53 protein-coding genes, 1 tRNA gene and 1 pseudogene (1 of these 55 cut by a window edge) are annotated in these 56,063 nt (G+C 69.9%); 27 read left to right on the top strand and 28 right to left on the bottom strand.

Translation table 11 applies throughout. From position 1 onward, the window contains the following. On the top strand, positions 1 to 1,022 hold the 3' portion of the coding sequence (locus ACIQMJ_RS25845) for a cation:proton antiporter (protein ID WP_499763557.1). The gene continues 148 nt to the left of window position 1, outside the view; the window shows 1,022 of its 1,170 coding nt (coding positions 149-1,170); the start codon falls outside the window, past its left edge; its stop codon occupies positions 1,020 to 1,022. 588 nt (positions 1,023 to 1,610) lie between these two features. On the opposite strand, the gene ACIQMJ_RS25840 is transcribed toward ACIQMJ_RS25845, so the two are convergent. The 3 genes from ACIQMJ_RS25840 to ACIQMJ_RS25830 all read right to left on the bottom strand — a co-directional run bounded on the left by ACIQMJ_RS25840 (position 1,611) and on the right by ACIQMJ_RS25830 (position 4,357). Further along, positions 1,611 to 2,612, bottom strand: coding sequence for a hypothetical protein (locus tag ACIQMJ_RS25840; protein ID WP_499763556.1), 1,002 nt, complete (start codon positions 2,610 to 2,612; stop codon positions 1,611 to 1,613). An 81-nt stretch (positions 2,613 to 2,693) separates the two neighbouring features. Beyond that, a complete protein-coding gene (locus ACIQMJ_RS25835; protein WP_499763555.1) occupies positions 2,694 to 3,494 on the bottom strand; it encodes an inositol monophosphatase family protein in 801 nt (266 codons plus the stop codon). Beyond that, positions 3,491 to 4,357 carry a DUF5919 domain-containing protein gene (locus tag ACIQMJ_RS25830; RefSeq protein ID WP_499763554.1) on the bottom strand — a complete coding sequence of 289 codons (867 nt, stop codon included), beginning with the start codon at positions 4,355 to 4,357 and terminating at the stop codon, positions 3,491 to 3,493. The genes ACIQMJ_RS25835 and ACIQMJ_RS25830 overlap by 4 nt, the downstream gene beginning before the upstream one ends. Before the next feature lie 212 nt (positions 4,358 to 4,569). On the opposite strand from ACIQMJ_RS25830, the gene ACIQMJ_RS25825 reads away from it, so the two are divergent. The 10 genes from ACIQMJ_RS25825 (at position 4,570) to ACIQMJ_RS25780 (ending at position 13,456) form a co-directional block, all read left to right on the top strand. Further along, on the top strand, positions 4,570 to 5,034 hold the full coding sequence (locus ACIQMJ_RS25825) for a hypothetical protein (RefSeq protein ID WP_499763553.1): 465 nt from the start codon (positions 4,570 to 4,572) through the stop codon (positions 5,032 to 5,034). A gap of 3 nt (positions 5,035 to 5,037) precedes the next feature. Then, positions 5,038 to 5,373 carry a hypothetical protein gene (locus ACIQMJ_RS25820; RefSeq protein ID WP_499763552.1) on the top strand — a complete coding sequence of 112 codons (336 nt, stop codon included), beginning with the start codon at positions 5,038 to 5,040 and terminating at the stop codon, positions 5,371 to 5,373. Next, positions 5,354 to 5,605 carry an AMED_5909 family protein gene (locus tag ACIQMJ_RS25815; RefSeq protein WP_499763551.1) on the top strand — a complete coding sequence of 84 codons (252 nt, stop codon included), beginning with the start codon at positions 5,354 to 5,356 and terminating at the stop codon, positions 5,603 to 5,605. The genes ACIQMJ_RS25820 and ACIQMJ_RS25815 overlap by 20 nt, the downstream gene beginning before the upstream one ends. After that, positions 5,595 to 6,326 carry a hypothetical protein gene (locus ACIQMJ_RS25810; RefSeq protein ID WP_499763550.1) on the top strand — a complete coding sequence of 244 codons (732 nt, stop codon included), beginning with the start codon at positions 5,595 to 5,597 and terminating at the stop codon, positions 6,324 to 6,326. Before ACIQMJ_RS25815 ends, ACIQMJ_RS25810 begins: the two co-directional genes overlap by 11 nt. Before the next feature lie 390 nt (positions 6,327 to 6,716). Next, positions 6,717 to 8,183, top strand: a complete 1,467-nt coding sequence (locus ACIQMJ_RS25805) for an FtsK/SpoIIIE domain-containing protein (RefSeq protein WP_499763549.1) — start codon at positions 6,717 to 6,719, stop codon at positions 8,181 to 8,183. After that, positions 8,180 to 9,784: a replication initiator gene (locus tag ACIQMJ_RS25800; RefSeq protein WP_499763548.1), complete on the top strand. Its 1,605-nt coding sequence runs from the start codon at positions 8,180 to 8,182 to the stop codon at positions 9,782 to 9,784. Before ACIQMJ_RS25805 ends, ACIQMJ_RS25800 begins: the two co-directional genes overlap by 4 nt. Before the next feature lie 17 nt (positions 9,785 to 9,801). Beyond that, on the top strand, positions 9,802 to 9,990 hold the full coding sequence (locus ACIQMJ_RS25795) for a helix-turn-helix domain-containing protein (protein ID WP_499763547.1): 189 nt from the start codon (positions 9,802 to 9,804) through the stop codon (positions 9,988 to 9,990). Between the two features lie 35 nt (positions 9,991 to 10,025). Beyond that, complete coding sequence (locus tag ACIQMJ_RS25790) at positions 10,026 to 11,297, top strand: tyrosine-type recombinase/integrase (RefSeq protein WP_499763546.1); 1,272 nt, start codon at positions 10,026 to 10,028, stop codon at positions 11,295 to 11,297. A gap of 11 nt (positions 11,298 to 11,308) precedes the next feature. Next, positions 11,309 to 12,109, top strand: a complete 801-nt coding sequence (locus ACIQMJ_RS25785; protein ID WP_499763545.1) for a hypothetical protein — start codon at positions 11,309 to 11,311, stop codon at positions 12,107 to 12,109. Positions 12,110 to 12,292: 183 nt separating this feature from the next. After that, a complete protein-coding gene (locus ACIQMJ_RS25780; protein WP_499763544.1) occupies positions 12,293 to 13,456 on the top strand; it encodes a lactate 2-monooxygenase in 1,164 nt (387 codons plus the stop codon). Here the strand turns inward: ACIQMJ_RS25780 and ACIQMJ_RS25775 are convergent. Genes ACIQMJ_RS25775 through ACIQMJ_RS25760 form a run of 4 tightly spaced genes read right to left on the bottom strand, consistent with a single transcriptional unit; the run spans position 13,428 to position 16,612 of the window. Further along, positions 13,428 to 14,246 (bottom strand): ESX secretion-associated protein EspG, encoded by an 819-nt coding sequence (locus ACIQMJ_RS25775; RefSeq protein WP_499763543.1) that lies wholly within the window; start codon positions 14,244 to 14,246, stop codon positions 13,428 to 13,430. The genes ACIQMJ_RS25780 and ACIQMJ_RS25775 overlap by 29 nt on opposite strands. Before the next feature lie 17 nt (positions 14,247 to 14,263). Then, complete coding sequence (locus ACIQMJ_RS25770; protein WP_499763542.1) at positions 14,264 to 15,592, bottom strand: hypothetical protein; 1,329 nt, start codon at positions 15,590 to 15,592, stop codon at positions 14,264 to 14,266. Between the two features lie 4 nt (positions 15,593 to 15,596). Continuing rightward, positions 15,597 to 16,193: a DUF3558 domain-containing protein gene (locus ACIQMJ_RS25765; protein ID WP_499763541.1), complete on the bottom strand. Its 597-nt coding sequence runs from the start codon at positions 16,191 to 16,193 to the stop codon at positions 15,597 to 15,599. Positions 16,194 to 16,195: 2 nt separating this feature from the next. Further along, positions 16,196 to 16,612: a hypothetical protein gene (locus ACIQMJ_RS25760; protein ID WP_499763540.1), complete on the bottom strand. Its 417-nt coding sequence runs from the start codon at positions 16,610 to 16,612 to the stop codon at positions 16,196 to 16,198. A gap of 149 nt (positions 16,613 to 16,761) precedes the next feature. On the opposite strand from ACIQMJ_RS25760, the gene ACIQMJ_RS25755 reads away from it, so the two are divergent. After that, the gene (locus tag ACIQMJ_RS25755) at positions 16,762 to 17,625 is read left to right on the top strand and encodes a hypothetical protein (RefSeq protein ID WP_499763539.1); all 864 of its coding nucleotides are present in this window, start codon (positions 16,762 to 16,764) and stop codon (positions 17,623 to 17,625) included. Here the strand turns inward: ACIQMJ_RS25755 and ACIQMJ_RS25750 are convergent. From ACIQMJ_RS25750 to ACIQMJ_RS25740, 3 genes are all read right to left on the bottom strand, one after another. Further along, positions 17,607 to 18,275 carry a helix-turn-helix domain-containing protein gene (locus ACIQMJ_RS25750; protein ID WP_499763538.1) on the bottom strand — a complete coding sequence of 223 codons (669 nt, stop codon included), beginning with the start codon at positions 18,273 to 18,275 and terminating at the stop codon, positions 17,607 to 17,609. The genes ACIQMJ_RS25755 and ACIQMJ_RS25750 overlap by 19 nt on opposite strands. Positions 18,276 to 18,334: 59 nt before the next feature. After that, the gene (locus ACIQMJ_RS25745; RefSeq protein WP_499763537.1) at positions 18,335 to 19,723 is read right to left on the bottom strand and encodes a carbohydrate-binding protein; all 1,389 of its coding nucleotides are present in this window, start codon (positions 19,721 to 19,723) and stop codon (positions 18,335 to 18,337) included. 114 nt (positions 19,724 to 19,837) lie between these two features. After that, positions 19,838 to 21,511 (bottom strand): bifunctional 3'-5' exonuclease/DNA polymerase, encoded by a 1,674-nt coding sequence (locus ACIQMJ_RS25740; protein ID WP_499763536.1) that lies wholly within the window; start codon positions 21,509 to 21,511, stop codon positions 19,838 to 19,840. An 87-nt stretch (positions 21,512 to 21,598) separates the two neighbouring features. Between ACIQMJ_RS25740 and ACIQMJ_RS25735 the strand changes: the two genes are divergently transcribed. Further along, on the top strand, positions 21,599 to 22,915 hold the full coding sequence (locus tag ACIQMJ_RS25735) for a hypothetical protein (protein WP_499763535.1): 1,317 nt from the start codon (positions 21,599 to 21,601) through the stop codon (positions 22,913 to 22,915). Here the strand turns inward: ACIQMJ_RS25735 and ACIQMJ_RS25730 are convergent. Then, positions 22,895 to 23,818 (bottom strand): proline dehydrogenase family protein, encoded by a 924-nt coding sequence (locus ACIQMJ_RS25730; RefSeq protein WP_499763534.1) that lies wholly within the window; start codon positions 23,816 to 23,818, stop codon positions 22,895 to 22,897. The two genes, ACIQMJ_RS25735 and ACIQMJ_RS25730, sit on opposite strands and share 21 nt — an antisense overlap. Positions 23,819 to 23,820: 2 nt before the next feature. Further along, a complete protein-coding gene (pruA, locus tag ACIQMJ_RS25725; protein WP_499763533.1) occupies positions 23,821 to 25,446 on the bottom strand; it encodes an L-glutamate gamma-semialdehyde dehydrogenase in 1,626 nt (541 codons plus the stop codon). Between the two features lie 114 nt (positions 25,447 to 25,560). Between pruA and ACIQMJ_RS25720 the strand changes: the two genes are divergently transcribed. Then, positions 25,561 to 27,102, top strand: a complete 1,542-nt coding sequence (locus tag ACIQMJ_RS25720; protein WP_499763532.1) for a PucR family transcriptional regulator — start codon at positions 25,561 to 25,563, stop codon at positions 27,100 to 27,102. Between the two features lie 32 nt (positions 27,103 to 27,134). After that, positions 27,135 to 28,169, top strand: a complete 1,035-nt coding sequence (locus ACIQMJ_RS25715; protein ID WP_499763531.1) for a fatty acid desaturase family protein — start codon at positions 27,135 to 27,137, stop codon at positions 28,167 to 28,169. On the opposite strand, the gene ACIQMJ_RS25710 is transcribed toward ACIQMJ_RS25715, so the two are convergent. From ACIQMJ_RS25710 to ACIQMJ_RS25690, 5 genes are read right to left on the bottom strand one after another with little or no spacing between them, the layout of a single operon-like run. After that, positions 28,078 to 28,746 carry a YidC/Oxa1 family membrane protein insertase gene (locus ACIQMJ_RS25710; protein ID WP_499763530.1) on the bottom strand — a complete coding sequence of 223 codons (669 nt, stop codon included), beginning with the start codon at positions 28,744 to 28,746 and terminating at the stop codon, positions 28,078 to 28,080. The genes ACIQMJ_RS25715 and ACIQMJ_RS25710 overlap by 92 nt on opposite strands. A 39-nt stretch (positions 28,747 to 28,785) precedes the next feature. After that, positions 28,786 to 29,073, bottom strand: a complete 288-nt coding sequence (locus ACIQMJ_RS25705) for a DUF6412 domain-containing protein (protein ID WP_499763529.1) — start codon at positions 29,071 to 29,073, stop codon at positions 28,786 to 28,788. Between the two features lie 23 nt (positions 29,074 to 29,096). Then, positions 29,097 to 29,711, bottom strand: coding sequence for a nucleoside/nucleotide kinase family protein (locus tag ACIQMJ_RS25700; RefSeq protein ID WP_499763528.1), 615 nt, complete (start codon positions 29,709 to 29,711; stop codon positions 29,097 to 29,099). Next, positions 29,708 to 30,307 carry a DUF402 domain-containing protein gene (locus ACIQMJ_RS25695; RefSeq protein WP_499763527.1) on the bottom strand — a complete coding sequence of 200 codons (600 nt, stop codon included), beginning with the start codon at positions 30,305 to 30,307 and terminating at the stop codon, positions 29,708 to 29,710. The genes ACIQMJ_RS25700 and ACIQMJ_RS25695 overlap by 4 nt, the downstream gene beginning before the upstream one ends. 10 nt (positions 30,308 to 30,317) lie before the next feature. Then, complete coding sequence (locus ACIQMJ_RS25690) at positions 30,318 to 31,730, bottom strand: GAF domain-containing protein (RefSeq protein ID WP_499763526.1); 1,413 nt, start codon at positions 31,728 to 31,730, stop codon at positions 30,318 to 30,320. A gap of 138 nt (positions 31,731 to 31,868) precedes the next feature. On the opposite strand from ACIQMJ_RS25690, the gene ACIQMJ_RS25685 reads away from it, so the two are divergent. After that, a complete protein-coding gene (locus ACIQMJ_RS25685; RefSeq protein ID WP_499763525.1) occupies positions 31,869 to 33,278 on the top strand; it encodes an aldehyde dehydrogenase family protein in 1,410 nt (469 codons plus the stop codon). Between the two features lie 43 nt (positions 33,279 to 33,321). Here ACIQMJ_RS25685 and ACIQMJ_RS25680 read toward each other — a convergent pair whose 3' ends face one another. Both ACIQMJ_RS25680 and ACIQMJ_RS25675 read right to left on the bottom strand, forming a co-directional pair. Next, entirely contained in the window at positions 33,322 to 34,911 is a 1,590-nt protein-coding gene (locus ACIQMJ_RS25680; protein WP_499763524.1) for a beta-N-acetylhexosaminidase, read from the bottom strand. Positions 34,912 to 34,998: 87 nt separating this feature from the next. Next, positions 34,999 to 36,486 carry a CYTH and CHAD domain-containing protein gene (locus ACIQMJ_RS25675; protein WP_499763523.1) on the bottom strand — a complete coding sequence of 496 codons (1,488 nt, stop codon included), beginning with the start codon at positions 36,484 to 36,486 and terminating at the stop codon, positions 34,999 to 35,001. Positions 36,487 to 36,635: 149 nt separating this feature from the next. On the opposite strand from ACIQMJ_RS25675, the gene ACIQMJ_RS25670 reads away from it, so the two are divergent. Continuing rightward, complete coding sequence (locus ACIQMJ_RS25670) at positions 36,636 to 37,427, top strand: hypothetical protein (protein WP_499763522.1); 792 nt, start codon at positions 36,636 to 36,638, stop codon at positions 37,425 to 37,427. Here the strand turns inward: ACIQMJ_RS25670 and ACIQMJ_RS25665 are convergent. Then, positions 37,424 to 38,083: an HNH endonuclease family protein gene (locus ACIQMJ_RS25665; RefSeq protein WP_499763521.1), complete on the bottom strand. Its 660-nt coding sequence runs from the start codon at positions 38,081 to 38,083 to the stop codon at positions 37,424 to 37,426. The two genes, ACIQMJ_RS25670 and ACIQMJ_RS25665, sit on opposite strands and share 4 nt — an antisense overlap. 153 nt (positions 38,084 to 38,236) lie before the next feature. Beyond that, complete coding sequence (locus ACIQMJ_RS25660) at positions 38,237 to 39,184, bottom strand: methionyl-tRNA formyltransferase (protein ID WP_499763520.1); 948 nt, start codon at positions 39,182 to 39,184, stop codon at positions 38,237 to 38,239. 72 nt (positions 39,185 to 39,256) lie between these two features. On the opposite strand from ACIQMJ_RS25660, the gene ACIQMJ_RS25655 reads away from it, so the two are divergent. Further along, the gene (locus ACIQMJ_RS25655) at positions 39,257 to 40,840 is read left to right on the top strand and encodes an amidohydrolase (RefSeq protein WP_499763519.1); all 1,584 of its coding nucleotides are present in this window, start codon (positions 39,257 to 39,259) and stop codon (positions 40,838 to 40,840) included. Positions 40,841 to 40,898: 58 nt separating this feature from the next. On the opposite strand, the gene ACIQMJ_RS25650 is transcribed toward ACIQMJ_RS25655, so the two are convergent. Further along, positions 40,899 to 41,528, bottom strand: a complete 630-nt coding sequence (locus ACIQMJ_RS25650) for a hypothetical protein (RefSeq protein ID WP_499763518.1) — start codon at positions 41,526 to 41,528, stop codon at positions 40,899 to 40,901. 167 nt (positions 41,529 to 41,695) lie between these two features. Here ACIQMJ_RS25650 and ACIQMJ_RS25645 point away from each other — a divergent pair, with 167 nt between their 5' ends. From ACIQMJ_RS25645 to ACIQMJ_RS25620, 6 genes and pseudogenes are all read left to right on the top strand, one after another. Further along, positions 41,696 to 42,487 carry an SAM-dependent methyltransferase gene (locus ACIQMJ_RS25645; RefSeq protein WP_499763517.1) on the top strand — a complete coding sequence of 264 codons (792 nt, stop codon included), beginning with the start codon at positions 41,696 to 41,698 and terminating at the stop codon, positions 42,485 to 42,487. A gap of 285 nt (positions 42,488 to 42,772) precedes the next feature. Continuing rightward, positions 42,773 to 44,089, top strand: a complete 1,317-nt coding sequence (locus ACIQMJ_RS25640) for a hypothetical protein (protein ID WP_499763516.1) — start codon at positions 42,773 to 42,775, stop codon at positions 44,087 to 44,089. A gap of 501 nt (positions 44,090 to 44,590) precedes the next feature. Next, positions 44,591 to 45,340, top strand: a complete 750-nt coding sequence (locus ACIQMJ_RS25635) for a hypothetical protein (protein WP_499763515.1) — start codon at positions 44,591 to 44,593, stop codon at positions 45,338 to 45,340. After that, positions 45,337 to 46,449: a DNA cytosine methyltransferase gene (locus ACIQMJ_RS25630; RefSeq protein ID WP_499763514.1), complete on the top strand. Its 1,113-nt coding sequence runs from the start codon at positions 45,337 to 45,339 to the stop codon at positions 46,447 to 46,449. The genes ACIQMJ_RS25635 and ACIQMJ_RS25630 overlap by 4 nt, the downstream gene beginning before the upstream one ends. A gap of 271 nt (positions 46,450 to 46,720) precedes the next feature. Next, positions 46,721 to 47,041 (top strand): annotated as a pseudogene (locus ACIQMJ_RS25625) (replication initiator); the annotation flags it as partial. Positions 47,042 to 47,166: 125 nt separating this feature from the next. Then, a complete protein-coding gene (locus ACIQMJ_RS25620) occupies positions 47,167 to 47,481 on the top strand; it encodes a tyrosine-type recombinase/integrase (RefSeq protein ID WP_499763513.1) in 315 nt (104 codons plus the stop codon). Positions 47,482 to 47,549: 68 nt separating this feature from the next. On the opposite strand, the gene ACIQMJ_RS25615 is transcribed toward ACIQMJ_RS25620, so the two are convergent. Both ACIQMJ_RS25615 and ACIQMJ_RS25610 read right to left on the bottom strand, forming a co-directional pair. Next, positions 47,550 to 47,622, bottom strand: a tRNA-Arg gene (locus ACIQMJ_RS25615). Positions 47,623 to 47,747: 125 nt separating this feature from the next. Next, complete coding sequence (locus tag ACIQMJ_RS25610; protein ID WP_499763512.1) at positions 47,748 to 48,803, bottom strand: LacI family DNA-binding transcriptional regulator; 1,056 nt, start codon at positions 48,801 to 48,803, stop codon at positions 47,748 to 47,750. 63 nt (positions 48,804 to 48,866) lie between these two features. On the opposite strand from ACIQMJ_RS25610, the gene ACIQMJ_RS25605 reads away from it, so the two are divergent. After that, positions 48,867 to 50,054, top strand: a complete 1,188-nt coding sequence (locus ACIQMJ_RS25605) for an MFS transporter (protein ID WP_499763511.1) — start codon at positions 48,867 to 48,869, stop codon at positions 50,052 to 50,054. Here the strand turns inward: ACIQMJ_RS25605 and ACIQMJ_RS25600 are convergent. Then, positions 50,020 to 50,601 (bottom strand): DUF3558 family protein, encoded by a 582-nt coding sequence (locus tag ACIQMJ_RS25600; protein ID WP_499763510.1) that lies wholly within the window; start codon positions 50,599 to 50,601, stop codon positions 50,020 to 50,022. The two genes, ACIQMJ_RS25605 and ACIQMJ_RS25600, sit on opposite strands and share 35 nt — an antisense overlap. A 79-nt stretch (positions 50,602 to 50,680) precedes the next feature. Here ACIQMJ_RS25600 and ACIQMJ_RS25595 point away from each other — a divergent pair, with 79 nt between their 5' ends. Beyond that, positions 50,681 to 52,633: a bifunctional copper resistance protein CopD/cytochrome c oxidase assembly protein gene (locus ACIQMJ_RS25595; RefSeq protein WP_499763509.1), complete on the top strand. Its 1,953-nt coding sequence runs from the start codon at positions 50,681 to 50,683 to the stop codon at positions 52,631 to 52,633. Here ACIQMJ_RS25595 and ACIQMJ_RS25590 read toward each other — a convergent pair. The 3 genes from ACIQMJ_RS25590 to ACIQMJ_RS25580 are packed head-to-tail and all read right to left on the bottom strand — an operon-like array spanning position 52,630 to position 55,005. Then, positions 52,630 to 53,433, bottom strand: a complete 804-nt coding sequence (locus ACIQMJ_RS25590) for an ABC transporter permease (protein ID WP_499763508.1) — start codon at positions 53,431 to 53,433, stop codon at positions 52,630 to 52,632. The genes ACIQMJ_RS25595 and ACIQMJ_RS25590 overlap by 4 nt on opposite strands. Positions 53,434 to 53,447: 14 nt before the next feature. Then, the gene (locus ACIQMJ_RS25585) at positions 53,448 to 54,377 is read right to left on the bottom strand and encodes an ATP-binding cassette domain-containing protein (RefSeq protein WP_499763507.1); all 930 of its coding nucleotides are present in this window, start codon (positions 54,375 to 54,377) and stop codon (positions 53,448 to 53,450) included. A gap of 10 nt (positions 54,378 to 54,387) precedes the next feature. Next, positions 54,388 to 55,005, bottom strand: coding sequence for a TetR/AcrR family transcriptional regulator (locus ACIQMJ_RS25580; RefSeq protein WP_499763506.1), 618 nt, complete (start codon positions 55,003 to 55,005; stop codon positions 54,388 to 54,390). A gap of 166 nt (positions 55,006 to 55,171) precedes the next feature. On the opposite strand from ACIQMJ_RS25580, the gene ACIQMJ_RS25575 reads away from it, so the two are divergent. Continuing rightward, on the top strand, positions 55,172 to 55,663 hold the full coding sequence (locus ACIQMJ_RS25575) for a single-stranded DNA-binding protein (RefSeq protein WP_499763505.1): 492 nt from the start codon (positions 55,172 to 55,174) through the stop codon (positions 55,661 to 55,663). Positions 55,664 to 56,063: the final 400 nt, after the last annotated feature.

Raw genomic sequence — 56,063 nt, 5'->3', positions numbered from 1 at the left:
CGCTTGTGGACGACCCCGGCGAGATGGGCGTGCTGTCCAGCCTCGGCCTGGTGTTCCTGCTGTTCTACCTCGGGCTCGAGTTCTCCGTGGACGACCTGGTGTCCGGCGGGCGGCGGCTCGCCCTGGCCGGCGCCGGGTACCTGGTGCTCAACATCGGCGGCGGGCTCGCGTTCGGCTTCGCGCTGGGGTGGGGCACGCGCGAGGCGCTGGTCGTCGCCGGCGCCATCGGCATCTCGTCGTCCGCGATCGTGACGAAACTGCTCGTCGAGGCACGGCGGTTGCGCAACCCCGAGTCACGGCTGGTGATGGGCATCATCGTGATCGAGGACGTGTTCCTCGCCCTGTACCTGGCCGTGCTGCAACCCGTGCTCAGCGGCACGTCCGGCGTGTCCGCGCTGGTGGACTTCGGCAAGGCGTTCGCGTTCCTGCTGGTGCTGGCCGCGGTCGCGCGCTGGGGCGGTCCCGTGGTGACCAGGCTGTTCCGCTCGGCGGACGACGAGCTGCTGGTCGTGTGCTTCGTCGGCGTGGCGGTGACGGGCGCGGCGCTCGCGCACGAGCTCGGCGTGTCCGACGCCATCGGCGCGTTCATGGTCGGAGCGGTGCTCGGCGGCTCCGGCGTCGCACCCCGCGTGCACAAGCTCGTCCTGCCGCTGCGGGACGCGTTCGGCGCGCTGTTCTTCTTCATCTTCGGCCTGAGCATCGACCCGCGCGCCGTGGGCACCGTCGTGCTGCCGATCCTGGCCGCCGTCGCGGTGACGATCGTGCTGAACCTGGGCGCCGGCCTGTACGCCGCCAAGCTGCACTCGTTCGACCGGCAGCAGGCCGTGGACATCGGCCTGACCGTGCTGACGCGCGGCGAGTTCTCCCTCGTCCTCGCCGCGATGGCGGTGGCCGCGGGCCTGGACTCCCGCGTCGCCCCCTTCGTGGCCGGGTACGTCCTCCTGCTGGCCGTCGTCGGCCCGCTGGCGGTCCTGCGCTCGGACCGCCTCACCTGGCTCCTGCCGAAACGCCTGTTCGTGTAGCAAGGTGTCCCCATGACCGGATTCGCCTCGTACCAGAACGAGATCTTCTGAGTGCTGTTCTGGCCGACCAGTCCTCTTCGGACTCGGGTCGTCTCTGACCAGCGCAGACTCTCTCGTTACTTCTCGGTGGTTCTCGTGACCGCCCGACGTCGTACGGCCTGGTGACGGCCTGAAAGTTGATCACCACACGGGCGCTGCCCTTGATGCGAACGACGCGTCAGGGACAGCGCCCGTCGTGCATCCTGGGCCTGGTGCTCATCGCCAGTGGCCTTCTCGATGGCAAGACGGCGCAGCCGTCGCGGCAGCCGATCGCCGTGCCCAGCCCGACCAAGCCGCGTGACCGCGCGATCGTCCCCCACCGGTGCCGCTCCCGAGCTGCTTGTGGTCACGGCCTCCGCGCTGGCGCGCCGCTTCCCGGCCACGTGCACCGACTCCGCGCACGGCCGACGGGCGGAGCGAAGCGGGAGCCCGGCGTGCCGTGATGCGGGGAGGCGGTGCCAACGTGCGCCGGTACTTGCCGCGCGCTGCCGCAGGCGGCGCGCCTTGATCCCATAGAGCTATATTCGGCAACCATATGCTGTCTAATTATTAAATTCTCCCGGCGTTGTAGGCAGTAACCACGGCTACGGTTACGACGAAGACTCCGGTGAGAAATCCCCATAGAGCATATTTCCATCTCTGTGGATGGTTTACAACAACAGGAGGTTCTCCGATGTCGATGTTAGACACCCTCTCGTCAATTCGCGCGATCAGTAATTTGCTCGCCTGGTTGACCGCGTAAGAAATATCAGGTGGTTCGGGTGTATTGCGTATGGCTCGCTCGTAATCTGAGATGGCTTGCTCAAGTCGACTCACATGTTGGCCGAAATTCCCCAGATTGTCGGCAGCCCATTGGAGCTTGTTAGAGCTGGATTCGAGATTGCCAAGCTGTTCGGCTACCCAGTAAAGCTTGCTTGAGCTAGCCTCAAGATCACCAAGAGTGTTGGATGCCCAGTAGAGCTTACTCGATCCCTCCTCAAGGTAAGAGAGTCGATGTGAAGCTGCCTCAAGTCGATCGATTGACTCTCGGTCGAGATAGTGGCCTTGGATTTTCTCGAAGAGACTGGCTAGCACCTTGGCGGCACCCGAGCTGACTTCAGATAGCTCCCTAATTGCATCAGTGATCTCATTCTTCGTTTGCTTGGCGGCTGTCGTTAGCATTCGATTGAGCCGAGGTTCGGTTAGGCTGTCCAAGCCATCCACCTTCGAGCGGATGTCTTTCTCGATCTTGAGCTTCCACTCATTGAGCAGCTTTACTGAGTAAATTTTCTCGTTTTCTTTTTTGTCGACGATCGGATGATGAAAGTCGCACAATAAGAGGAGGTTGGAGAACTCGTTTCTCTGTTCCGCGGTCAAACTTGGATATCCGGGAGGGTTGTAGCGAGGGCCGTTAGGCGAGATTGCTCGGATATGTGCGATCTGCACATTTTTCTTCGGGGACTTCCCGAAGAATGTGACGGTCGGTTGCTGGCACTCGGGGAAGTAGCACTTCGTACTCAGTGCAAATAGGGCGCTTTTCGTGGCTTCGGTATAATTTCTTTTGTCTGCCATCTAATTTCCGGTTCGGTGTGGGTGACAGTACTCTGGTTGCATTATTGACGTGTTGGCGGTGTGCTCCTGTGGTCGATTCGGTTAATCGGCGCCCCGCGTGATTGCTAGAAGCTCTTCCAGGATTTTAGGCGTGCCTGCTACGAGGTCGCTGGACCTTGGATGGTACGAGTCGCCCTTGGTGTCAAGGAGAAGTGCACCAGCCTCGGCCGCTATCAGAGTGCCTGCGGCCATGTCCATCAGATTGTTTGAGAGGATTACTACGCCGTCGATACGCCCTTCTGCCAGCCATGCCAAGTCGTGAGCCGCAGATCCAAACATGCGAATACGTTCGACGTTGTTAGCGAGCCCGGCGGTGATTTTGATCCGCTTTCGATTCCTCTCCTCGGAGTGCTTGCCTACTGCGTAGTCACCCATGGACACGATGGCCTGGCGCAGTAGCGGGGTCCTGCTTACGTGGATCCTACTCCCATTAACGTGGGATCCTTCCCCTTTTGTTGCCTGGTAGTACATACCTTGGTATGGCAGGGCAATTACGGCGACGACGGCGGAGCCGCTTTCATCGATGAGGGCAAGTTGTGCAGCTGACAAGGGAACGCCGTGCACAAAGTTCGAGGTTCCGTCGATTGGGTCCAGCGCCCAGAAAGGGTCTCCTTCTCTGAAGTTTTCACTGAGACCTTGCTCCTCGCCAGCGAAGCCAAGTTCGGGCGTAACTTGACTGAGGTATGACTTAATCTCCCGTTCGATGTCTAGATCAATATCTGTGTAGGTGTCACGATCCGACTTCTCGATGACAGTGCCCGGCCTGCTCTGCGTAATTTTCTGAGCGGCTATTTGAATGGCGTTGTAAGCGATGTCGGCCAACTGGTCGAGTGGTCGCTTCACGCAGTCTCCTTTGCGCGGTTCCACATGGAGTCGAACACCTGGGAGAAGGTGGCGAACAGGCCGGGTGTCGCGTCGTCCTTCTCGATCACGAGGGTAGGGGATTCGACGCCTCGGGCGTCGGGTAGGTAGGGCTGGACTACGCACTTGGCTTGGTCGGTGATGAGGATGTTGTAGCGGAGTGGTTCGTCGTAGACGCGGATGTGGAGCTGTCCGTGTGCGTTGGGTGGGATTTTGGCTCCCACTCGGCGTAGGGCTTCGATGTTGAGGCGGGTGAGCATGGAGAGGTGGCCTTCGGGTAGGCCCTCTTCGTGTTCGCGGGCGGTGATGTTGTGGCCGTTGGGGTCGAGGAAGAGGGCCTTAATGGTGGTGCCGGTCTCGATGGAGTCGAGTAGGGCTTTGTCGGAGTACTGCTGGCACAGGACGTTGAGGGACAGGCCCGCGATGTCGATGGTCTTCGCACCTTCGAACAGGTCGCGTGGGGTGACGTTGTGCAGGAACTCGGTCCGGCTGGGGTAGACGGCGGTGACGTCGGCCAGGCGGGCCTGTTGGGGCATCTGGACCGGGCGCGGTACGGGGTGGGTGGAGGCCGCGGTTCGTTGGGGTGGGGTGATGAGGCTGTCGGTGTCGCCCTCGTGTGGGGACAGGAGCTGCTCGGCGGTCCAGCCGGGGAACATCTTTTCGAGGATGCGGCAGTGGTCGGCGTAGGGCAGGCCGAGTAGGTCGCCGGACAGCCAGCGGTAGAACTGGGCTTTGCTGGGGTAGCGGCCGATGAGGTCGGTGTCGAGTTGCTTGGCGACGCGGTCGTACTCCTTGCAGAAGGTGCGGTAACCCTGCATGTGGCGTTGCCTGAGCAGGACTCTCAAGAGAGTGGACTCTGTAGCCATGTGGTCTCCCCCCACGTGGTGCCTTCGGCCGAGGCTAGCACTCAGACGAGACCAAGACGAGACTCGCTGAGATCGACACGCGGGCGGTACGCGGCAGGTGAGACCACTGCGGACCTGGGACGGGACCATTGGCCAACGAATCTGAATGGGCAAGCCGCGACACAGCGGCACCAGTCAGAGGAGTGAAGCCGATGGCGATCAGCAAGGGGTACCGGTTCCCCGTCTCGTTCGATGATGCGTTCCCTCAGGGCCTGGTGATGGTCGGGGAGGTCATGCCGGACACGGAGTACCAGACGCGTGACGAGAGGGCGGCCGGTCGGCCGGTGCGTCAGCGGGTGGACGAGGCGACCGGTAAGCGGCAGTGGAAGGTCACGGTCACCGACCCGCACGAGCCCAACGCCAAGCGCAAGAGCTTCGAGATCACGCTGCTGGCCGACGTGCAGCCGGTGCCGACCACCGGTGAGGTGTTGCCGGGGATGCGGCCGGTCGAGTTGGACGGTCTGACGGCTGAGCCGCGCATCGCGGGCAACGGTGAGTTCAAGTACCAGTCGTTCCTGTTCCGGGCGACCGGGTTCAGGGCGGTGGGTAAGGCGGCTGGCTCGGCTCCTGCCGGTGGCAAGTCGAACGGTGGCGGCGCCGAGGCCAAGGCGGCATGAGCCGTGTCGGATCTTCAGCAACTGACCGTGCAGTGGCAGGCGGCGTACCGGGCCTACACGGAGGCGCACGAGGCGAACCGGTACGTCGCTGCCGATGATCCGGCGGCTGCGGCTCGGATCGCGCCGACCTATCGGCGGGTGGCGTGGTTGTGGCGGCAGCTCGCGGCGTTGGAGAGCACGCCTTGGTGGGCCAAGGCGGCGGCGCTGCACGCGGCCGAGACGTTCGACCACCAGGCCGACGTCAACGAACGCGTTGCGGGCGGCGATCGGGAGGCCGGCGGTCATCGTGCTCACGCGCCGGTCGAGGGGGTGAGCGGTCGTGGCGAAGACCAAACCTGACCGGTGGGCGGCGGCGTACGCCGTGACGTCGCTCAAGGACGCGCACGAGGCGTTGACGCATCTCATGCCAGGTCCCGACGCACCGCGTGACGTGTGGCGGGAGTTCTACACGCGATCGGCCGAGGTGTACGCGCGGGTCGCGGAAGTTGATCGAGGTCATCACCACGAGGCGCTGTATTGGGCCAAGCGCGAGCGTGCGAAAGCTGAGGGGGTTGAGTCGGATGAGCGTTGATCAGGCTGTGGAGCGGGCTCGTCGTCGGTCGAACGGTGACGGTGTGGGTCTGGCCGGTGTGGTGCGGGATGGGTTGCCGTTGGAGCGGTTGTCCGATGCCGGGTACACGCCGTTGATGTTCGAGGCGGTGATGTGTCAGCTCGTCGGCTACCCGCATGAGGAGTGGTCGTTGCGCTCGTTGGCGCGGTCTGCGGACGTGCCGTACTCGGTGGTGCGCCACATCTGCAACGACCTGGCGGAGTTGGGGCACGTGACCGTCGACCAGGAGACGTTGCAGGGAGCGCTGTCGGTACACAAGCATCGGCTGTCGCCCGAAGGGCTGGCCTACTGGGGTGGGCCGGTTGTTGCGCACGACTGGTTGCGAGATGCGGACATGTGGCGTCATCCCCGCCTGGCTCCGGTGATGGGGTCGCGCCTATCGGACGAGGACCGGGCTCGGGGTGAGCTGGTTGGTTACTCGTTCCCGGTGCTGTACCGGGTGGCGGATGCGCTGGTGCTCGTCCCGTCGCGGGCGTGGACGGTCGAGGATCTGGTGACGGCGGCGGGTGCCACCGAAGAGATGGTGCGACTGGCCTGCCTGGACCTGGTCGCGGCCGGTCATGCCACGGGGCACGAGTGGCGGGAGGACGGCGGGGAGGGCCGCGAGGAGACGCGGTTCAAGATCACGCTCGGTGGGCTCGCGGCCTGGTTGCGCTGGATGCCTGACCCGTTGGACTACTAGCTAGTCGGTGGTGTGGGCGGGCATCGGATGCGGCGGTGTCCGCCCGCACTGTCGGGTGACAACTGAAGACGATCACTGACCTGTGTCGGTCGTGGTCGTCGGTGAACGGACCTCAAGTCTTGGCGGGCCTGGAGCAGTTCACCGACGACGCAACGACCGGGCTTTCTCGCGCGCTTTTGTTGACACACAAGGGGTTCCGGTCATGTCAAGGCTATCGGTACGTGGGGGTCGCGCGTCAAGTCGGCGTGGTGCCCCGTCTGTGTGGAAGCTGTCCAACGGTCGCCCCTGTGGGGCGTGCAAGCGGTTCGGCGTCTACGCCCCGAACCAACTGGTGTGCTGCTCGTGCCTGGGGTGGCTGCCGCTGATCTTCGCCCCCGTGGGGCGTGCGTGATGGGCGGCAAGTGGGTGGACCCGGCTCCGTTCGAGGGTGTCCGGCCTCGGGTGCCGTGGTGGGCGCTGGTGCCGGGCAAGGCCAAGTGGCTGGCCGCGCTCGTGGCGCTCGTCTGGCTCCTCGTGGTCAGCGTCGTGCGCCTGGTGCTCGTCGTGATCCGGTATCCGGTGGTCACATTGGTGCCGGTGTCGGCGGCCTGGTGCTGGTGGCGGTTCGGGCTCTCGCCGCTGGTGCTGGCGTTGTTGTCGCTGGTCGCTGCCCTGACCATCTGGGCCGGATTGGATCGCGGGTCGTTCCTGAGGCACGGCTGGTACCGGCTGCTGACCGAGTGGCGACGCGCCACCGTGTACGTGCCCCGGTGGCGGTCGGTGATGCGCCTTGCCGACCTGGCCAAGCGGGACCGGGGGCGTGAGTACCGGCCGAAGCTGCGGCGGGTCCGGTCGGAGGGCTGGCGGGATCGGGTCCGGGTGCGCATGGTTCCGGCCCAGTCTCCTGAAGCGTGGGAGCTTCGGCGGGATGGCCTGGCGCACTCGTTCGGCGCTCGCTCGTGCCGGGTCCGGGTGCTGCGGCCTCGGGTGATCGAGCTGGACTTCGTCCACCGTGACCCGCTGCTGCGCCCCCTGACCGTGCCCGCGCTGACGGATGCCGAGGTGGATCTCAAGCGGGTGGTGGTGGGCAGGACGGAGACGGGCAAGCCGTGGCGACTGCGGTTGCTCGGGTCTCAGGTGCTCGTGGTCGGCGTGCCGGGTGCGGGCAAGGGCTCGGTGCTCTGGTCGCTGGTCTGGCAGCTCGCTCCGGCCATCCGGACGGGGTTGGTGCGGCTCGTTGGGATCGACCCGAAGGGCGGGATGGAACTCGGGCAATGTCCCGACGCCTTCGATCGGGTCGTGTACGACAACGGGCCGGAAGCCGTTGCCCTGCTTGAGGAAATCGCCGCAGAGGTCAAAGACCGGGCGACCCGATACCGGGGTGTCCGGCGGCTGTGGGCGCGGTCGACGGGGGAGCCGTTCACGGTCCTGGTGGTGGACGAGCTGGCGGACCTGATCGCCTACCAGCCGGACAAGCAGCTCCGCGAACGAGCCGTGCGGGCTATCCAGACGATCACTTCACAGGGCCGCGCACCCGGCTACGCCGTCGTGGGCCTCGTGCAGGACCCGCGTAAGGAGGTCGTCGGGTTCCGGCACTTGTTCAGCACCCGTGTGGCGCTGCGCCTGGATGAGCCGCAACAGGTGGACATGGTCCTCGGTGATGGCGTCCGGCAGCGCGGCGCGGCGGCCCATGAGATCAGCGAGAACACGCCCGGCGTCGCCTGGGTCAAGCACGACGGGCAGCGGGAACCGGAACGGGCTCGGGCCTTTCACGTCACCGACGCCGACCTTGTCGAGCTGGGCGTCTACCTGGCGAATGCGACCGTGCACGACTTCCCCGCCCGACCGGACGGCACCGAAGGGAGGGCGGCGGCATGAGCGGCGAGACTCGTGCGGAGCGGATGCGTCAGCCCATCGCCCTGGACGTGGCCAAGGCTGCCGCCGAGAAGTACGGCGTCTGCGTCCGGCCCTTCACGATGGAAGTGGAGGACCGGGCCACCTTCGAAGTCCGCTACGTGGCAGTGCCCTGCGGGTCGACGGTCGAGAGCGTGTGTGCGCCATGCGCCAAGAAGGCCAAGGCGTTGCGGATGGTCCAGTGCCGTGAGGGCTGGCACATGGCCGAGGAACCCGACTTCACCCCGACCGCGCCGACTGAGGACCAGCAGGCGTTGCTGACGTTCCGGGCGGACCTGGTCAAGGCGTACCGAGAGGCGGTCGAGGCCGGGCAGGCGGGCGACGCTGACGAACTGCGGGAGGAGATCCACAGCGTCGACGCGGAACTTCGGCAACTCGGCGTCCGGGGACGCTTCCCCTCACCCGACGTACCACCGAAGCGGCCGGTGAAGCGGTCGACCAAGCGGCGGCAGGACGCACCGAACCTGCCTCGGCGGCGGGTCGAGAAGCGCACCGTGGGCCGGGAGTACGCGGGTGGGTTCCGGCCCTCGATGTTCGTCACGCTCACCCTCGACACCTACGGCCGCGTGCGTGACGACGGCACACCGGTCGACCCGGACACCTACGACTACCGGCGGGCGGCTCGCGACGCGGTGCACTTCGCCTCGCTGGTCGACCGGTGGTGGCAGAACCTGCGGCGGGTCATCGGCTGGGACGCGCAGTACTTCGCCACCGTCGAACCGCAGAGGCGAGCGGCGCCCCACCTGCACGCGGCAGTCCGCGGTTCGATCCCGCACGAGACCATCCGACTCGTCACGGCGGCCACCTACCACCAGGTGTGGTGGCCCAACCATGAGGAGCGCGTGTACAGCGGCGATCACCTGCCGGTGTGGGACGCGCGGGCGGAAGCGTTTGTCGACCCGGACACGCGTGAGCCGCTGACGGCTTGGGCGGACGCGGTCGAGGCCGTGGAGGAGCCGGCGCACGTGGTGACCTTCGGCCGCCAGGTGCACTCCAAGGGCATCCTCGGCGGCTCGGAGGAGGCCGGGCGCCACATCGGTTACCTGACCAAGTACCTCACCAAGTCCATCGGTGAGGTGGTCGAGCAGTCCACCGACCGGCAGCGCAGGCACGCTGACCGCCTGGCGGACGAGTTAGCCGTGACGCCGTGCTCCGACCGCTGCCCGGTCTGGCTCCTCTACGGCGTCCAACCACGTGGGGCCGGTTCGCGCACGACACCGGGGCACTGCAAGGGACGCGCGCACCGGCGGACCACGCTCGGCCTGCCCGGTCGGCGGGTGCTGGTGTCGCGCAAGTGGTCGGGCAAGACGCTGGCCGACCACCGGGCCGACCGGAAGCGGTTCGTCATCGAGTCGCTGAAGGCGGTCGGGATCGAGAAGCCGGAACCCGACACGTCCCAACTCGTCTGGCACAAGGTTCGGCCCGGTGATCCCAACGTGCCACCACGGGCGCACCTGCTCATGCACGCCATCGCAAAACGAACGCGGTGGAAGGCGGAGTACGACCGGGCAATGCTCGCGGCCGGTGAACCTCCGGATCTTTCGGCAACTTCGCTAGCAGCTTGACAACCGTGGGGGAAGTCATGACTGAGATCGAACCGCTCTGGGGTGTGGACGAGGTATCGGCGTTCCTCGGCGTTCCGGTCAAAACCCTTTACCAGTGGAAGTGGCAGCGCATCGGGCCGCCCGTGAAGAAGGTGGGGAAGTACCTCCGGTACGTCCCGGCCAGGGTGCGGGCGTGGGCTGACCAAGCGGACGAGAACGCCGCCTGATCTTTCGACAATTCGATCGACAGGAGAAGACTGTCATGGGGCACATCCAAGACCGCTGGTGGCGGCCGAAGTGGGACGAGTCCGGCAAGCCTGTGCTGGATGGCAAGGGCAAGCCGGTGCGAGAGAAGACCGAACTCCACGGTGTCGGGATGCGGTACAAGGTCCGCTACGTCGATCCGTCAGGCCAAGAGCGGAGCAAGAGCTTCCCGGACAAGCAGCGCGGTGCGGCTGAAGCGTTCCTGCTCAAGGTCGAGAATGAGAAGCGCACCGGCACGTACCTCGATCCGGAGGCGGGCAAGGTGTCATTCCGCGTCTACGCGGACGCGTGGCTGCAAGACCAAGCGTTCGACGGCAGTACGCGGAACGCTGTAGAGCGGAGGTTGAGGAAACTGGTCTATCCGTACATCGGTGACAAGGAGATCGGTTCGATTCTTCCGACGCACATTCGCAGTTGGCTGCGCACTCTGCAGCAGAAGAAGCTTGCCGGTGGAACCCGTGCGGTCACGTTCGTCCACGTTTCAGCCATCTTCAACGCGGCGATTGATGACAAGAAGATCAGCGAGAACCCGTGCAAGGCCAAGAGCGTGACTCGTCCGCAGCCTGACAAGCGCAAGATCGTTCCCTGGTCGGCGGGCAAGCTGGCGGCTGTCCGGCTCGCGTTGACGGCCAAGTACAAGATCGTCGTCCCCCTCGCGGCTGGTTGCGGTCTGCGACAGGGGGAGGTCTTCGGGCTCTCGATGGACGATGTCGACCGCGACGAGAAGGTGCTGCACGTTGTTCGGCAAGTGCGGGTCGTGGACAACGTGCAGGTGTTCGCGCCTCCCAAGGGCGGCAAGGAGCGGGACGTGCCGCTGCCGGACAGCGTTCTGCGGGACCTGGACGCGTACGTCGAGGAGTTCCCGCCGGTCGAGGTGACCTTGCCGTGGAAGGAATCGGACGGTGAGCCGGAGACGGTCTCGCTGATCTTGGTCAACAAGGACGGCAGCCCGATCCGGCGGGACGGGTTCAACCAGTACGTCTGGACGCCCGCGCTTGATCGGGCGAAGGTTACGCGGGTGCCGCAGCAGGACGGGATGCACGCGCTGCGGCACTTCTACGCCTCGGTGCTCCTGGACGCTGGTGAGTCGATCAGGGCGCTCGCTGAGTGGTTGGGCCACTCCGACCCGGCCTTCACGATGCGCGTCTATACGCACCTGCTGCCCTCCAGCGGTGATCGAACTAGGCAAGCGGTTGACCGTGTACTTGCAGGATCGATGGAGGGGAGCGAGCATGATTTGGAGAACATTGACGATGATCGAAATTGCTGAGGAGTGAACGCGTGATGCAGTCCAGTCGTGAGACGCGATACCTCGAATTTGTTGGTGTTATGGTAACCGTTGTTCCCTTTTTTGTTGCAGCCTTTAACGTGTTGACCCTGGCTCGCTACGATGTGACGGTCCTGCCGTCGATTATCCGTGGTTCGGACGCTGTCACAGTCGCCTTTGGTGCATTTGTTGTCGTAGCTATATTTCTACCGTGGGCCCTGGTTGCATTCCTGAGTGACCCTTTTGTGAACTGGATGACGGTCAGGTGGTGGGTGCACTTCGGAATTAGCTTTATGGTTATACTGATTGCGTCGCTGGTCTTTCCGGTGGTGGTTGCCGTGGGGGCGTTGCTGCAATGGATATATATGCTAATGCTGGGTAAGTTGTTGTCGTTGAGAGCAAAAGTCCGCGATGGCGAGGGAGTGGGGAGAGGTTCCGGAGCTGAATTCCTCCGCCGTCTTCCGTTGGGGAAGATTCGGTCGTCCGTGAAGTTCTTCGGTGTGGCGAGTCTGATGGTAACGCTTGTGATACTTTCATTTTTCGGAGACTCGCGATGGATTCCACTCGAAAAAGTTGTTACATCGGACCGGGCTTATGTCGGATGGGTGCTCGAGTCTGGGGATCATCACCTGAGTCTTCTGTTGGAGGATTCTCGAGAGCCGCTGATGTTGCAACAGGAAAATGTAGTCAGGCGTACTGTATGTACTAAGGACGAGGATTTTGGGTTGCGTCGCACCCTCCTTCGTCCTATTCCATCTATAGTCGCTGATGGCTGGCATGTTCCAGTAAGTGTGCCAGGCTGTCCTAACGTGTGAGAGCGGAACGAATGGTGTTCGCACGTGGCTTTCCGTGCGCGCGTCCTGCTCTAGCGATGACGGGACGTGTCAATAGTGTGCTTGCAAGCGGCGCGGACGAGGCAGAGCATGATCCGCAGACCGACGACGCGGACGGTTCCGCAGACGGCCTGTAGACGGCCTGAGCGGGGGATGGGGCACAAAGTGACTGGTCAGTTCGCTGCCTACCAGAACGAGATCTACCTGCAAGGTCTCGCGGGCAACGTCCCGCCGTTCACCACCGACCCCGAAGCGCTGGAGGCGTCCGCCCGGGAACGGCTCGGGCCCGGGCCGTTCTGGTACGTGGCGGGGGCTGCCGGTGGGGGTGCGACGGCGCGGGCGAACCAAGAGGCGTTCGACGAGTGGCGGATCGTGCCGCGGATGCTCACCAACGCCACCGAGCGGCACCTGAGGACGTCCGTGCTGGGCACCGACATGCCCGCGCCGGTGCTGCTCGCGCCGGTCGGAGTGCAGTCGATCCTGCACCCGGACGGCGAGCTGGCGACCGCGCGGGCGGCGGCGGAGCTCGGGGTGCCGTTCGTGCTGTCCACGGCGTCGTCGCACACGATCGAGGAGGTCGCCGAGGCCGCCGGTGACGCGGCGCGCTGGTTCCAGCTCTACTGGCCCAACGACCCGGACGTGGCGGTGAGCATCCTCGGCCGGGCGCGGGCCGCCGGGTACCGGGTGCTCGTCGTCACGCTCGACACGTGGACGCTCGCGTGGCGACCGCACGACCTCGACCAGTCCTACTTGCCGTTCCTGCGCGGCGTCGGCACGGCGATCCCGTTCTCCGACCCGGCGTTCCGGGCCGGGCTCGCCGCGTCGCCCGAGGACGACATGCCGATGGCGATCCTGCGGTGGGTGCAGCTGTTCACCGGCACCGACAAGTCGTGGGACCAGCTGGCGTTCCTGCGCGAGCACTGGGACGGCCCCATCGTGCTCAAGGGCATCCAGCACCCCGACGACGCGCGCAAGGCCGTCGACGCGGGTGTGCAGGGCATCGTCGTGTCCAACCACGGCGGACGGCAGGTGGACGGCGCGGTCGCGTCGCTGGACGTGCTGCCGGAGATCGCCGACGCCGTCGGCGAGCAGATCGAGGTGCTGTTCGACTCCGGCATCCGCAGCGGCGCGGACATCGTCAAGGCGCTCGCGCTGGGCGCGAAGGCGGTGCTCGTCGGCCGCCCGTTCGCCTACGGCCTGGCGCACGGCGGTCAGGTCGGCGTCCGGCACGTGCTGCGCAGCCTGCTCGCCGACTTCGACCTGACCCTGGGCCTGTCCGGGCACCGCAGCCCGGCCGAGCTCAGCCGCGAGGTGCTGCGTCGGCGCTGAGCTGCCGCAACCGGTTCTGCAAGGCGGTGAAGTCGGCCGGCTGCACGGTGATCCACGGGGTGCCGTCGCCGCCGGTCGTCTTCGCCGACAGGTAGCGGCCGGTGATCGTGTCGAAGTACGTCAACGGCGCGGCGCACCGCTGCTTGCGGCCGAACCGGTCCCGTCGCGCCGCGTACAGCTGGCCGCCGCCGGTGCGCTGCTCGGCCAGCAGCTTGCGCACCTGCTGCACCTCGGCGGCGTGCCCGCCGGTCGGCCTGCTGGCCTGGAGGAACGACCCGCCGTCCTCGTCCGGCCGGGGTTGGCGCGGCTTGTCGTTCATCGCGTCCGCGGGCAGCGAGAGCACGCCGCCGCGCCCCGGCTTCGCCTCCGGCAGCGCGGACACCAGTGACGCCACCACGTCCTCGACCCGCACGGGTTCCAGCACGAAGTGCTTGTCCGCCCGCAGCACCACGCGCAGCGCGTCGTCCCCCGACTGCACCACCAGGGCGGTGCGCGTCTCGTCGTCGCCCTGGTTGAAGAACGCGTAGTACTCGGCGCTCGCGTTCGCAATCAGGCGCAACGACCGACCCAGGTCGGCGTGCACCTGCCTGCCGCGGGCGAGGCCGAGCCGTTCCAGCTCGGCCCACCCGCGGCGGGCGAGGTCGGCCAGGACCGTGACGTCACCCTCGGCGAGCCGGTCGTCGTCGAAGTCGACCTGCGCCAGCAGCGCGTTGTGCAGCGTCGGCAGATCTTCGGCCTGCCAGGCGTTGTAGAGCGCGACGACCGGGATGGCGACCCTGGTGCGCAGCACGTTCCCCCCTGTTCCCGCTATTCACCGATGACCGGTGGGGCCACCATCGTGCCGTCGCCGAAGATGTCCTCGGTCTCCTGGAGGTAGGACGCGGACTTGTGCTCCTTGTCCTCGTCACCCTCGCCGCGCGCGCCACCGGCACCCATGCCGCCCATGCCGGCCGCACCCGGGCCACCGCGACCACCGGCCGCGCCACCGGGCCCGAACCCGCCCGCACCGCCGGGCCCGAACCCGCTGCGGCCCTCGCCGTGACCCAGCGCGCCGGACGCGCCACCGGGCCCGAAGCCACCGGGCCCCATGCCACCGGGTCCCCCCATGCCGGGCATCCGCCCACCGCCGAACCCACCACCGCCACCGCCACCGCCGCCACCACCGCGACCGCTGCCTCCACCGGGCATGCCGGGAGGTGTCCCCGGCACCCGGTTGCGCGGGTTGTTGGGATTGTTCGGGTGGTTGGGGTTGCGCGGGTCGTTCGGGTTGCGCGGGTCGTACGGCAACCGCGGGTCATTGGGCAACCGCGGGTCGTACGGCAGGCGGTCCTTCGGCGGCTCGGTCCGGTAGCCGATGTCGGGCTGGGGCCGGTTGGGGTCGGGCTGCACCCACGACGGCTTGGTCGTGTCGGTCGTGCCGGGCGGCGGGATCGACGGATCGGTCCACGACGGCTTGGTCGTGCCCGTGCCACTGCGGTCGCCGGTACCGGTGCTGCTACTGCTGGAGGTGTTGTTGCTGGTCGTGTTGTTGTTGTTCTCTTCCTCGCCGGGCTTCGGCGGCGGGATGACGAGCTTCTCCTTCTCGACGTTCGCCCCGATCTCGTCGGGGGACTGGAACGTCGGCATGCCGGAGCCCGCCGAGTTCGCCACGTCGCCATAGCTGCTGAGCACGGCGACGTTGTGCGAGTTGACCTGCTGGCTCTCCTCGACCGCGTCGTCGTAGTCCGTGTCCCACGGGATCGCGTCGTTGTACCAGGGCTTGTCGGGCACGTCGACGGGCTTCTGCAGGCTGTCCTTGGCCTGCCGGAACGCCCGGCTGATCTCCGCGGTGTTGTCGCTCGCGGTCAGGGCACTGCTGCTCGCCGCGTCCGACCAACTGGCCAGCGGCGTCGTGGACGACCGCGCCTGGTCACCGGCCGCGCCTTCCCACGCCGCGCCGGACGCCCGGACCGCCTCGTTGATCAGGTCGCTGACCTCGGTCTGGCCGCTGGAGATGGTGCCCCACGTCTCGAGGCCGGAGTCGGTGGTCTGCTCGGGCCCCTTGCCCTCGTGGAACCAGCCGTAGATCTTCTCCGCCCCCATGCCCATCTGAAGGAGCACGAAGCCCCCCAGGTCCATGTCCACGTCGCCGGCCATGTCCCTACCCCTTCAGGTTCTTGACGATCGTCTCCGCTATGGCGCCGGAGACCGAGCACGGGTTCTTGTACTCGGGCCGCTTCTCGTCGTTCACGATGCTCTGGACGAGAAAGCCCTTGCCGTCCGCCACTCCGACACCGGTGGTGCAGGACCCGCTCCTGAGGTCGGTCTTGCTGGCGTTGAACCCCGGGTAGCCCGCGACCTCGATCTGCTCGAACTCGGCGTAGTCGTCGCGGTTCTCGTAGTAGCCCGCGATGCCGTCGGTGTTCTCCAGGATCGTTGCGCTGAAGCTGGTGCCGAGGACCCGGTCCTGCGGACGCCACTGGCACGTCTCGCCGGCGGCATCGGTGGTGACCTCGCCGGGCTTGGTCACGTCGTGGGAGGCCAGCTGGTCGGCCTTGAGGAGCTCGCACGCGCCGGACTTCGGCAGGTCGAGCTCCGGCCCGCTGATCGGGGGCATGCCGCTGCCGTTCGAGGCGGAGGACTGGGTGGTGGTCGAGCCCCCGGTGGTCGTCGTGGCCGGACCCGCGGAGCCGTCGGTCGACGTGCAACCCGCGACCACCGCGACCAGGGACAGAACTGCCAGAACTGCTCGCCTCACGACTACTTCCCCTCGCCCTTGAAGGCGTCGGCGGTTGCCTCGTCTTGGCCCTTGTAGGTATCCAGGGCCGCTTGGATGTTCAGGATCGTGTTCGTCAGTGCCTTGTAAGCCTCTTTGTTCGCCCACACGTACCCGCCCGGCTCGCCGCCGGCGGACCGGCGGATGGCCAACGTGGCGAAACCGCTGTACGGGTCCTTGCCGGGCGACTGGACGCCCGCGAGCCGCTCGGCCTGCAGCACCAACCCCTGAAGCTTGTCGCGCGCCTCGGTCAAGCCGTCGATCAGCTTCTGGGCCTGCTGCGGGTCGACGCTGAACCGCGTCTGGCTCGCCACCAGCCCCGAGCCCGCCGGCCCGGCCGACACGGTGTCGGCGACGAAGCCGATCTGCATGGCGCCCCCGCCGCCTCCGGCGTCCAACATCGTCGTGCTCCCCTCACGCTGAACTGCCCGACGTGATGATGGCACAGGGGACTGGCCCCGTCGGGGGTATCGCGACGGTTACTCCTGCCGGGGGATGGACGTCCGATTCGTTCAAGACGCACCAGCGCGGACGGGCCTACCGTCGGGGCATGATCGAAGCGGCACGGTCCTTCATGTGGCTCAACGCCCGCGTCCTGGAGCAGCGGCGGTTCTCGTACCTGTTCGACGGTGGGCCGGCCGACGCGGTGGTGGCGGCGGTGGTGGCGTATCGGAATGACGACGGTGGGTTCGGGCACGCGTTGGAGCCCGACGGGCGGGGGCCCGAGAGCCAGCCGTTGCACACCTACACCGCCTTGTCGTTGCTCGAAGAGGTGGGCAGTGCCGAGTACGCGGAGTCGGCGTGCGACTTCCTCATGACGATCACGAACGCGGACGGCGGGGTGCCCAACTGCCTGAACACCGGGCGGCCCGACCTGCGGGCGCCGTGGTGGCAGCCGTCGGGGGACAGCGACCTGCTGGTCACGGGTCTGCTGGCGTCCGTCCTGCACAAGATGGAGGTCGAGCACGCCTGGCTGGACCGCGCCACGGAGTTCTGCTGGCAGCGCATCACCGACCTGACCAAGTCGCACCCCTACGAGGTCAACGCCTGCGCGCGCTTCCTCGACCACGTGCCCGACCGGCCGAGGGCGGAACGGGAAGCCGCACGGTTGGGCGCGGTGGTGCGCGAGCAGGGGCTGGTCGACCTGGGTGACGGGGAGGCGCACGAGGGGTACGCGGAGGGCGAGACGCACAAGCCGCACCACTACGCGCCGACGCCGGACAGCCTGGCCCGGAAGTGGTTCACCGACGACGAGATCCGCGCGGACCTGGACGCGGTGGCGGCGGCGCAGCAGGACGACGGCGGGTGGACGTTCCCGTGGGCCTCCTGGACCCCGGTGACGACCTACGAGTGGCGGCCCGTCGTGACCATCGAGGCGTTGCTGACCCTGCGCGCCTACGACCGGATCAGCTGACCCAGCGGCACGCCCGCCAGCTCGCGCACCTCCCGCGACAGGTGCGCCTGGTCCGCGTACCCGGTGCGCTGGGCGACGTCGGCGAACGGCACCCCGTCCCACGCCAGCTTGACCGCGCGGTCGAACCGCAGCACGCGGTGCAGCACCTTGGGGCCGTAGCCGAACGCGGCCAGGCTGCGCCGGTGCAGTTGCCGGGCGCTGAGGCCGAGAGACCACGCCAGGTCGCCGACGGTGCCCGACGACGACGCGATGGCCCCGACCAGGGGCGGGGGCGGTGTCTCCCGCAGCCGGGCCAGCGCGGCTGCCGCCAACACCGCGCACGGGTCCGACGCGGCGGCGAGGTCGTCCTCCAGGCGGGCCGACGGCCCCCACAGCTCCGACAGCGGTACCCGCTGGTCACGCAGCTCCACCGCGGGCACGCCGAACGCCGAAGGCCCCACGCCGGGCCCGAACCGCACCCCGAACAACGTCCCGGGCCGCATGGACGTCACGTGCCCGACCGTGTCCGGCCCGGCCACGAACACCCGACCGGACGCGGCCGAGTAGATGATGTCCGTGCACCCGTCCGGCACGACCCGCCCCACGGCGGCCGACGACGTGGTCCGGCGCCACACGCAGGCCAGACCGGGGAACGGGCGTTCCGCGTACACGTCGCAGATGGTAGTGGCGGGCCGCGCAGGAGGAGGCACGCGCGGCCCGCCACGAGCACTCACGTGCCGAAGCGGATCCAGTTCAGGCTCACGTACGGCGCGGGCTGGCCGCTGGTGAACGTGACGTAGACGTCGTGCGTGCCGGTGACCCCGGAGATGTTCGCGGGCACCGTGCGCCAGCTCTGCCACCCGCCGGTGTCGCCGATGGCGAAGCTGCCGATCGGCGCCGCGGTCGGGCTGTCCAGCCGCACCTCGACCAGGCCGCTGACCCCGCCGGTCGCCCCGGACGCGGCTCGCGCCACGAACTGGGTGGCCGTGCGCGAGCCGAACCGGACGCCGGAGAACCGGAGCGAGTTGCCGTTGCGCAGCTGCGCCACGGTCTGGCCGCCGTCACCCGCTTCGAGGACACCGCCGGACCGCGACGTGGCCTGCTCGGCCTGGATGTCGGCGAACGCGTCCCAGCCGCTGCCGCCGGGCTGGGTGGTGGTCGTGGTGGTGGGTTGCGTGCCGCCGCCCGTCGACCACACCGCGACGTAGTCGACCACCAGCGAGTGCCCGGACTGGGTGGCCGAGGTGGGCGTGCCGAAGCCCGCGACGCCGTTGGGGAACGCGCCGCCCATGGCCAGGTTCAGCAGCAGGAAGTAGCCCGCGTGGCCGGTCATGTTGTTCCACGTGGTGGCGTCGAGCTGGGCCTGCGTGACGCTGTGGAACTGCTGGCCGTCCACGTACCAGCGCAGCGCCTTGGCGCCGTCGTCCCACTCGAACCGGTAGGTGTGGAACGCCGACTGGCACGAGGAGCCGGGGCACGCGCGGCTCGCGCCGAGGCCGTTGGTCTCGTTGCACGGCCCGCCGGGGTTGACGCCGCAGTGCAGCACGCCCCACACGGAGTTGATGCCGTTGACGTTCTCCATGATGTCGAACTCGCCGATGGCGGGCCAGTTCCAGTAGTTGCCGCGGTAGGGCGAGCCGAGGGCCCAGAACGCGGGCCAGTAGCCGAGCGCGGCCTGGCCGGTGACGTTGGGCATCTGGATGCGGCCCTCGATGGCGAGCTTGCCGCCCGCGGGCGGCTTGAAGTTCGCCCGCTGGGTCTCGATGCGGGCGGACGTCCAGTTGCCCGAGCCGTCGCGCAGCGCGGTGATGCGCAGGTTGCCCGCGCCGTCCAGCTTGATGTTGTTCGTGCTGTTGGTGTAGTTCTGGATCTCGCCGGTGCCCCAGTTGCCGGGGCCGCCGGGGTAGCCGTGGCCGAGGTCGAAGATCCAGTTCGAGGACGACGGCAGGGTGTTCGCCGCGCCGTTGAAGTCGTCGCTCCACTGCAGGGTCCAGCCCGGTGGGGTGGACGGCACCGAGGCGTCGGCCGACATCGTGGCGACGACCGCCAGCGGCACGGCGGTGATCAGGGCGGCAGCGGTCGCGAGGACGCGTCGTCGTCTGCTCGGGCTGAACTCCATGAGCGGTGACCTCCTTGTCACTGTCCTCTAGCGTTCGGCACGACAACACATTGCCTTGCACTCATGAGAGCGCTCTCACGGTGATCGTTCAAGCGACCGAACGGCGCAAAGCGGCTATTTCGCGTCCGCGTAGGAGTCCACCGGCACTGCTTTGAGCGGGAACCGGACCGGTGTCGCGCCGAACACCAGGCGGGACGCCTCCTCGCCCGCCGCGGTCACCTCCGCGCACACCACCTCGGCCAGCTCCGCCGGGCAGTGCACCAGCACCTCGTCGTGCTGGAAGAACACCAGGTGGGCGCCGCGCGCCGACTGGTGCAGCCGCCGCCGCAGCACGCCCAGCAGCGCCGCCGTCCAGTCGGCCGCGCTGGCCTGCACCACGAAGTTGCGGGTGAACCGGCCCCAGTCCCGCGCCGCCCGCCGCGACTTGCGCACCGCGTCCTCGCCGTCGTCGGTGCTGCCGGTCACCTCGCGCCACGCCTCCGAGGGTGGCGGGCTCGTGCGGCCCAGCCGCGAGCGCACCACCCGCCCCTGCTCGCCCGCCAGCGCGGCGGCCTCCACGTACCCGACGGCTTCGGGGAAGCGGCGGCGCAGCACGGCCATCGCGGGACCGGCGTTGCCGCCCGTGCCGCCGTACATCGCCGACAGCATGGCGAGCTTCGCCTTGCCCCGGTCGCCGTCGAACGCCTCCTCGGCCAACGTCGTGTAGAGGTCGTCGTCCGACGACACCTCGGTGAACCGGTGGTCGTTCGCCAATGCCGCCAGCACCCGCGGCTCCAGTTGCGCCGCGTCCGCCGCCACCAGCTTCCACCCCGGGTCGGCCCGCACCGCCGTGCGCAGGGTGCGCGGGATCTGCAACGCCGCACCACCCCGCGTGGCCCACCGCCCGGACACCACGCCGCCCACCACGTAGTCCGGCCGGAACCGGCCGTCCTCGACCCACGCGTCCAGCCAGGACCAGCCGTGGGCCACCCACAGCCGGGCCAGTTCCTTGTACTCCAGCAGCGGTTCCACGGCCGGGTGGTCGATCCCCTTGAGCACCCAGGCGCGGGCCGACGGCACGTCGATGCCCTCCCGGGCGAACGCGCGCACGATGCCCGGCGGGTGGTCGGGGTTGACCTGCTTGCCGCCGAACGCCGCCGTGATCCGGTCGGCCAGCTCTGCCAGCCTGGCCGGGCGGACGCCGGTGGCCGGCCGCGGGCCCAGCGTGTCCACCAGCAGCTTCTCGTGCACGTCCGCCCGCCAGGGCAGGCCGAAGTGGGTCATCTCGGCGGCGGCCAGCGCGCTGGCGGACTCGGCCGCGAACAGCAGCCGCAGCCGGTCGGCGTGGGGGAGGGTGGCGGCCAGCCGCTGCTGCTCGGCGTGCACCTCGACCACCGCGTCGAGCGGGTCGGCGTCGCCGGGCAGCCGCTGCTGCTCGGGCTCGAACAGCGTCGGCTGGGTGTCGCGCTTGCGCGGCCCCTGGTCCTCCGGCACGGGCAGCCCGCGCAGCCGGGCGACGGCCGCGCCCAGACCGCGCGGCTCGCCGTGCCGCCCCTGGTAGGCGAGCAGCAGGTACTCGACGTGCGCCAGGTCCTGGCACCGCTCGACCCGCACCCCGCGCGCCAGCAGGTCGGGGTAGACCTCCGCGGTCTCCGGCCACAGCCACCGGGGTCGGTGCCGATCCTCCAGTTCGGACACCGCGGCGGCCAGGTCCGCCGTCCGCACCACGGGTCCTTCGGGCAGCCCGGCGTCGGAGAGGACGCGGAGCCGACCCGCGTTCCCGCCTTCCGGCACCAGAGCGATGAGCACGCCTCCGATTGTGCAAGGCACCCCTGACAATCCCCGCGGTCACCAGTCACCCGATCGTGGCCGAGGGCGGGGAGCAGGATGTGGCCGGTGGACCGCACCCTGTCGCCCGGTGAGCTGCTGGACCCGCGGTACGAGGTGGTGCCGTTCCACGGGCGCGTGGACGAGCTGGCCGAGCTGGCCCGGTGGTGGGACGACGGGGCGGCGTGCTCCGTGCTGCTCCTGCACGGCCCGGCGGGGGTCGGCAAGACGCGCCTCGCCCGGCACTTCCAGGCGGGATCCGACGTCGTGGTCGTCGACGACGCCGACCTCGTCACCCACCTTGACCTGCGAGAACCACGCGTACTGCTGATCGCCCGGACCGCGGGCTGGTGGTGGTCGGCCGTGCGCCAGCGCGCCGCGCGCCAGGGCTACCGCACCGAGGACCTCGCGGTCGCGCCGTGCCCGGACGAGCACGAGACGTCCTTCGCCACCGCGTGCGCCCACTTCGCCTACGCGCTCGGCCTCACCCTCCCGACCACCGCCGCGCCCGACGTGGCGACGTTGCACGAGCTGCACCTGGCGGCCCTCGCCGAGGTGTGCGGCACACCGGCCCACTGGCTGGTCACCACCGACCCGGCGCCCGGCCGGCTCGCCGAGGACGCCCTGGCCGTCGCGCTGCTGGACGACCGGATCAGCCCCGACCGCACCCCGGACGCCTTGCAGACCCTGCTGCGCGCGGCCGAACGCCTGCCGCACGTGCGCCGCCGTGCCGAGGAGCTGTTCACCGCCCAACCGGAGCTGGCCGACCGCGCCACGGCCGCCACGCTGCGCATCCTGGCCGAGTGGCCCGCGACCGCCAGGGCCGTCGCGCGGCGGGTGTTCGACGACCCCCGCTTCCACGGCGACCCGCTGCCCGCGATCCTCACCCGGGCCCTCGCCCAGCAGGCCGCGACCAGGCTCGAACGGGCCGAGCTGCACGGCCTGCTGGCCGCCCGCGCCGCCCTGGCGTCACTGCACGAGGAAGCCCTGGACGCGGCGCGCCAGGAGGTCGCCCTCTACCGGCAGCTGGCCGCGGACGACCCGGACGAGCACCGCCCCGCGCTCGCGGACGCCCTGGCGGACCTGAGCCTGCGGCTCGTCGCCGCGCACCGACCCGAGGACGCGCTGGCCGCGTCACGGGAGGCCGTGGCGCTGTGCCGGGTCGTCGCCGCCGAGGACCGCGACTGCACGTCACGCCTGGCCGACGCGCTCGACCAGCTCAGCCGCCGCTACGCCGCGCTGGGCCGCCGGGCCGAGGCGCTGAGCGCGGTGGACGAGGCCGCCGAGCTCTACCGGAGCCTCGCCCAGGTCCACCCGAAGCTGTTCCGGGTGGACCTGGACGAGGTGACGCGCAGGCGCAGCGCGCTAGCCCGTGGTGACCAGTGAGCGGAGGAAGAACGCCACGTTCGCCGGGCGCTCGGCCAGCCGCCGCATGAAGTAGCCGTACCACTCGTCGCCGTACGGGACGTAGACGCGCATCCGGTTGCCGGCGGCGGCGATGCGGCGCTGCTCGTCGGGCCGGATGCCGTACAGCATCTGGTACTCGTAGCTGTCGGGCGAGCGGTCCTTGGCCAGTTCGCCCGCGATCGCGATGAGCCTCGGGTCGTGCGAGGCCACCATCGGGTAGCCCTCGCCCTCCATCAGCACCTTCAGGCACCGCACGTACGACCGGTCGACGTCGGTCTTGTCCTGGAACGCCACCGAAGCGGGCTCCTGGTACGCGCCCTTGCACAACCGCACCCGCGACCCCGCGTGGGCGAGGTCCCGGCAGTCCTGCTCGGTCCGCTTCAAATACGCCTGGAGCACCGCGCCCACCCACGGGAAGTCCACCCGCAGCTCGCGCAGGATGCCCAGCGTCGAGTCGGTCGTGGTGTGGTCCTCCATGTCGAGGGTGACGGTGGTGCCGACCGCGCCCGCCGCCGCGCAGATGCGCCGGGCGTTCTCCAACGCGATCTTCTCGCCGTCCACCGGCAGGAACTGGCCCACCGCGGACAACTTCACCGACACCTCGGCCCGCTCGGTGTGCCCGGCCAGTTCGAGCCGGCGCAGCAGGTCCAGGTACGCCTCGACGGTGGCCGCGGCCTGCGCCGCGTCCCGGGTGTCCTCGCCGAGGTGGTCGAGGGTGACGTACCGGCCGTCGGCCAGCACTTCGCCGGTGGTGGCGACGGCCGCGGCCACGTCGTCGCCGGAGATGAAGCGCTTGACCACCGGCCGGGTCAGCGGCGTGCGTTCGACCAGCTCGCGGATGGCCCCGGAGCGCGAGGCGGCGAGCAGCGCGGAGCGGAGCATGATCACCCCTGGTGCGGGTAGCGGTAGGAGGTCGGAGCCGCGAACGTCTCCTTGATCGACCGGGGGCTGACCCAGCGCAGCAGGTTGTGCACCGAGCCCGCCTTGTCGTTCGTGCCCGACGCCCGGCCGCCGCCGAACGGCTGCTGGCCGACGACCGCGCCGGTCGGCTTGTCGTTGACGTAGAAGTTGCCCGCGGCGAACCGCAGCTCGTTCTGCGCGTGCACGATCGCGGCCCGGTCCTGCGCGATGATCGCGCCGGTCAGCGCGTACGGCGCGGCGCTCTCCATCTGCTTGAGCACGGTGTCGTAGTCGGAGTCCTCGAACACGTGCACCGCCAGCACCGGCCCGAAGTACTCGGTGGTGAACACCTCGTGCTCGGGGTTGGTGCCCAGCAGGACGGTCGGCCGCACGAAGAAGCCCTCGGAGTCGTCGGCGGTGCCGCCGGCCACGACCTCCAGCTGGTCGTCCGAGCGCGCGGCCTCCAGCACGCCGGACAGCTTGTCGAACGAGCGCCGGTCGATGACCGCGCCCATGAAGTTCGACAGGTCCGTGACGTCGCCCATGGTCAGCGACTCGACGTCGGCCAGGAAGTCGTCCTTCACCCGGTTCCACACCGAGCGCGGGACGTACGCGCGGGACGCGGCCGAGCACTTCTGGCCCTGGTACTCGAACGCGCCGCGGACCAGTGCCGTGCGCAGCACGTCCACGTCGGCGGACGGGTGGGCGAGCACGAAGTCCTTGCCGCCGGTCTCGCCGACGATCCGCGGGTACGAGCGGTAGTTCGCGATGTTCGCGCCCACCTGGCCCCACAGGTGCTGGAACGTGCGGGTGGAACCGGTGAAGTGGATGCCCGCGAGGTCCGGGTCGGCCAGCGCCACCTCGGACACGGCCAGGCCGTCGCCGGGCAGCAGGTTGATCACGCCGGGCGGCATGCCCGCCTCTTCGAGCAGCCTCATGGTCAGGTGCGCGGCGAAGCTCTGCGTCGGCGACGGCTTCCACAGCACCACGTTGCCCATCAGGGCGGGCGCGGTGGGCAGGTTGCCCGCGATGGCGGTGAAGTTGAACGGCGTGATCGCGTAGACGAAGCCCTCCAGCGGGCGGTGGTCCGTGCGGTTCCACACGCCGGGGGAGGACTGCGGCTGCTCGGCGAGGAGCTGCCGGCCGAACGAGACGTTGAAGCGCCAGAAGTCGATCAGCTCGCACGCGGCGTCGATCTCGGCCTGGATGGCCGTCTTCGACTGGCCGAGCATGGTGGCCGCGTTGAGCGTGGCCCGCCACTTGGTCGCGAGCAGGTCGGCGGCGCGCAGCAGGATCGCGGCGCGGTCGTCGTAGGACATGGCGCGCCACGCGGGCGCGGCCTCCTTCGCGGCGGCGATGGCGTCCCGCGCGTCCTGCTGGGTGGCGCCGTGCAGGGTGCCGAGCACGGCGCGGTGGTTGTGCGGCTGCACGACGTCGAAGCGCTCGCCGCCACCGACCCGCTGCTCACCGCCGATGGTGAGGGTCAGCTCGGCGGGCTCCTTGGCCAGCTCGGCCAGCTTCGCCTGCAACTGCGCCCGTTCCGGGGTGCCGGGGGCGTAGCTCAGGACGGGCTCGTTCACCGGTGCGGGGACCGTGGTCACGGCATCCACAAGCAGCTCCTTCGCCACAGGGTTGGGGTTGACCCAACGGTAGGACTTCCAACCATGCGACCCGTTGTCCGCACGTCTAGGCTTGGCCCTCCGTCGTTGTAGAACTGGACAAAGATGAGCCTGCGGCAGGTCCTGATCGCGCTCGGCGATCCGCTGGTCGAGGTGCAGGTCGCGCCGCACGGGCTGGAGGGCGACGTCCTCGACGTGGTCATCCTCGACCCCGACGACACGCCCGACGTGCGGCCCGGCGACCTCGGGTTGATCGTGGGCGCGCGTGGTCGTGCCGCGTCACCGCTGGTCAGGGCGGCGGGGGCCGGGGGAGCGGTGGCGGTGGCGGTCAAGGTCGACACGCCGTCGCCGGTGCTGCGGCAGGCGGCGGCGGACGCGGGCGTGGCGCTGCTGGCGGTGCGGCCCGAGGTCCGCTGGGAACACCTCGAAGCGCTCGCCCGCGGCGTCGTGCACAACGCCCGCCTGACGGCCGACGCGGGCGTGGGCGAGGTGCTCGGCGACCTGTTCGGCCTGGCCCAGACCATCGCGTCGCTGACCGGTGGCATCGTCAGCATCGAGGACACCGCGAGCCGCGTGCTGGCCTACTCCCGCTCGACCGACGAGGTGGACGAGCTGCGCCGGCTGTCCATCCTCGGCCGCCAGGGGCCGGAGCCGTACCTGAAGATGCTCCGCGAGTGGGGCGTCTACCAGCGCCTCCGCTCCGGCGAGGAGGTCGTCCGCATCGACGAGCGCCCCGAGCTGGGCATCCGCCGCCGCATCGCGGTGGGCATCCACGCGGGCAGCCAGCCGCTGGGCACGATCTGGGTGCAGGAGGGCGGCACGCCGCTGACCGAGCAGGCCGAACGGGCGCTGCTGGGCGCGGCCCGCGTCACGGCCCTGCACCTGGTCCAGCAGCGGGAGCCCGCCGCCGCGTTCCGGGAGAACCTGCTCGCGTCCCTGCTCGACGGCCGGATGGACGCCGAGGCGATCGCCGAGCAGATCGGCGCCGACCCGGACAAGCCCGCCGCCGTCGTCGTGTTCGCGCTGCGCGGGCAGGAGCACGCCGACCGCACCGAGCACGAGCTGCGCCGCGCCGAGATGACCAGCCTGATCTCCGTGCACGCCGCCTCCTACCGGCGCAGCGCGCTGGTCAGCCAGCAGAGCGGGCGCACGTACGCCCTGCTCACGGACCTGCCGCCGAAGGCGCCGCTGCTGACGTTGACCAAGGAGATCGTGGCCGCCGCGCGCAAGCACATGGGCCTGCGGGTGCAGGGCGCGATCGGTTCCACCGTGCCCACCGTGAACGAGGTGATGATCTCCCGGGCCGAGGCCGACCGCGTGCTCGACGCGATGTCGCGCGACCTCGACGCCGACGTGGCGACCCTGGAGGACGTGCGGTCCCGGGTGTTGATCAGTGAAACGCTCGCCCTCTTGGCCGAGCACCCGCGCATCCGCGATCCGAGGCTCGCGCGGCTCGATGGGGAACTGGCCCGTTCCCTTTTGGCGTACCTCGACGAATTCGGTGATGTGAAAAGCGCGGCGGCGAAGTTGCACGTGCACCCGAACACGCTGCGGTACCGCGTCCGACGTGCGGCGGAGGTCGGTGGATTCGATCTCGACGACCCGCTGCTCCGGTTGTTCGCGCAGTTGCAACTCAGGCTGGGCTGAACTGCCGGCCCCGCGCGCCGTACCCTCCGGGAGTGAGCACCCAAGCCCGCGGCAGCGACTTCGCTGAATTGTCCAGGCTGGTCAAGCAGCAGGGTCTGCTGGACCGGCGCATCGGTTTCTACATCACGTTCCTGGTCGGCGTGCTCGCCGCGTTCGGCCTCACCGGGGTATCCATGGTGCTGATCGGCGACTCGTGGTGGCAGCTCGTGCCGGCCGCCGTGCTGGGCGCCGTCTTCACGCAGATCGCGTTCCTCGGCCACGACGCGGGCCACCGGCAGGTGTTCGCCGACCACAAGACCAACCAGACCATGGGCCTGCTGCTGGGCAACCTGCTCATCGGCGTCGGCTACGGCTGGTGGATGGGCAAGCACACCCGCCACCACGCCAACCCCAACCACGAGGACGAGGACCCGGACGTCGACATCGCCGTGCTCGCGTTCAGCGCCGAGCAGGCCGAGCGCAAGCGGGGCTTCTTCCGCTGGGTCGTCAAGCACCAGGCGTGGCTGTTCTTCCCGCTGCTGCTGCTCGAAGGCTTCAGCCTGCACATCATCAGCACCGCCGCCGCGGTCCGCCGCGAGGTCAAGGGCTGGCGGCTGGAGCTGGTGCTGATGGCCGTGCACGTCGTGGTCTACCTGGGCGCGGTGTTCCTGCTGATGTCCCCGCTGAAGGCGGTCGTGTTCATCGCGGTGCACCAGGGCGTGTTCGGCGTCTACATGGGCATCTCGTTCGCGCCCAACCACAAGGGCATGCCGGTGCTGCAAGCGGGCCACCAGCTCGACTTCCTGCGCAAGCAGGTGCTGACCTCCCGCAACGTGACCGGTGGCTGGTTCACCGACTTCCTGCTCGGCGGCCTGAACTACCAGATCGAGCACCACCTGTTCCCGAGCATGCCGCGGCCGCACCTGCGCCACGCGCAGGCGCTGGTCCGCGACTTCTGCCAGCGGCACTCGGTGTCCTACGCCGAGTGCGGCCTGTTCACCTCGTACGGCTTCGTGCTGAAGTACCTGCACGAGGCGGGAGCTGAACTGCGCGGTACAGGAAAGCTCGCTCCAGCAGGGTCCAGGTAGTCGTCGTCACCAGGTAGATCCCGGCCGCCAGCGGCAGCACGGCGGCGATCAGCACGGTCCCGAACGGCAGGAGCCGCAGCAGCCCGGCGAACGGCGGCTGCGGCCCGCCGTTGCGGCGCGCCACGGCCGCCTGCCACCGCGAGGTGGCGAGCGCGACCCCGGCGAGCACGGCGAACAGCGCCGCGAACACCGGCGTGTGCGCCCACACCCCGAACCAGTGCGTGCCCAGCGGCACGCCCAGCAGCGTGCCGTCCAGCAGCGGGTTCGGGGTGGTGACCAGGCGGTACACCACCATGAAGAACGGCACCTGCACCAGCGCGGGCAGGCACCCGGCCAGCATGGACGTGCCGTGGGACCGGTAGAGCTCCAGCGTCTTCTCCTGGAGCTTCACCCGGTCCTTGCCGTACTTCTCGGACAGCGCGCGGACCTCGGGCGCCAACGCGGCGCGGGCTTTCTCGCCGCGCACGGCGGCACGGCTGAGCGGGTGCAGGAGCAGCCGCACGGCGACGGTGAAGGCGACGATGGCGAGCGCGGGCGTGGCGAACGCGGCCAGGGCCGAGCCCAGGGCGTGGAACAAGGGTGAACTCCGTCCTCAGAGCAAGGGGAACTGCGGGCCTCAGGTGCTGAGGCCCAGTCCCGGAGCTCGAGGACGGGGACGGCCCGCCGCGTCGGGGTCGCGCAGCCGCAGGAACGCGGCGCGCAGGGACTTCTCGCGGATCGACAGCGACCGCACCCACGCGGGCGCGGCCTGCACCACCGGCGCGGCGGTGAGCAGCAGCACGACCAGGGCCACGGCCGTCACGGCTGCCAGCACCTCCGTGGGCGTGCTGAGCAGGGTGAGGGCGTAGACGGCCAGGAGGCACACCGCGGCCAGGTCAGCCGGCAGCAGCCGCAACCTGGTCATGCCCGCACCTCCCCCGGTCGATCTCAGTCCACTGTACCCACGAGCGCGGGCCGCGCGGGGTGGTCGTAGCGCACGGTCACGTCGGCCTGCGGCTCGTAGGAGGCGTACGCGGGCAGCGTCCACCGCCACTCGTCCGGGACCTGCCGGTCCAGCGCCCCGGACGACAGCCACAGGTGCACGGTCAGCTCGGCGGGCAGCCACTTGTCCAGCAGCATGGTGCCGTCGACCAGCAGCACGCCACCCGCGCCGAGGGTCACGTAGTCGGCCCGGTGCGCCCGGTCCGTCGCCGCGTTCCACAGCGCCGGCAGCACCCGCCCCGACCCTCCGGGGTCCAGCGGCTCCAGCACCTCGCGCAGCAACCCGCCCACGTCCAGCCACGAGTCGCGGAACGAGTCGGGGTCCTCGTGCCCGTACTCCAGCCGCACGGACGCGGGCCGCAGGAAGTCCCACGCCGACACCCGCAGCACCGGGCGTCCCAGCGCGCGCAGCGGCTCCACCAGGGCGTCCGCCAGCTCGCCCGGCCTGGTCGGCAGCGCGCCGTCGACCAGCACCCGGGCCCACGTGGAGCGCGGCAGCGCGTCGATCCGCCCGACCAGCTCGTCCACGAGGGTCTGCGGGGAGAGGGGGACGACCTTCACGGCAGCGGGTGGTCCTCCCAGCCGGCGGGCAGCACGGGCACCGGCCAGGCCGGGTCCGGCTCCCACGAGCCCCACGCCGGGTCCCACCACGTGCGGCCGTCGGTCAGCATCGCCTCGACCTCCTTGGCGGTGCGCCGGATGCCCTCCGCCTCGGCGGCGTCGTACTTGCCGTCCGCGACCATCTCCTCGAACTCGTCGCGGTCCAGCTCCTGCCAGTCGCCGTCGACCGGCGCCCAGAAGTCCAGCGCGTGGTCGAGGGTGTCGAAGCCGTGGGCGGTGCGCCGGAACGGCGCCTGGAGGTTGAGGTAGAAGCCCGCGAACCGGCGCTGCTCGCCCTGCCAGTACAGGTCGACCGAGTAGGCGTCGCCGGGGCGGTGCAGCTGGAGCTTGCCCAGGCCGTTCCAGCGGGTGCGGCCCAGCTCCTGCCAGTGGTGGGTGCGCGGGTGCGGGTGGAAGCCGAACTCCGTGCCCGGCGCGGTGTAGACGACGAGCAGGTCCGGCCCGTCCCGGACGACCCGGGTCGGGGTGACCACCCACGGCTCGCCGTGCAGCACCTCGCGCCGCAACGCCACGTCCCCCGGCCGGAAGTACCCCATGTCGATCAGGCTAGATGAGCGCCCGCCGCAGCCGGGTCGCCGCCACCTCGCGGCGCGGGTCGGTCCGGGGCAGCAGCAGGACCAGGCGTTCGAGCACCGTCGCGTCCTGCGCCACCAGGCCGAACGCCCACAGCGCCTCCGCGTCGCCCCGATCCAGCACGCCCCGGCGCAGCGCCGCGGCCAGGTCCTCCCGCTCCTCGCACACCACCGGCGCCTCGGACCGGGGGAGCAGCTCGCCCCGGTACGCCGCCGCGGCCGTGCCCACGTCACCGGCGCGCAGGGCGTCGCGCACCGCCAGGAAGTCGCCGCGCACGTCGGCGGAAAGCCGGTACGGCCTGGTCAGCAGCACTTCGCCCAACTGGGCGCGCAGCCGGTGCAGCTCGGCGCGCACGGTGGTCGGGTTGCCGCGCTCGCCGTACAGGTGCAGCGCCAACTGCTCGGCCGTGAGCCCGCGCGGGTGCAGCGCCAACGCGGTCAGCAGCTCCGCGTGCCGAAGCGACAGCGGCAGCGCCCGCCCGTCGACCGAGCCCTTCACGTCACCCAGGAACCGCAGCGAGAGCACGGGTCTTCGGGTCCGGTGCCGCGGCACCCGCAGCAAATACCCCTCGTCCAGCTGCTCCAGGACCGCTTCCCGCCCGTCGGCCAGCCGCACGCTGCCGCCGCTCACGTCCACCCGCGCGGTCAGCAGGCCGTGCGGCTCGGCGGCCAGCACCCGGCCGCTCGGGCTGAGCAGCGCGCCCGGCTCGCCGCGCAGGCCGATCAGGTGCCGCATGTTCAACGACCGCAGCCGCTCGTCGCGGGCCGCCAGCCGCTCCTGCAACCGGCCCTCCGCCAACCGGGCCGCGGCCGACACCAGCGCCACCAGCGCCGGGTGCGTGCTGCTCAACGGCCCGCTGACGTCGACGACGCCGATCGTGCGGCCGGTGTCCGGGTCGCGCACGGGGCTCGCCGCGCACGTCCAGCCGTGGTAGGTCCGCACCAGGTGCTCGGCGGAGTGCACGGTCACCGGCTCGCCCAGCGCCAGCGCCGTGCCCATCGCGTTCGTGCCGATGGCGTCCTCGGCCCAGCATGCGCCCTCGGTCAGCCGCACCCGCTCGGCCGGGCGGCGCACCGACTTCGCGCCCTCGCACCACAGGATCGTGCCGTCCGCGTCGGTGACCAGCATGACGTGCTGCGCCTCGTCGGCGATCCCGACCAGCGTCTCGCGCAGCACCGGCAGCGCGGCGGCGAGCGGGTGCGAGCCACGCCGGTCGACCACCTCGTCCGGGGCGAGCACCACGGGCGCCTCGTGCCGCTCGGGGTCGACCCGCGCGGCCAGCGAGCGCCGCCACGACTCGACGATGAGCTGCCGCGCGCCGTGCGCCCGACCCCCGTTGAGCACCGCCTCTCGCGCGTGCGCGAGCCGTCGCGGGTCCGGTTGCATTGGGCGCCTCCCGGACCAGGATGACCCGCCCGCGCCGATCGCGGCAAGCGAAACGCTGATCCATTCGGGTGCAACGCGACTGCAACGTTGTGCGTCCGACGCTGCACCCCACACGACCGACGCGAGGGGAGCGGGGAGATGGCGAGGTACGCGGCGCCGGGCGCGAGGGGGAGCGTGGTGTCCTACCGCGACCGGTACGACCACTTCATCGGCGGCGAGTACGTGCCGCCCGCCAAGGGCGGCTACTTCGCCAACCCGACCCCGGTCACCGGCGAGGTGTTCACCGAGGTCGCCCGGGGCACCGCCGAGGACGTCGAGCGGGCGTTGGACGCGGCGCACGGCGCGGCCCGCCGGTGGGCCCGCACGTCGCCGGCCGAGCGGGCCACCGTGCTCGACGAGGTCGCCGACCGGATCGAGGACCACCTCGAAGCCCTCGCCGTGGCCGAGACCTGGGAGAACGGCAAGCCGGTCCGCGAGGCGCTGACCACCGACCTGCCGCTGGCGGTGGACTGCTTCCGCTCCTTCGCGGGCGTGGTCCGGGCCCAGGAGGGCGGCATCTCGCAGATCCGCGACGACCTGGTCGCCTACCACTTCCCGGAGCCGCTGGGCGTGGTCGGCCGGCTCGTGCCGTGGAACTTCCCGCTGCTCATGGCCGCGTGGCAGCTCGCGCCGGCATTGGCGGCGGGCAACACCGCGGTGCTCAAGCCCGCCGAGCAGACCCCGGCCTCGATCCACGTGCTGATGGGCCTGATCGCCGACCTGCTGCCACCCGGTGTGGTGAACGTGGTCAACGGGTTCGGCGCGGAGGCGGGCATGCTGCTGGCCGCGAGCCACCGGGTGGCGAGGACCCCGGTCGCGCCGAAGCCCGGCGGCAAGAGCGCGATCGTGTTCTTCGCCGACGTGGCCGCGCGGCGTGACGCGTTCTACGACCGGGCGCTGGAGGGCTTCACCGCGTTCACCCTCAACCAGGGCGAGGGCTCCACGTGCCCGTCGCGCGCCCTGCTCCAGAGCCCGATCTACGACGAGTTCCTCGCCGACGCCACCGAGCGCACCAAGGCGGTCAAGCAGGGCCACCCGCTCGACACGGAGACCGTGATCGGTGCGCAGACCAGCCGCGAGCAGCTCGACAAGGTCCTGGCCTACTTGGAGATGGGCAGGCGCGAGGGCGCGCGGGTGGCGTGCGGCGGTGAGCGCGCCGACCTCGGCGGCGAGTTGTCCGGCGGCTACTACGTCACGCCGGCGATCCTCGAAGGCGACCACAAGATGCGGGTCTTCCACGAGGAGGTCTTCGGCCCGGTGGTATCGGTGACCCGGTTCGACGACTTCGACGACGCGGTGAAGACCGTCAACGACACGCCGTGCGGCGTCGGCGCGGGCGTGTGGTCGCGCGACGGCGGTCTGGCCTACCGCGCGGGCCGCGAGCTCCAGGCGTCCCGGGTGTGGGTGAACAACCACCACGCCTACCCGAGGTCCGGCATCGTCCGGGAGGACCACCGGGTCGTGCTCGACCACTACCAGCAGACCAAGAACATGCTGGTCGCCTTCTGAGCGGGAAGGGGGGAGCCGGTGCCGCGGCTCCCCCCTCCCACCGTCACTTCTTCCAGGGCACCTGCGGGGACGCGTAGTAGTTCACGCCCATCACGGCCCACCGGTCGGCCTGCGCCGCCAGCCGGACCTTGAACTCCTCCCAGTCGTGCGTCGACCAGGGCGACCAGCCCAGCTCCGCGATCGCGGGCAGCCGCGGGAACGCCAGGAACTCCAGGTCGGCGGAGTTGGTGATGGTCTCGCTCCACAGCGGCGCCTCGACCCCGCGCACCGCCTCGGCCGGCAGGCCCTCGATGTACGCGCCGGGGTTCCAGTCGTACGCGTCCTGCACGTCGGTGTAGCCCGCCCAGCTCAACCCGAGCTTGGTGTTCGCGTCGTACTTCATGTCCAGGTACGCCTTGGTCGCGGGCGACAGCACGATCTCGCTGCCCCGCGCGGCCGCCGCGACCATGTCCGGCGCGACCGTCTTCGTGCCCCAGAACTGCGGCACCGCCGAGGCGGGCGGACCGGACTTGACGAACTCGTGCCAGCCGGTCGCGGTCTTGCCGTGCTTGGCGACCAGCGCCAGCGCCTTGTCCATGAACAGGTCGAAGTCCGGGTCGGTGGTGGCGTGCGCCTCGTCGCCGCCGATGTGCAGGTACTCGCCGGGCGTCAACGCGGCCAGCTCGCGCAGCACGTCGTCCACGAACTCGTAGGTGATGTCCTTGTCGATGCACAGCGAGCTGAAGCCGACCTCGATGCCGGTGTAGAGCGGCGGCGCGACGCCGTCGCAGTTCAGCTCCGGGTACGACGACAGCGCGGCGTTGGTGTGGCCCGGCATGTCGATCTCCGGGATCACCGTGATGTGCCGTGCGGCGGCGTAGGCGACGAGGTCCTTGTACTGCTCCTGCGTGTAGAAGCCGCCGGGGCCGCCGCCGACCTCGGTGCTGCCGCCGTGCGCGGTGAGGTTGGGCCAGCTCTTGATCTCCAGCCGCCAGCCCTGGTCGTCGGTCAGGTGCAGGTGCAGCCGGTTGACCTTGTAGAGCGCGATCTGGTCGATGTACCGCTTGACCTCGTCGACGGAGAAGAAGTGCCGCGCCACGTCGAGCATCGCGCCCCGGTGGGCGTAGCGCGGGAAGTCCAGCACCCGGCCGCCGGGCGCGGTCCACGGCCCGCGCTGCCTGGTCTTCGCCTCCACCTTCGCGGGCAGGAGCTGGCGGAACGTCTGCACGCCCGCGAACAGGCCCGCGGCCGTCCGCGCCCGGATCAGCACGCCCCGCTTGGTCACGTCGAGCTGGTAGCCCTCCTCGCCGACGCGAGCGTCCGCGCCGACGAGCAGCAGCGAGATGTGCCGACCGGACGCGCCGGGCACGACCGGCAGCCGGTAGCCGGTGGACGGGCGCAGCACGCCCGCCAGGAACTCGCCGACCCGCTTGGCCTCGGGCGAGCCGGGCTGGGTGTAGATCCTGGTGTCCGCGCCGAGCGTGAACGTCACGCCCGGTCGCGGGGTGGCACTGACGGGAGCGGGCACGATGTGCTGCAACGGCGTCTCCGGAGCTGCTTGTGCGGGAACCGCCGCGCCCACCGCGCCGAGGAACAGCAGCGCGGCGAGCGCTCGACCGAACCCGCGCCGTCCGGCGCCTTCTGAGAGAAGCACTGACATCCTCCTGGCCGGCGTGGATCACCGAGCGGCGGCTCCAGCCACCGTTTCAGCCGCACCAGGAGGTGTCAAGGTCCAGACCAATCACCGCAGCTTCGGCTTGCCGAGACGACGCCACACCGCCGGGAACCGGTCCTCCACCCGCTGCGCCGCGGCCGTCTCCAGGCCGTGCAGCAGACCGAACGTGAAGCCGTTCTCCCCGTCGAGCTGCGCCTTCGCGCCGAGCTCGCGCAGCACCGGCCGCGCCACCACGCCGTCCTGGTGCTCGCCCAGCAGCTCCTGCACCGCCTTGACCTTCTTGCGGTACTCGGTGGCCCGCTCGCCGAACCTCGGCTCCGACACCTCCACCGCGTACCGCAGCCGCTTGGCCGCCTTGCGCGCCTCGTGCAGCGCGATGTCGTCCCGCGCGCCCTCGGCCCGCTTCGCCAACCTGCGGTAGGTCTTGTCCACCAGCGCCGGCAGCACCTTCGCGGCCTTCCCGCGCGCCGCCGGCGTGAACGGCGGGTCGGTCACCAGCGCGTCGACCGCGTCCAGCAGGGCGAAGTACCGGTCGCTGTCCAACGCCGCCACGGCCGCCTCGTGCGCGGCCGTCTCCAACGGCGCGAAGTGCCGGGTCAGCTGCGCCTTCACCGGGCCCAGCACCAGCTCGTCGTCCAGCTCCTCGACCGCCTCGGAGAACCGCGCCCGCAGCACCTCCAGGTCACGGGCCTCGCCGAGCACGCCCGCGAGCCACTTCAGCTCGTCGGTCAGCTGACGCGTGTCGTCACGCTCCACGATCGTGCCGAACGCCTGCAACGCGCTGCGCATCCGCCGCGTCGCCACCCGCATCTGGTGCACGGCGTCGTCCTCGCCCCGGCGCACGCGCGGGTCCTGGTGCTTCAACGCGTCGGCCTGCTCCCGCAGGTACGCCAGCACGACGTCGCCCGCGGACCTGCCCGGCGTGGTCGGCGGCGCGGTCGTCGCGGCCATCCGGTCGGCCAGCAGCCGGGTCAGCTTCGCCGACGACGTGGACCGCGTGATGCCCGAACCCGCCAACCGTTCCTCGACCAGGTCCAGCAGCGCGACGTCCCCACCCTCACCCAGCTCCACCTCGACCTCTCGCCACGAGTCGACCGGCGAGTCGTCCACCAGCGCCTGCCCGGACACCAGGTCCTCGACCACCTCGGTGAGCAGCCGGCCCTTGTCGTCCACGAGCTGCCAGCGCTGCCGGGTGGTCTGGATGCGCGCCACCGGCGCCAGCTCGCGCCCGCGCGCGTGCACCCGGACCAGCGCTCCGAGCTCCTCGGGCGGGTGCTTGGCCGCGCGACCCGGCGGCAGCCGCACCTCCTCGCGCGTGTCCACGCCCACCGGCAGCTTCAGGTGCCAGCCCGCGTCGTCGCCGCCCGTGCGGCGGCGCATCGTCAACCCGGCCCGCGCCAGCCTCAGGTCGGCGGTGTCGTAGTAGACCGCTTCCAGTCGTTGTTCCTCCGGTCCCGCCACGGCCGCCACGCCGGGCAGGTCGGCCAGGTCCGGCAGCGCGGTGCCACCGGGGGCCTCGTACTTGCGTTCCGTCTCGTGCACCGACCTCGACATGTAACAGAGGTACACCGTTTGATCGGAGTTCAGGCACGTCACCGTGCGTGATCGAGCGTTAACCAGGCCGGGGGTTTGTGTCGGCCCGTCCGCGTGGTTTCCCCGTTTCGTCCCTGGACTCCGCCGGCGCGTGCGGTTGGCTGATCCGCGTGCCCACCGAAAAGGAACGGCTCGACGAGGTCGAGCCGACCGTCGCTGATCTCGTCGCCACCACCCAGGCGCTGACGGCCGAGCTCGGTCGGGTGAGCGCACGCCTGCACGTGCTCGAACGCAGGCTGTCCGGCGCCGGGTCCGGCCCGGACGAGGACCTCGACTCGACCGCGGACATCGCCGGCACCGTGCGGGCGCTGCGCGCCGCGTGGGACGCGGAGCAGGACCTGCTGGCCGACTCCGTCCGCGCCGAGCTGCGGGCCGAGGTCGGCGAGTACGAGTCGATGAAGCAGCAGCGGGACGCGGGCCTGGCCAAGCTCTCGTCCGGCCGCATGCCCCGCTTCGAGCGCGACGCGTTGCAGCACGAGGTGCAGAACCTGGAGTGGCGGGTCAACGCGCAGGAAGCGGGCGCGGTCGCCGCCGCCCACCGGCTGGCCGCCGACCAGGTCGCCGCCGAGGAGCCGTGGCGGGCGGAGGCCGTCGTGGCGGGGGAGAAGGCGCGCCAGGAGGTCCTGGACATCGCCCGCCGCCGGCTCGAACGGGCCCTGGCCGCCGACACCCGGTTGCCGCTGTGGTTCCGCGTCGGCTTGGGCGAGATCACCACCCCGGACCCGTCCCGCTGGGTCGAGGCCGCCGTGGCGCTGGTCGCCTACCGCCTGGAGTACGGCGTGACGGACCCGATCTCACCGCTGGGCGAAGTCCCCTCGGCCGCCTCGGGTTTCGCCGCCTGGGTCCGCCGGGCCGAGGCCCACACCGACATCGTCGACCAGCTGGAGTCCTTGCGGCCCTAGCAGGTCTTGAGCATCGCGCCCAACGCGTCCCGCTCCGCCTCGTCCACCGTCAAGGCGTACAACGTCTTCACCGACACCACGGCCCGCGCGTACGTGCACCAGTACGACTGCACCGGTGGCTTCCACTTCGCCGCGTCCTGGTCGCCCTTGGCCCGGTTGCTGCTCGCCGTCACCGCGATCAGCTGCAACCCGCCGAGGTCGTTGGCGAACTTCTCCCGCTGCTCGTCGGTCCACTTGTCCGCGCCCGAGCGCCACGCCTCGGCCAACGCCACCGTGTGGTCGATGTCCAGCTCGCCCGGATCGGTCACGACCTTGCCGTCGTACGCGCTCGTCCACGTCCCCGACGTGATCTTGCAGCGATCACCGGTCCGCACGTCCGCGCCCTGCCGCTGCAACACCACGTCCCGCGTGTCGCACCCCTGGCCCTGGCTGCTCCAGTGCGGGAACCGGTCGCGGCTGTAGCCCGCCATCTTCCCCTCGGGCGCGACGGTCAACGCCGCCAACTGCGCCGCCGGGTCGTCACCGGGCGCGGCCGGGGCTGTCGGCACGCCCGCGGACGACGGGGTGTCCGGCTTGAGCACGTCGGTGCCGCAGCCGGCGACGATCAGGAGGAGAACCAGGACACCGCTGACGACCGCCGACCGCTTGCCGCTCATGCCACCATGATCAGCGATGATCGCCCCGACCGGAACACCGGGGCCGAACATTCCCGAACCCGCCGCGGATTCGACGCGCGTTCGACGCCGGGCCGAACCCCTTCGGCCTACCCGGTGCGGGGTGGGATCCCCCACCCCGCACCGGGTTCGCCATCAGGGCCGGCTGGTGAGGTACCCGCCCATGTGCGTGAAGTACTCCGTCGCGCCCAACTCCGTGCCGTCCTCGGTGCGCACCCGCTTGACCAGCAACGCGTGGTTGCGGCCACGCCGCGCCATCGCCCCCGCGACGATCGCGACGCCGTCTCCCTCGCGGTAGAAGATCCGACCGGGCGTGCCGCCGTAGCGCTCCTTGGACACCTCGGCCTCCAGGATCTCCAGCCGCTTGCCCTTGTGGAACGCGAAGGCGCTCGGGTACGGCGGGCACTGCGCGCGAACCAGCCGGTCCAGCTCGTCGGCCTCCCACGTCCAGTCGATGCGCAGGTCCTCCTCCGCCCGCTTGTGGAAGAAGCTGGCCTTCGACCGGTCCTGCTTGGTGAAGTCCGTGCGCCCCTTGGCGATTTCGGCCAGGCCGTCCACCGTGATCGGCCCGAACAGCTCCAACGTCTTGTGGAACAGGTCCGCCGTGGTGTCGCGCGGGCCGACCGGGACGGCGCGCTGGAGCACGATGTCGCCGGCGTCCAGCGTCTCGTCCATCATGTGCGCGGTGACGCCGACCTCCTTCTCGTCGTTGATCAGCGCCCAGATCAACGGCGAGAAACCCGCGTAGGCGGGCAGCAGCGAGTCGTGCACGTTCAGCGTGCCGTGCTTGGGCAGCGTGAAGATGTGCGGCGGGATCCACGTGCGCCAGTTCGTGGCGACGATGACGTCCGGCTCGACCTCCTTGAGCCGCTGGAACAGCTCGTCGTCGTCCGGGCGGTTGCGGATCAGCGTCTCGACGCCGTGCTCGGCGGCCAGGTCCGCGACGGAGTCGCTCCAGATGCGCTCGTAGGCGTGGTCGCTCTTGGGGTGCGTGACGACCAGCACCACCTCGTGCTCGGAGTCCAGCAGCGCCTGGAGCGTGCGGTGACCCCAGGTCTGGTAGCCGAACATGACGACCCGCATGGAGCTCCTCCTTGGATAGGCTCGCCTAAGTTATCGAACCCTAACCTAACTGCCTTGGGCTAGCCTTTGCGGGTGATCCTCGACCTCAAGGTGGTGGGCGGACGGGTCGTCACCCTGGACCCGACCCGGCCGGTGGCGTCCGTGATCGGTGTCTGGGCCGGGAGGATCGTCGGCTTGGACGACGACGTCGCCGACCTCCCCGCGCGCCGCGTGGTCGACCTCGACGGCGCGGTGGTGCTCCCGGGCTTCGTGGACGCCCACAACCACCTCGCGTGGACCGGACGCGCCGCGCGAACCCCGGACGTCTCGGCCTGCGCGACCGTCGCCCAAGTCCTCGACGTGCTGCGCGGTGCGCCGCGCTCGTCCGGCTGGGTCGAAGCCGCCGGCTACGACCACCGCGCCCTCGACCGGCCGCTCACGTCACGCGACCTGGACCTGATCGGCCCGCGCGTCTACGTGCAGGACCTCTCCGGCCATGCGTGCGTCGTCAGCAGCGACGTGCTCGCCGTCCTGCCCGCCTCGGCCCTGCGCGACGCGCAACGCGACGCGACGGGCACCCCGACCGGCTTCCTCGCCGAAGCCGCCCAGACCGCCGTCCGGTCCCTGCGCCTGCCCTACTCGCTGGAGGACATCGCCGCCGATGTTGAATCCGGTGCGCACCAATGCCTTCGCGAGGGCGTCGTCCTGGCCGCCGAAGCCGGCGTGGGCGGCGGCCTGATCGGCAGCAGCCCGCTGGAGGTCGAGTCCTACCAACGCGCCACCCTGCCGATCCGCATCCAGCTGATGGTCTCCGCCGACCGCCTGGAACCCGTCAAGGCCCACGCCGACGACGGCATCCGCCGCGCGGTGCCCCTGGGCCTGCGCACCGGCCTGGGCGACGACCGCCTCTCCATCGGTCCGCTGAAGCTGTGGACCGACGGCGGGATGATGGCCCGCACCGCCGCGCTGACCAGGCCCTACGAGAACATGGACACCGCCGGCCAGCTCCAGGACGACCCGGACCTGATGCGCGCCGCGATCCTCGACGGCCACGCCGCCGGTTGGCAACTGGCCGTGCACGCGATCGGTGATCGCGCCGTCGACTTCGCCCTGGACGCGCTCGCCGAAGCCCAGCGAACCGTGCCACGGCTGGACACCAGGCACCGGATCGAACACTGCGGCCTCGTCCGCCCGGACCAACTCGACCGGATCGCCGACCTCAACGTCATCCCCGTCATCCAACCGACGTTCCTCTACGCCTACGGCGACGACTACGCCAGGATCATGGGCCCGGAACGCACCCCGTGGATGTACCGCGGCAAATCCTTCCTGGACCGCGGAATCCCGATCGCCGGCAGCTCCGACCGCCCGGTCGCCGACGGAAAACCGCTGCGCGCCATCCAGTTCATGGCCGAACGACTCTCCAAAGAGGGCAACCCCATCGGTCAGGGCGAAGCCATCTCCGTTCACGAAGCCCTGACCGCCTACACGATCGGCGCCGCTTACGCCTGCCGCCAAGACCACGCCCTGGGCACCATCACCCCCGGCAAGCTGGCCGACTTCACCATCCTCGAAACCAACCCGCTGACCGCCGACATCGGCACGATCGGCGACATACCCGTCGCCGCCACCGTCGTGGGCGGGGACTTCGCCCACAACCCGGCCGCTTTCGGCTGACCCCCCCGGTCCTCCGACCCGGGACCCCGTCGGCGAAGCGGCCGGGTGGCGTCCGACGTCAGGCGCTCATCCTCCAGTGCACCACGTACCCGGCCGCTTCCGCCGCGATCAACGCGTCCAACTTCGCGAGGTTCGTCCGCCTCGACATCCGGAACGCCCGCCCCCGCCGCGCGTCCAACACCAACGGCACCGCCCCCGGCAGCGTGTCGGCCACCGTCTGCTGCAAGATCCGCAACCCGACGTTCGCCGCCTCCTGCGTCATGGGCGTCTCCTTCACGTACACCAGCACCGCCGCCTTCGACCCGTCCGGCAACCGCAACCCCAGGTGCGGCCGGACGCGCAACGCCAGGTCTCCGGCCTGCCACCGCGCCGCCCCCGTGGGCACGCCGGTCGCCCGGGTCGCCTGCAACCACGGCAGGAACCCCTCCCGCAGCTCCTCGAACGCGCGCGGCTGACCGGCCCGGGGCTGCCGGTGGGCGGCCTCCACCACCTTGTCCAGCTCCGCGGCCGGGTCGGGCGAGTTCGCCGCCCGCCGCATCGCGTCCCGCATGGGGTTGTAGAACCCGGCCACCCACTGCTCGGCGGACAGGTAGATGCGGCGCTGCTCGGACACGATGCTGATCCGGCCACGCTGGCCGCTCATGACGTACTCGGTGAAGGACAGGGCGGTGACGCTGATCGGCTCCACGACAAGCTCCCCTCGCGCGCGATCGAACTCGTGTTCGATTCTACCGAGGGGGTCCGACAATTCGCGGGCTGCGAACGGCCCATCCGCAGGTGGCACGCGTTCAGCCTGGTCTCGGGTCAGGACCGCCCAACGCCTAAGCTGCCGGACCTGGGGGAAGGGAGCCAGCCGTGGGTGAACGACCGGACATCGACCTGACCAGGCCGAGCGCCGCCCGGGTCTACGACTACTACCTCGGCGGAGCGCACAACTTCGCCGTCGACCGGGAGATGGCCGAGCAGGCGATCACCATGTGGCCGGAGCTGCCGCTGATCATGCAGGCCAACCGCGCGTTCCTGCGCCGGGCCGTGCAGTTCTGCGTGAGCCGGGGCGTGACCCAGTTCCTCGACCTGGGCTCCGGCATCCCGACCGTCGGCAACGTCCACGAGGTCGCCCGCGAAGCCGACCCCTCCGCGCGCGTGGTCTACGTCGACAACGACCCGATCGCGGTCACGTACAGCCGCACGATCCTCGGCGACGACCCGCAGACCACCGTCGTCCAGGCGGACCTGCGCCACCCGGACGCGGTGCTGGCCACGCCCGAGGTCTCCGGCCTGCTCGACTTCGACCGACCGGTCGCGGTGATGATGGTCGCGGTCCTGCACTTCGTGCCGGAGGACCCCGCGAAGATCATCGCCGCCTACCGCGACGCCGTGCCGCCCGGCAGCTACCTGGTGATGTCGCACGCCACGCACGACGGCCAGGACACCCAGGCCGACGAGCACACCGACCTCTACCGCCGCCGCACGGCGACCCCGATGACGATGCGCTCCAAGCCCGAGGTGGAGGCGTTGTTCGAGGGCTACGAGCTGGTGGACCCGGGTGTCGTGCACCTGCCGCTGTGGCGTCCCGCGTCGCCGGAGGACGTGGACGAGCACCCCGAGCGGTTCGCGGGTCTCGCCGCCGTGGGCCGCAAGCTCTGACCTCCCGGGACGCACTTCTCAAAAACCGAGGGATTCGCACCTTCGAGTGATCGAGCCCCGCCGGCCAACCTCGTTGTTGTAGTTTTGTGACCTGGCAGGTGCGGCTGCCATCGAGGCTCCTCCTGACCCGGATGGAGTGGGTGCCTCCAGAGCGCGTTCGAGGGGACGCGTCCCGCATGTCCGCCCACTTTCCCGGGGTTCGGCGTCCACGTGTTCGCACCGGCGTGCGCTCGCGCGCCCGCGGACCCGGTGGCGTCGACCGGGTGGCGTCCGCGGAGGTTGCTCGTGTCGACAAGCTCTTTGGTCAAGCGCTACTGGTGCACCGGCGAGACGCCGAACATGGTGCGCAGGCAACGCGGCGGCGCTTCGCCCACCACCGTCGTGCCCGCCGCCCGCACCCCCGGTCAACGCCGGTTCGAAGCCGCGCTGCTGACCGCCGTCACCCGCACCATGGCCGGGATGCGCAGGCGCGGCCACCACCTCCGCCCCACGTCCCTGGTCAGCCGCGTGCGGCCGGACGAGAAGGTGCTCGGCCTGCGCGTCCACGACGCCGCGCTGGACGACCTGCTCACCCAACTCCTCCCGGCGGTCGCGGGCGACCGGCTCCGCGGCGTGCCCGGCCTGCGCGTGCGCCCCCGCCGCGACCACCTGGACCTGCGCTCACCCGACGGCGAAGCGCGCCTGCTCGGCGTGACGCGGGAACGCTGGCGCCAGGCCGTCACGGCGGGCCTGCCGGTCGACCTGGCCCTGACCGGCGGCCTCCACCGCCTCGAAGCGGCAGCGACAGCCCGCTCCACCCCGTCCGCCACTGCGCCCGTCGCTGCCACCTCACCGACCCCCGGTCTCCCGACCGACCTGATGAGCGGCGTCCTGCGCCGCCTGCCGCTGTGGCGCGGCGCCGCGTGGCTGGACGGCGTCGTCGTGGGCGACACCTACGAGCTGTACTGGCGAGGCGGCCCACCGAGCGGCTCCGTCGCCGCGATCCTGTCCGGCTCCACGTGCCGCATCCCGTCCTCCGCGGCCGTCCCGTACCGCCTCCGCAACGACGTGCACGGCGTGGCCCTCTCCGCCGCCGACCCGCACACCCCCGCACCGCCACCCGAACCGGACCGGGCCTGGAACGACTGGCTGGCCGCCACCGCACCCGGTCCCGCCGTGGACGAACGCGCGGTCCGCCCCCTCCCCTCCGCCCGCCCCGACCTGCCGGACGTGTGGGAGCACCACGAGATGCGCGCCGCACTGGCGCTGCGCGACATCACCACCGTCTACCGCCTCCTGACCCACCACGGCGTGCCGCGCGACCGGATCGCCGCGCTGACCGGCCAACCGCACCACGACGTCGACCGCGTCCTGTCCGGCGCGAAGGTCGAGTCCTACGACACCCTGACCGACATCGCCAGGGGCCTCGGCGTCCCCCTGGGCTACATGGGCCTGGCCCACGACGAGCCGTCCCACCCCGACACCGCCTGCGCCTGCGCCCACCTGGACGAACGCACCAAACGCGACCGCTTCCTGGCCCACGCCGCCCTCGTCACCGTGGGGACGACCACCACCGGCTGGGGCTGCCCGACCGAAAGCTGCCGCTCCACCCGCCCGGTCTGACCCATATGCGCACACAACTGACCGGATAAGCGGACTTCACGGACTTGACGTGGGCCGATCTTGACCGGAGATCGGCCCCAACGTCCTCGGGATTGGAGCGAGACCCCTGTCATCATTCGCCATAGCCGGCGAACATCGCTGCTCCCCTGCCCGATCATCGCACCGGTCGAGCGTCGCCGACGATCCATACCGGTTCCATGCCTTCACGTCACGCAGGAAGACCCACTGACATGTTTGCGAACCCGGGTGACAAGCCCTCTGCATGTACAACGCACCCTTATTCGTCTATCGGCCGATCGCTCGGCAGTGCTGGGATGATTTAGACGACAGGGTGCCTCGCCGCCGACAGCGCGAGAAGCGAACTCCCGGACACGCGTTGAAAGCGGCGTCGATCCTGATTTCCGAAGCAGCAGATGTGGGGGATGTAATACGGCGATTCCGCCTGTAACGCACGATCGACCCAGGTGGGACGATGTGGTTCGCACCGGCTAGAATGTCGCGGTGTCTACCGCGTGGAGCATCTTTTCAGCCTGTCAGCGTGCTGTGGCCGAGAAAATCCCTACATCGCGCCCTGCAAATGATAAAGAATTTCACTTCCAAAACTGGGTTTATGACCGCATTACCGAGGCAGGCTATCGCTCGTCAAGCGCAGGGAGGAACACCTACCCCGATTTCTCCATTGATGGGACGGACGAAGCGTACGAAGTAAAAGGGATCACGGTCGGCAGTCGCGAGCGCGACTTCGACTCCAATAGCGCTCTACCTTCAGGGGTGCACCAGGGTAGGCAGGTGTTCTACGTTTTTGGGCGCTACGACAATGATAAAGTTGGCGGAGAAAATCCCGTCGTCCATGACATCGTCATCGTGCATGGATCGTTCCTGAATGCGGGCCAGGGCTTTGTGGCGGCCAACAGGAGTCTTCGCGTGTTGGGTAGCTACGGGGACATTCTACTGCGCGACCGGAAGATGTATGCACCTTATACCCCTTACAAGCTCCTCGGTGGAGTCAGGGATGAATGCACCCTGGTTCTCCCGTCGACCGAGGAGATGCCTGCGGGTTTTACCGCGGTAGGGCAGTTCGATCGGATCGAAACAGATCAAATCCCTATCGGGTACAAGGCTGACCTGAAGGCCGATACTCTCGTAGGTGAATTCGAGTCGAACCCTTCCTCCGGCGTCGTGCATTCGTTTGTTGCTTACCGCACGCAAGCGAGCGGTTCGACAACTCCGGTCGATTTGGTGTCATCATGAGTTACACAGTGCTGGGGATGTTCAGTGGAGCCGGCGGTCTCGACCTCGGCTTCGAGCAGGCTGGATTCGACCACATTGGTGCGGTGGAATGGGATCCTTGGGCGGTCGCGACTCTCAGGAGGAACAGGCCGTCGTGGCATGTCGACCAGGCCGATGCCAGAGAGTGGACTTTCGGGGAGCAAGCAGACGTCCTTATCGCCGGCCCTCCCTGTCAGGGCTACAGCCTGGGGGGACACCGTAAAGCAACAGACAAGAGGAACGACCTCTACGAACAGGTCCTACGGATCGCCGCATCCGCTCGGCCCAGAGCGGTGGTCATCGAAAATGTCTTGAACTTGCGCACGCTGGTGCACCCTGAAACGGGGAGGTTCTTCAATGACCAGATCGCACATGACCTGACCCGGCTGGGCTATGAAGTGTTTCACGACGTTTTTCGGATGGATGGTTTCGGCGTTCCTCAAACCCGTCGCCGTTGGGTTTTCGTTGCTTTTCGCGGCTCGGCTCCTGCAGGGTACAGGCTACCGCAAGCCGGCGGCACCGAGACTGTGCGGAAGTGGCTTTGGGATCTTGGCCAAGGCGGTGGAGCCGGGTTGCCGAACCACAATCCTAGGTGGGGATTCCAGAGTGCCGTTCACGTCGCCACCGGGAAAGAGTTCGATCCATCAGAGGAAGCCGTGATAGTTCGGTTTTCCCGTACTGCTAGCGACGGCAATCCCGTACGGTCTTTTGATCTCCCCTTTCCCGCGGTGGATACCGGGACGATTTGGGGATGGGCGCAGGGCAACGTATCGGCCGCACGGTTCGAGGTCGACAGGAGTTCCGCAAAGAACGTCCGCAACCCTGAGTCCAAAGTGAAGCTCTGGCGTATTCAAGCCAGTCGCTTGCGTGCGATGACACATCGTGAACTCGCTCGGCTTCAAACGTTCCCCGATGACTGGGAATTCGTAGGCGGCTCCGCGAGTCGGGACGTGCAGATGCAGGTCGGCAATGCGGTCCCTGTCGAGTTCGCCCGAAGGTTGGGTGACAATGTCCGCGAAGCACTCTCGTGCCTGGACGGAAGTCGGAAGTTCGACGAACCGAGTCGTCCCCTTCAATTGGCACTGGAATAGTGATCGGCACCCACCTTGAATGCTGGACGACAGTTCCAGATGATCAAACCATGTCAGCTGATGCGACAGTCGCCGCGACTCTTCAGGAAAGAGTTTCGTATCGTCTCCGGCCTGGCTTGCCTGAACCACGCGTGTCAAGGGGCATCTTCGCCCCCACTGGACTGCTGGGCTGGAATCGCTCCTATGGCGCGCGTGGATGCCCTCGGGAAGGTCGGCAGGATGGGGTTGTAGTAGCTCGTGAGGGTCGCGCACCACCAGCCGCGGGAAGGTCCTGTCCTGTGCGTGCGGCTCCTGGTACCACCCCGATGATCCCGCCATCGGCACCCCGCTCGACCTCGACACCTACGACTACGTCGGCTCGGTGCTGTGGCAGGCCAACGCCGGGAAGCTGTGGCACCGGTTCGTCACCGCCCTGAAACGGGAAGTGATGAAGGCCGCCGGGCCGCCGGTTCGGGTGTTCACCGACCACGCCCGGCTGTCCTACGCCAAGGTCGGTGAGTACCGGCGGCGCGGCCTGGTCCACATCCACGCCGTCGTGCGCCTGGACGGCCCGAACGGTCCGCTCGCGCTCGATTGGACGCGGGTCGACGCGGACGGCCGGACGGTGAAGTTGGACGGAACCGTGATCCGGGAGGCCGGGACGGGCCTGTTCGTCCAGCCGCACACCAAGTCGTCGGCCGGGATGCGACCATCAAAGTCCCGACTTGGGCGGCCGAGGTGCTGGCCAAGCGGCAGGCTGCTGCCTCCGCCGAATGGGTGTTCCCCTCGGCTAGTGGTTCTCTGCGTGACCCGGACAACACCCGCAAGAGCCTCCGGCGGGTGCTCAGCGGAACGGACTGGGGAGGTCTTCACCCGCACGCGTTCCGGCACCTGGTCGCGACCAGGCTTGATGAGGCGGGGTTGTCAGCCCGGGAGATCGCGGACTACCTCGGCCACGCCCAGGTGAGCATGACCCCGGACGTTTACCTGAACCGCCGCACGGTGGGCCAGGCGGCGGCCGACGCCCTGGAAGGTCTCCGACCGGAGAAGTGAATCACCTGGGTTTGACGTGGGCCGATCTTGACCGGAGATCGGCCCCAACGTCCTCACCTGCACTGCTGCGCCCCCGGCAGGATTCGAACCTGCGACCTCGGGATTAGAAGTCCCTCGCTCTCTCCACTGAGCTACGGAGGCTGGAGGGGCTGTTGACCACGCGCTGTAGCAGCGTAGCCGCCCCACCGGACACATCGTCCGGAAGACTCGTCGCGTTTCGTCCGAGCACCAGAAGGGTGATCAGGAGGGCCGAAAAGTGAGGTGGATCACTTCGGTGGGGCCGTCGAGTCGCGCGAAATCAGGGAAACCGGCAGTCTTGTCGGCTCGCCGGGTCTGCCGCCGTCGAGCAGGCGCAGGGCCAGTTCGCCCGCGTGGCGGCCCTTCTCGGCCAGGGGTTGACGGACGGTAGTCAATGGTGGGTCTGCGTGTTCGGCGGCGGGCACGTCGTCGAAGCCGATCACCGACACGTCGGCCGGTACGCGGAGTCCCAGGTCGCGCACGGCCTGGAGCGCGCCGAACGCCAGCTCGTCCGAGGCGCACAGCAGCGCGGTCGGGCGTGGGGTTGCCGAGAGCAGTGCGCGGGCGCCTGCACGGCCCAGTTCGCGGCTGCTCCGCGCGCACTCCCACACCGGGGTGTCCGTCCCCGTCACGTCGAGGTAGCCGTGCAGCCGGTCCCGCGTCACGCGGAACGACGTCGAGGCCAGTCGTGCGGAGGTCACCGGCCCGTTGTGCCCGTCCGGGTGCAGCGCGAACGTCACCACGCCGAACCGCCGGTGCCCCAGCCCCCACAGCGACGACGCCGCCAGCCGCGCCCCGCCGAAGTCGTCCACCTCGACCCGGGCCGTGTCCGGCAGCACGGGCTGGTCGATCACCACCATCGGCAGCCCGCGCGCCCGCACGGCGGTCAGCGCGGGCGCGTCGTCGGGCAGCGAGTAGGCCACGACGACGTCGGCCTGCGCCCGCGTCACGGTCTCGGGTCGCGGCCCGCCCCGGTCGCGTCCCGGCATCAGCACCAGGCAGTGGTCGTGCCCGTCCACGGTCGACGCGAGCCCGTCCAGCACGATCGACAGCGCCGCGTCGGCGAACGAGGCCGACAACCCCTGCCCGAGCATGAACCCGACGGCCGCGCTGTGCCGGGTCGCGAGGCTGCGCGCCACCGGGTCCGGTCCGGCGTAGCCCATGGACGCCGCGGTCTCGAGGATGCGCTCGCGCAACGCGGCGGACAGCTGGTCCGGCCGGTTGTAGGCGTTCGACACCGTGGCGCGCGACACGCCGACCGCGCCGGCCACCGTGTCGAGCGTCGGCTTGCGAGGGCGGTCCACGTGATGAGCGTAACCAGGTAATCGGTTGGACGTTCTGAAGCGCTCTAGTTCACACTCGAAAGCATGCCCACGTCACGTCTCGCGGTCTTCGCGGTGTTCCTGTTCAACGGGGCGCTGTTTCTGTCCTGGGCCGCGCGCATGCCCGCGTTGGCGGCACAGGTGGGTGCGACCGAGGCCACGCTGGGCCTGGCGCTGTTCGGCGCCAGCGTCGGCCTGGCGTCGACGGCGCCGTTCGCCGCCCGGATCTGCGCGCGGGTGGGTGCGCGGAAGCTGATCGTGGTGGGGGCGGGCGTCACCGTGCTGGCGGTGCCGTCCCTCACGCTCGCCGACACGCCGTTCCAGCTGGGGCTGGTGCTGTTCGTGCTCGGCGCGTGCGGCGCGTCGCTGGACGTCGGCATGAACGTGGCGGCCGTGGCCGTGACCCGCAGCCTGGACCGACCGCTGATGCCGCAGTTCCACGCGGGGTTCAGCGTGGGTGGCCTGATCGGCTCGCTGGGTGCGGCGGCGGCCGCGGGCGTCGGCTGGGGGCTGACCCGGCACCTGGTCTTCGTCGCCGTGATCGGCGCGGTGGTGATCGCGTGGGTGATCAGGGCCGTGCCGGACACCACCGGCGAGACGGCCGACACCACCGGGGACGACCGGCCGGTCCTCAAGCGGCCGCTGCTGTGGCTGCTGGCCACGATCACGCTGTGCTCGGCGATCGCCGAGGGCGCGGCGTCGGACTGGTCGGCGCTGTTCTTCGTCAACGAACGCGGTGTGAGCGAGGCCGCGGCTGCTGCCGCGTACGCCGGGTTCTCCATCGCCATGGCGACCGCCCGCCTGCTCGGCGAGCCCGCGCAACGCCGGGTCGGCCCGTACTGGCTGCTCGCGTCCGGCGCGGTGGTGGCCGCGCTGGGCCTGGGGCTGGCCGTGCTGGTGCCGCTGCCCGCGTTCGGCTACATCGGGTTCGGCCTGGCGGGCCTGGGGTTGGCGTTCGCGTTCCCGGTGATCATGGACCTGGCCGGTGACGCGGGCAAGCGCGCCGACGGCACCGGCGGTGAGCGCGAGATCGGCCTGGTGACGACGGTCGCCTACACCGGGTTCCTGCTCGGCCCGCCCCTCGTCGGCGGCATCGCGCACGCCGGCAACTTGTCGATCTCGCTCGGGTTCGTGGCGTTCGTCATCGCGCTGATGGTGCCCGCCGTGCTGCTGGCGCGCCGGTCCCGCGCCCGTGAGCTCACGCGATCGGGAGCCGGTTCAACGCGGCCTTGAGCAGGGGCTGCATGGCGGCGAGCATCTGCTCGGGCACGCCGCCCGCCTGCGCCATCGCCACCAGGATGCTGCGGTTGGCGTTCACCGCGAGGGTCGCGGTGCACGCCATCTCGCCGCCGCTCAGCTCGCACAGCACCCACGTCGAGTGCCCGTCCACGACCACCTCGCGGCCCTTGGCCTGCCGCGTCCGCACCTGCTCGTACTTCTGGTAGAGCGCGGCGACCACGGTCCGGCCGGCCTGCGAGCCGTCGTCCAGCACGTACTGGCACGACTCCTGGATCACGTCGTCCTTGCGCGCGGGGTCCTTCTTGAACGGCCCGATGGCCTTCAAATCGGTCGCGGTGAGCAGCGAGCACGGCTCCACGCCGACCACCGTGCGCGCCTTGGCGATCTTGGGCTCGGCCGGCGGTTCGCCTGACGGTTCGGCCGACGTGGTCGCGGGTGTGACCCCGGCCTGGGGCAACGCGTCCCCGTTGACGGAGTAGCTGCACCCCGCCGACAGGAGCAAGGCGAAGGCCATCACGAGCGCCGAGCGAGAACTGGTCACGTCCGGCAACGGTAGTGGGTGTGATCTGCGCACGTCCGGCGGTTGGTGGCGGTGCGGTCGGGCCGCCTACGCTCGTCTCGTGCCCACTGACGCGCCCTCCCGCACCCGGCGGACCGGTCTCATCCCCCTGCTGATCGTCGGCACGGCGATAGCCGCCCTCGTGGCGGCGGGGCTGCTCGTGCTCACCGGCACCGACGCGTCCGGCTTGATCGTCGTGCGGGTGCTGACCGAGGCCGCCGCCGTGGTGACGATCGGGTCGCTGCTGCTGGCGGCGTTCCTGGTGCCGCCGCAGGAGACCGGCACGCTGGCGGCCGACGGGTACGCCGCCGTGCGGACCGCGGGCTGGGCGGCGCTGGTGTGGACGGCGGGCGCGGTGCTGTCGGTGCCGTTCACGGTGGCCGACGCGCTCGGCCAGCCGGTGACGGCGCTGCTGGAGCCGTCGGTGCTGGTGCAGGTGGCCGGGCTGGTGGAGCAGTCGAAGGCGTGGATGATCACGGCGGTGCTGGTGGCGCTGCTGGCCCTGGGCTGCCGGCTGGTGCTGTCGTGGGGCTGGACCGTGCCGCTGTTCTTCCTGTCGGTGTTCGCCCTGATCCCGGTGGCGGTGACGGGGCACTCGTCCGGTGGCGGCTCGCACGACGTGGCCACGAACAGCCTGCTGTTTCACCTGATCGGGGCGGCGTTGTGGGTCGGCGGCCTGATCGCGCTGCTGGCGCACGGCCGGCGTGGCGGCGAGCACCTGGGGTTGGCGACGGCGCGGTTCTCCAGGCTGGCGCTGGTGTGCTGGATCGTGATGGCGGCGTCCGGCGTGATCAACGCCTGGGTGCGGCTGCCGCTGAGCCAGCTCTTCGACAGCGAGTACGGGCTGTTGGTGCTCGGCAAGACGGTCGCGCTGGTCGTGCTGGGTGTCGTGGGGTACTTCCAGCGCGAGAAGAGCGTGAAGGAGGTCGTGGCCACCGGCTCCGGGCGGTCGCTGGTGCGGCTGGCGGGCGTCGAGGTGCTGCTGATGTTCCTCACGCTGGGGCTCGCCGCGGCGTTGAGCCGCACGCCGCCGCCGGTCGAGGGCCGCGTGCTGCCCAGCACGGTGGAGCTGCGCATCGGCTACGACCTGTTCGGCGCGCCGACGCTGTCGCGGCTGCTGTTCGACTGGCGGTTCGACCTGGTCTTCGGCACGGTCTTCATCGCGCTGGGCGTGCTGTACCTGCTGGGTGTGCGGCGGCTGCGCAAGCGCGGTGACGCGTGGCCGGTCGGCCGGACGATCGCGTGGGTCGCGGGCTGCCTGACCGTGGTGTTCGCCACGTCGTCCGGTGTGGGCCGGTACGCGCCCGCGATGTTCAGCATCCACATGGAAGCGCACATGCTGCTGTCCATGCTGGCGCCGATCCTGCTCGTGCTGGGCGGCCCGGTGACGCTGGCGATGCGCGCCCTGCCGCCGGCGGGCAAGGGCAACCCGCCGGGGCCGCGGGAGTGGCTGCTGGCGTTCGTGCACTCGCCGGTGGCGAAGGTGCTGACCAACCCGTTCGTCGCGCTGGCGCTGTTCGTGGGCTCGTTCTACGGCCTGTACTTCTCCGGCCTGTTCGACAGCGCGTTGAACTACCACTGGGCGCACCTGGCGATGAACGCCCACTTCATCCTGGTCGGCTACGTCTTCTACTGGCCGGTGATCGGCATCGACCCGGCGCCGAACCGGCTGCCGCCGCTGGGCCGGCTCGGGCTGCTGTTCGCCTCGATCCCGTTCCACGCGTTCTTCGGCATCGTGCTGATGAGCTCCCAGACCGTGATCGGTGACAACTTCTACCGGTCGCTGGGCCTGCCGTGGGTGACGTCGCAGCTGGAGGACCAGCGGCTCGGCGGCGGCATCGCGTGGGCGGCGGGCGAGCTGCCGCTGATCGTGGTGATGGTGGCGCTGCTGGTGCAGTGGGCCAGGTCGGACAGCCGCGACGCCCGCCGGGCGGACCGGCGGGCGGACGCGGACGGTGACGCGGACCTGGCCGCGTACAACGCGATGCTGCGCAAGATGTCCGGCAAGGACTAGAGCGGGCGCCGGAAGCCCTTGACCGCCGCGAACCACCCCGCCGCGGCCAGCACGGCACTCGTCGCCAGTGCCCCGACCACGCCCGTCACGGGCTGGGCGAGCGCCAACGACCGGGCCGCGTCCACGGCGAACGTCAACGGGTTGACGGTGGCGATCGCCTGGAGCCAGCCGGGCAGGCCGTTGATCGGCACGTACGCGCTGGAGGCGAACATCAGCGGGAACATGGCCAGGAAGCCGACGGTCTGCATCAGCTCGGCGTTGCGCAGCCACGCGGCGATGGCCAGGAAGATCCAGCCCAGGCCCCAGCCGACGGCCAGGGCGAGCGCGAGCGCCGCGGCGGTGCCCGTGATGCCGCCGGCGGGGGAGTAGCCGAAGACCACGACCGCGAACACGAGCATCAGCAGCAGTTGCGCGGCCGTGCGGACCAGGTCGGACAGGCTGCGCGCGACCAGCACCGAGCCGGACCTGATGGGCAGCGAGCGGAACCGGGCCAGCACGCCGTTCTTCATGTCGGTGACGAGGCCGACGCCCGCCTGCAACGCCGATTGCATGGCGGTGTTGACCAGGATCGCGGGCATCAGGAAGTCGATGTAGGCCACGCCCTGCGGGAAGCCCGGGGTGTTGGCGATGCTCGCGAAGATCTGGCTGAACAGGGTCAGCATGATCAGCGGCTGGAGGACGCTGAACACGATCATGCGCGGGTCGCTGACCAGGGTGCGCAGGGAGCGCTGGGCCAGCACCAGCACCTGGGTGCCGAAGTCGGTGCCGCGCCAGCGCGGTGCGGCGGTGAGGGTGGTCATCCGGGAACTCCTGTTCAGGCCGCGTGCTGCGCGAGGGTGAGGTAGACGTCGTCCAGGGTCGGCTCGCCCAGTGCCAGTTCGGTGGCCTCCAAGCCGACTTCGTCCAGCGCGCGGACCACCGTGGCGATCTCGCGGGACGACGTGACGGGCGCGGTCAGCGTGTTGTCGGCGGGCACGGGTTGCAGGCCCGCCCGCTCCAGGGCGCCGGTGGCCTTGGGGACGTCCGAGACGTCGGCCAGGGTCACGGTGACCGTGCGCTGGCCGACCTGGGCCTTCAGCTCGGCGCTGGTGCCCGCGGCCACGACCTTGCCCTGCGCGAGGACCGTGATCGAGTCGGCCAGGCGGTCGGCCTCGTCCAGGTACTGGGTGGTGAGCAGGACCGTGGTGCCGTCGGTGACCAGGTTCTCCACGATCTCCCACAGGCCGAGCCTGCCGGCCGGGTCCAGGCCCGTGGTCGGCTCGTCCAGGAAGATCACCTCCGGGTGCCCGACCAGGCTCGCGGCCAGGTCGAGGCGTCGGCGCATGCCGCCGGAGTAGGTGCGGGACGGCCGCTTCGCCGCGTCCGCCAGGCCGAACAGCTCCAGCAGCTCCGCGCCCCTGGCCCTGGCCTCGCGCGGTGACGCGCCGAGCAGGCGGGCGATCAGGATCAGGTTGTCCAGGCCGGAGAGCTGCTCGTCGACGGCGGCGAACTGGCCGGTCAGGCCGATGCGGCTGCGCACCTGGTGCGCCTGCGCGACCACGTCGAACCCGGCCACCTCGGCGTGGCCGGAGTCCGGCGGGAGCATGGTGGTGAGCACGTTGACCAGCGTCGTCTTGCCCGCGCCGTTGTGGCCGAGCAGGCCGAGCACGCTGCCCCTGGGCACGGCGATGCTCACCCCGTCCAGGGCCTTCTGCGGGCCGAACGCCTTGCCGACGTCGGTCGCCTCGATCATCAGGTCTTCCACTGGTTCCCCCTCAGTTCTGCGTCAGCACGCCGTGCAGGAACAGCTCCACGAGCTGGTCGGCGTCGGCGGTGGAGTCGCCGAAGCCCTCGCCGTGCATGCGGTTGGTGAACACGAGCCCGAGCAGCAGCCGTGCGGCCAGGGACGGGTCGACGCGCAGGTGGTCGTCCGGGCCGAACAGCGACGCGACGTGCTCGGTGATGCGCTGCATCTCGACCGGCGGTCCCTTGCGCCCCTTGTCGTGCCCGTCCTCACCGCCGTGCGGGTCGTAGCCGGAGTCGCGCAGGACGCTCATCAGGTTCCACATCCGGTCGAGGTAGCCGGAGACGGCGTCGATGGCCCCGGAGAGGCGTTCGGCGAGGGTGCCGGCCTGCCTCGCCCGGTCGATCAGCTCCAGCTCGGAGTCGACCGCGAGCACGCTCTGCACGCACGTGCGGATGAGTTCCTGCTTGTCCTTGAACGCCCGGAAGACCGTGCCCTCCGCGATGCCGGCCGCTTTGGCGATCTGGCTGGTCGTCACGTTGGCGCCGTGCGCGTAGAGGAGCGGGACGGTGGCCGTGACGATCGCCTCGCGGCGGTCTTCGGGGCTCATCGCGGGTGCGCGTCGGCGGCGGGTGGTCTCATCGGGCATGGGACCAGCTTATGAGTGAGTCCTCACTCATGTCAACGAGTGAGCGCTCACTCATTGCGATTATGCATGCTTCAAGCAGTTGTCCACAGATCCCCGATCTCCGCTGGGCAGCCGCCCCGACCACCGGCAACCTGATCCCAAGGGATCACCCACCAGGGAGGCGGACATGGCTTACAACGAGACCCGGGTCACCATCTGCGGCAACGTCGCCGGCCCGGTCACCCACACCAAGGTCGGCACCGGGTTCAGCCGGGCGAAGTTCCGGTTGTTCAGCGCGGAGCGGGTCTGGGACCAGGAGGACCGCAGCTGGTCCGACGGCGCGCGGATGTTCTTGACGGTGTCGTGTTGGCGGATGCTCGCGGACAACGCGCAGGCGTCGTTGGTCAAGGGCGACCCGGTCGTGGTCACCGGCCGGCTGACGATCAGGGAGGTGGAGTTCGAGGGCAAGCGACAGCCGGAGGTGGAGCTGGAGGCCACCGCGATCGGGCCCAACCTGGCGCTGTGCACGGCCATGCCGGTGCGGACCAGGCACGGGGCGGACGCCGTCGAGGCCAGGGCCGCACCCGAGATCGCCGCGCCCCGCGAACCGGAGCAACTGCCGCTGGTCGTCGTGGGGGAGGACGAGCAGTCGAAGGAGGTGGCCGAGGTGCCGTTCTGAGCCGAGGCGTCCGGGCGGCTCGGAGGTGCTGTGGCAGGTCGTCGAGGTCGAGGATGCGCGGTGGCGGGTTTCGGGTGGCGGGTGGCCGGGGAACTGGTGGCCGGGGGTCTGGTGGCCGGGCGGCCAGGAGCCGTTACCGCCGTTCGTCGCGGAAGGGGGAGGAGTCGAAGGGGACGACCGAGGTGCCGAGAACGACAGAACTCGGCCACCTACCGCAGCCGATCGAGCCCGCCGCACCTCCGCGCCGCACGGCAGGACCACCGCCGGCCTGCCGGAGATCCCGTCACCTGACCGGTTCGAAGCAGTACCTCGACCAGCGCGGACCATCAGCGCCGACGACCTGCGGGCCTGTCGGAGGTCGGTGGGCTGACCCGCTCGAAACCGGAACCGCGCCTTGACC

Origin of the sequence: Actinosynnema sp. NPDC091369 (genome assembly GCF_044757065.1) — a bacterium.
Taxonomy (GTDB): Bacteria; Actinomycetota; Actinomycetes; order Mycobacteriales; family Pseudonocardiaceae; genus Actinosynnema.
This window is presented reverse-complemented; position numbering and strand designations above follow the sequence as displayed.

Coding starts and splice junctions, on each gene's coding strand:
- ACIQMJ_RS25660 (WP_499763520.1), bottom strand. CDS start 39,184: ATGCGGGTCGTCATGTTCGGCTACCAGACCTGGGGTCACCGCACGCTC.
- ACIQMJ_RS25665 (WP_499763521.1), bottom strand. CDS start 38,083: ATGAGCGGCAAGCGGTCGGCGGTCGTCAGCGGTGTCCTGGTTCTCCTC.
- ACIQMJ_RS25810 (WP_499763550.1), top strand. CDS start 5,595: ATGAGCGTTGATCAGGCTGTGGAGCGGGCTCGTCGTCGGTCGAACGGT.
- ACIQMJ_RS25575 (WP_499763505.1), top strand. CDS start 55,172: ATGGCTTACAACGAGACCCGGGTCACCATCTGCGGCAACGTCGCCGGC.
- ACIQMJ_RS25605 (WP_499763511.1), top strand. CDS start 48,867: ATGCCCACGTCACGTCTCGCGGTCTTCGCGGTGTTCCTGTTCAACGGG.
- ACIQMJ_RS25685 (WP_499763525.1), top strand. CDS start 31,869: ATGGCGAGGTACGCGGCGCCGGGCGCGAGGGGGAGCGTGGTGTCCTAC.
- ACIQMJ_RS25805 (WP_499763549.1), top strand. CDS start 6,717: ATGGGCGGCAAGTGGGTGGACCCGGCTCCGTTCGAGGGTGTCCGGCCT.
- ACIQMJ_RS25705 (WP_499763529.1), bottom strand. CDS start 29,073: ATGACCAGGTTGCGGCTGCTGCCGGCTGACCTGGCCGCGGTGTGCCTC.
- ACIQMJ_RS25800 (WP_499763548.1), top strand. CDS start 8,180: ATGAGCGGCGAGACTCGTGCGGAGCGGATGCGTCAGCCCATCGCCCTG.
- ACIQMJ_RS25745 (WP_499763537.1), bottom strand. CDS start 19,723: ATGGAGTTCAGCCCGAGCAGACGACGACGCGTCCTCGCGACCGCTGCC.
- ACIQMJ_RS25840 (WP_499763556.1), bottom strand. CDS start 2,612: ATGGCAGACAAAAGAAATTATACCGAAGCCACGAAAAGCGCCCTATTT.
- ACIQMJ_RS25690 (WP_499763526.1), bottom strand. CDS start 31,730: ATGCAACCGGACCCGCGACGGCTCGCGCACGCGCGAGAGGCGGTGCTC.
- ACIQMJ_RS25760 (WP_499763540.1), bottom strand. CDS start 16,612: ATGTTGGACGCCGGAGGCGGCGGGGGCGCCATGCAGATCGGCTTCGTC.
- ACIQMJ_RS25770 (WP_499763542.1), bottom strand. CDS start 15,592: ATGGCCGGCGACGTGGACATGGACCTGGGGGGCTTCGTGCTCCTTCAG.
- ACIQMJ_RS25720 (WP_499763532.1), top strand. CDS start 25,561: ATGAGCCTGCGGCAGGTCCTGATCGCGCTCGGCGATCCGCTGGTCGAG.
- ACIQMJ_RS25795 (WP_499763547.1), top strand. CDS start 9,802: ATGACTGAGATCGAACCGCTCTGGGGTGTGGACGAGGTATCGGCGTTC.
- ACIQMJ_RS25695 (WP_499763527.1), bottom strand. CDS start 30,307: ATGGGGTACTTCCGGCCGGGGGACGTGGCGTTGCGGCGCGAGGTGCTG.
- ACIQMJ_RS25590 (WP_499763508.1), bottom strand. CDS start 53,433: ATGACCACCCTCACCGCCGCACCGCGCTGGCGCGGCACCGACTTCGGC.
- ACIQMJ_RS25825 (WP_499763553.1), top strand. CDS start 4,570: ATGGCGATCAGCAAGGGGTACCGGTTCCCCGTCTCGTTCGATGATGCG.
- ACIQMJ_RS25675 (WP_499763523.1), bottom strand. CDS start 36,486: ATGTCGAGGTCGGTGCACGAGACGGAACGCAAGTACGAGGCCCCCGGT.
- ACIQMJ_RS25580 (WP_499763506.1), bottom strand. CDS start 55,005: ATGCCCGATGAGACCACCCGCCGCCGACGCGCACCCGCGATGAGCCCC.
- ACIQMJ_RS25730 (WP_499763534.1), bottom strand. CDS start 23,818: ATGCTCCGCTCCGCGCTGCTCGCCGCCTCGCGCTCCGGGGCCATCCGC.
- ACIQMJ_RS25630 (WP_499763514.1), top strand. CDS start 45,337: ATGAGTTACACAGTGCTGGGGATGTTCAGTGGAGCCGGCGGTCTCGAC.
- ACIQMJ_RS25755 (WP_499763539.1), top strand. CDS start 16,762: ATGATCGAAGCGGCACGGTCCTTCATGTGGCTCAACGCCCGCGTCCTG.
- ACIQMJ_RS25790 (WP_499763546.1), top strand. CDS start 10,026: ATGGGGCACATCCAAGACCGCTGGTGGCGGCCGAAGTGGGACGAGTCC.